General features: G+C 43.6%; 45 protein-coding genes, 1 tRNA gene and 1 riboswitch (1 of these 47 running past the window's edge). Of the genes, 26 read left to right on the top strand and 20 right to left on the bottom strand.

Features of this window, described 5'->3' with window-relative positions:
* From CYL31_RS20600 to CYL31_RS20590, 3 genes are all read right to left on the bottom strand, one after another.
* A protein-coding gene (locus CYL31_RS20600; protein ID WP_212916968.1) for an ABC transporter substrate-binding protein crosses the window boundary here: on the bottom strand, nt 1-764 show its 5' portion. It extends 484 nt beyond the left edge of the window; the window shows 764 of its 1,248 coding nt (coding positions 1-764); the start codon lies at nt 762-764; its stop codon lies beyond the left edge, outside the window.
* A gap of 280 nt (nt 765-1,044) precedes the next feature.
* Complete coding sequence (locus tag CYL31_RS20595) at nt 1,045-2,511, bottom strand: ATP-binding protein (protein WP_212916967.1); 1,467 nt, start codon at nt 2,509-2,511, stop codon at nt 1,045-1,047.
* Nucleotides 2,501-3,235 (bottom strand): response regulator, encoded by a 735-nt coding sequence (locus CYL31_RS20590; protein ID WP_249422026.1) that lies wholly within the window; start codon nt 3,233-3,235, stop codon nt 2,501-2,503. Before CYL31_RS20590 ends, CYL31_RS20595 begins: the two co-directional genes overlap by 11 nt.
* Before the next feature lie 241 nt (nt 3,236-3,476).
* Here CYL31_RS20590 and CYL31_RS20585 point away from each other — a divergent pair, with 241 nt between their 5' ends.
* The 7 genes from CYL31_RS20585 (at nt 3,477) to CYL31_RS20555 (ending at nt 12,593) form a co-directional block, all read left to right on the top strand.
* On the top strand, nt 3,477-4,448 hold the full coding sequence (locus tag CYL31_RS20585) for a carbohydrate kinase family protein (protein ID WP_212916966.1): 972 nt from the start codon (nt 3,477-3,479) through the stop codon (nt 4,446-4,448).
* Between the two features lie 444 nt (nt 4,449-4,892).
* Nucleotides 4,893-6,245, top strand: a complete 1,353-nt coding sequence (locus CYL31_RS20580; protein ID WP_212916965.1) for an ABC transporter substrate-binding protein — start codon at nt 4,893-4,895, stop codon at nt 6,243-6,245.
* Between the two features lie 104 nt (nt 6,246-6,349).
* Entirely contained in the window at nt 6,350-7,360 is a 1,011-nt protein-coding gene (locus CYL31_RS20575) for a carbohydrate ABC transporter permease (protein ID WP_212916964.1), read from the top strand.
* A 1-nt stretch (nt 7,361) separates the two neighbouring features.
* Nucleotides 7,362-8,504: a carbohydrate ABC transporter permease gene (locus CYL31_RS20570; RefSeq protein WP_212916963.1), complete on the top strand. Its 1,143-nt coding sequence runs from the start codon at nt 7,362-7,364 to the stop codon at nt 8,502-8,504.
* 72 nt (nt 8,505-8,576) lie between these two features.
* Nucleotides 8,577-9,677 (top strand): ABC transporter ATP-binding protein, encoded by a 1,101-nt coding sequence (locus CYL31_RS20565; protein WP_212916962.1) that lies wholly within the window; start codon nt 8,577-8,579, stop codon nt 9,675-9,677.
* Between the two features lie 82 nt (nt 9,678-9,759).
* Nucleotides 9,760-11,379: an alpha-glucosidase family protein gene (locus CYL31_RS20560; RefSeq protein ID WP_212916961.1), complete on the top strand. Its 1,620-nt coding sequence runs from the start codon at nt 9,760-9,762 to the stop codon at nt 11,377-11,379.
* A gap of 113 nt (nt 11,380-11,492) precedes the next feature.
* Entirely contained in the window at nt 11,493-12,593 is a 1,101-nt protein-coding gene (locus tag CYL31_RS20555) for a LacI family DNA-binding transcriptional regulator (protein ID WP_212916960.1), read from the top strand.
* Between the two features lie 39 nt (nt 12,594-12,632).
* On the opposite strand, the gene CYL31_RS20550 is transcribed toward CYL31_RS20555, so the two are convergent.
* The 11 genes from CYL31_RS20550 to CYL31_RS20500 form a co-directional block, all read right to left on the bottom strand.
* Nucleotides 12,633-13,334, bottom strand: coding sequence for a 3'-5' exonuclease (locus CYL31_RS20550; protein ID WP_249411643.1), 702 nt, complete (start codon nt 13,332-13,334; stop codon nt 12,633-12,635).
* A 15-nt stretch (nt 13,335-13,349) separates the two neighbouring features.
* On the bottom strand, nt 13,350-15,206 hold the full coding sequence (locus CYL31_RS20545) for a DUF294 nucleotidyltransferase-like domain-containing protein (RefSeq protein ID WP_212916958.1): 1,857 nt from the start codon (nt 15,204-15,206) through the stop codon (nt 13,350-13,352).
* A gap of 64 nt (nt 15,207-15,270) precedes the next feature.
* Complete coding sequence (locus CYL31_RS20540; protein WP_212916957.1) at nt 15,271-15,837, bottom strand: TMEM165/GDT1 family protein; 567 nt, start codon at nt 15,835-15,837, stop codon at nt 15,271-15,273.
* A gap of 8 nt (nt 15,838-15,845) precedes the next feature.
* Nucleotides 15,846-16,049: riboswitch (yybP-ykoY riboswitch) on the bottom strand.
* 108 nt (nt 16,050-16,157) lie between these two features.
* Nucleotides 16,158-17,741: a BCCT family transporter gene (locus CYL31_RS20535; RefSeq protein ID WP_212916956.1), complete on the bottom strand. Its 1,584-nt coding sequence runs from the start codon at nt 17,739-17,741 to the stop codon at nt 16,158-16,160.
* A gap of 480 nt (nt 17,742-18,221) precedes the next feature.
* Complete coding sequence (hemW, locus tag CYL31_RS20530; RefSeq protein ID WP_212916955.1) at nt 18,222-19,391, bottom strand: radical SAM family heme chaperone HemW; 1,170 nt, start codon at nt 19,389-19,391, stop codon at nt 18,222-18,224.
* The gene (rdgB, locus tag CYL31_RS20525) at nt 19,388-19,996 is read right to left on the bottom strand and encodes an RdgB/HAM1 family non-canonical purine NTP pyrophosphatase (RefSeq protein ID WP_212916954.1); all 609 of its coding nucleotides are present in this window, start codon (nt 19,994-19,996) and stop codon (nt 19,388-19,390) included. The genes hemW and rdgB overlap by 4 nt, the downstream gene beginning before the upstream one ends.
* A gap of 80 nt (nt 19,997-20,076) precedes the next feature.
* Complete coding sequence (metW, locus tag CYL31_RS20520) at nt 20,077-20,667, bottom strand: methionine biosynthesis protein MetW (RefSeq protein ID WP_072839443.1); 591 nt, start codon at nt 20,665-20,667, stop codon at nt 20,077-20,079.
* Nucleotides 20,667-21,824, bottom strand: a complete 1,158-nt coding sequence (gene metX, locus CYL31_RS20515; RefSeq protein ID WP_212916953.1) for a homoserine O-succinyltransferase MetX — start codon at nt 21,822-21,824, stop codon at nt 20,667-20,669. The genes metW and metX overlap by 1 nt, the downstream gene beginning before the upstream one ends.
* Before the next feature lie 241 nt (nt 21,825-22,065).
* On the bottom strand, nt 22,066-23,994 hold the full coding sequence (locus CYL31_RS20510; protein WP_249411642.1) for a methyl-accepting chemotaxis protein: 1,929 nt from the start codon (nt 23,992-23,994) through the stop codon (nt 22,066-22,068).
* Nucleotides 23,995-24,170: 176 nt separating this feature from the next.
* Nucleotides 24,171-24,773, bottom strand: a complete 603-nt coding sequence (gene rsmD, locus CYL31_RS20505; protein ID WP_212916952.1) for a 16S rRNA (guanine(966)-N(2))-methyltransferase RsmD — start codon at nt 24,771-24,773, stop codon at nt 24,171-24,173.
* Entirely contained in the window at nt 24,770-26,086 is a 1,317-nt protein-coding gene (locus CYL31_RS20500; RefSeq protein WP_212916951.1) for a peptidase M16 family protein, read from the bottom strand. Before CYL31_RS20500 ends, rsmD begins: the two co-directional genes overlap by 4 nt.
* A 172-nt stretch (nt 26,087-26,258) precedes the next feature.
* Between CYL31_RS20500 and ftsY the strand changes: the two genes are divergently transcribed.
* From ftsY to rpoH, 4 genes are all read left to right on the top strand, one after another.
* The gene (ftsY, locus tag CYL31_RS20495; RefSeq protein ID WP_212916950.1) at nt 26,259-27,488 is read left to right on the top strand and encodes a signal recognition particle-docking protein FtsY; all 1,230 of its coding nucleotides are present in this window, start codon (nt 26,259-26,261) and stop codon (nt 27,486-27,488) included.
* A gap of 77 nt (nt 27,489-27,565) precedes the next feature.
* A complete protein-coding gene (ftsE, locus tag CYL31_RS20490; protein WP_212916949.1) occupies nt 27,566-28,237 on the top strand; it encodes a cell division ATP-binding protein FtsE in 672 nt (223 codons plus the stop codon).
* On the top strand, nt 28,237-29,244 hold the full coding sequence (gene ftsX / locus CYL31_RS20485) for a permease-like cell division protein FtsX (protein WP_212916948.1): 1,008 nt from the start codon (nt 28,237-28,239) through the stop codon (nt 29,242-29,244). The genes ftsE and ftsX overlap by 1 nt, the downstream gene beginning before the upstream one ends.
* A gap of 130 nt (nt 29,245-29,374) precedes the next feature.
* Nucleotides 29,375-30,241, top strand: coding sequence for an RNA polymerase sigma factor RpoH (rpoH, locus tag CYL31_RS20480; protein ID WP_212916947.1), 867 nt, complete (start codon nt 29,375-29,377; stop codon nt 30,239-30,241).
* 94 nt (nt 30,242-30,335) lie between these two features.
* Here rpoH and CYL31_RS20475 read toward each other — a convergent pair whose 3' ends face one another.
* The 5 genes from CYL31_RS20475 to metK all read right to left on the bottom strand — a co-directional run bounded on the left by CYL31_RS20475 (nt 30,336) and on the right by metK (nt 36,063).
* Nucleotides 30,336-31,196 carry an energy transducer TonB gene (locus tag CYL31_RS20475; protein ID WP_212916946.1) on the bottom strand — a complete coding sequence of 287 codons (861 nt, stop codon included), beginning with the start codon at nt 31,194-31,196 and terminating at the stop codon, nt 30,336-30,338.
* Nucleotides 31,197-31,203: 7 nt separating this feature from the next.
* Nucleotides 31,204-32,151 (bottom strand): glutathione synthase, encoded by a 948-nt coding sequence (gene gshB / locus CYL31_RS20470; protein ID WP_212916945.1) that lies wholly within the window; start codon nt 32,149-32,151, stop codon nt 31,204-31,206.
* Between the two features lie 287 nt (nt 32,152-32,438).
* Nucleotides 32,439-33,944, bottom strand: coding sequence for a TolC family outer membrane protein (locus CYL31_RS20465; protein WP_212916944.1), 1,506 nt, complete (start codon nt 33,942-33,944; stop codon nt 32,439-32,441).
* 100 nt (nt 33,945-34,044) lie between these two features.
* A complete protein-coding gene (locus tag CYL31_RS20460) occupies nt 34,045-34,791 on the bottom strand; it encodes a 16S rRNA (uracil(1498)-N(3))-methyltransferase (protein ID WP_212916943.1) in 747 nt (248 codons plus the stop codon).
* A 108-nt stretch (nt 34,792-34,899) separates the two neighbouring features.
* On the bottom strand, nt 34,900-36,063 hold the full coding sequence (metK, locus tag CYL31_RS20455) for a methionine adenosyltransferase (protein ID WP_212916942.1): 1,164 nt from the start codon (nt 36,061-36,063) through the stop codon (nt 34,900-34,902).
* Between the two features lie 381 nt (nt 36,064-36,444).
* Here metK and tkt point away from each other — a divergent pair, with 381 nt between their 5' ends.
* The 11 genes from tkt (at nt 36,445) to serA (ending at nt 50,621) form a co-directional block, all read left to right on the top strand.
* Nucleotides 36,445-38,445, top strand: a complete 2,001-nt coding sequence (gene tkt, locus CYL31_RS20450) for a transketolase (protein ID WP_212916941.1) — start codon at nt 36,445-36,447, stop codon at nt 38,443-38,445.
* A gap of 110 nt (nt 38,446-38,555) precedes the next feature.
* A complete protein-coding gene (locus CYL31_RS20445; protein ID WP_212916940.1) occupies nt 38,556-39,587 on the top strand; it encodes a type I glyceraldehyde-3-phosphate dehydrogenase in 1,032 nt (343 codons plus the stop codon).
* 34 nt (nt 39,588-39,621) lie between these two features.
* Nucleotides 39,622-40,785 (top strand): phosphoglycerate kinase, encoded by a 1,164-nt coding sequence (locus CYL31_RS20440; protein WP_212916939.1) that lies wholly within the window; start codon nt 39,622-39,624, stop codon nt 40,783-40,785.
* Between the two features lie 296 nt (nt 40,786-41,081).
* Complete coding sequence (gene fba, locus CYL31_RS20435) at nt 41,082-42,149, top strand: class II fructose-bisphosphate aldolase (RefSeq protein ID WP_212916938.1); 1,068 nt, start codon at nt 41,082-41,084, stop codon at nt 42,147-42,149.
* Between the two features lie 139 nt (nt 42,150-42,288).
* Nucleotides 42,289-42,373, top strand: a tRNA-Leu gene (locus CYL31_RS20430).
* Nucleotides 42,374-42,565: 192 nt separating this feature from the next.
* Nucleotides 42,566-43,669 (top strand): substrate-binding domain-containing protein, encoded by a 1,104-nt coding sequence (locus CYL31_RS20425; RefSeq protein WP_212916937.1) that lies wholly within the window; start codon nt 42,566-42,568, stop codon nt 43,667-43,669.
* Entirely contained in the window at nt 43,657-46,233 is a 2,577-nt protein-coding gene (locus CYL31_RS20420) for a LuxQ periplasmic sensor domain-containing protein (protein WP_212916936.1), read from the top strand. The genes CYL31_RS20425 and CYL31_RS20420 overlap by 13 nt, the downstream gene beginning before the upstream one ends.
* Before the next feature lie 9 nt (nt 46,234-46,242).
* Nucleotides 46,243-46,938: a 5'-methylthioadenosine/S-adenosylhomocysteine nucleosidase gene (gene mtnN / locus CYL31_RS20415; RefSeq protein WP_212916935.1), complete on the top strand. Its 696-nt coding sequence runs from the start codon at nt 46,243-46,245 to the stop codon at nt 46,936-46,938.
* A 3-nt stretch (nt 46,939-46,941) separates the two neighbouring features.
* Nucleotides 46,942-47,937, top strand: coding sequence for a hypothetical protein (locus CYL31_RS20410; protein WP_212916934.1), 996 nt, complete (start codon nt 46,942-46,944; stop codon nt 47,935-47,937).
* Between the two features lie 120 nt (nt 47,938-48,057).
* On the top strand, nt 48,058-49,158 hold the full coding sequence (gene trmA, locus CYL31_RS20405; RefSeq protein WP_212916933.1) for a tRNA (uridine(54)-C5)-methyltransferase TrmA: 1,101 nt from the start codon (nt 48,058-48,060) through the stop codon (nt 49,156-49,158).
* A 233-nt stretch (nt 49,159-49,391) separates the two neighbouring features.
* Nucleotides 49,392-50,621 (top strand): phosphoglycerate dehydrogenase, encoded by a 1,230-nt coding sequence (gene serA, locus CYL31_RS20400; RefSeq protein WP_212916932.1) that lies wholly within the window; start codon nt 49,392-49,394, stop codon nt 50,619-50,621.
* Between the two features lie 113 nt (nt 50,622-50,734).
* Here the strand turns inward: serA and CYL31_RS20395 are convergent, their stop codons facing one another.
* Entirely contained in the window at nt 50,735-52,621 is a 1,887-nt protein-coding gene (locus CYL31_RS20395; protein ID WP_212916931.1) for a methyl-accepting chemotaxis protein, read from the bottom strand.
* Between the two features lie 425 nt (nt 52,622-53,046).
* Here CYL31_RS20395 and CYL31_RS20390 point away from each other — a divergent pair, with 425 nt between their 5' ends.
* The 4 genes from CYL31_RS20390 to CYL31_RS20375 all read left to right on the top strand — a co-directional run bounded on the left by CYL31_RS20390 (nt 53,047) and on the right by CYL31_RS20375 (nt 56,983).
* The gene (locus CYL31_RS20390; RefSeq protein WP_212916930.1) at nt 53,047-54,156 is read left to right on the top strand and encodes an extracellular solute-binding protein; all 1,110 of its coding nucleotides are present in this window, start codon (nt 53,047-53,049) and stop codon (nt 54,154-54,156) included.
* A 70-nt stretch (nt 54,157-54,226) separates the two neighbouring features.
* Entirely contained in the window at nt 54,227-55,309 is a 1,083-nt protein-coding gene (locus CYL31_RS20385) for an ABC transporter ATP-binding protein (RefSeq protein WP_212916929.1), read from the top strand.
* Nucleotides 55,302-56,189 (top strand): ABC transporter permease, encoded by an 888-nt coding sequence (locus tag CYL31_RS20380; RefSeq protein ID WP_212916928.1) that lies wholly within the window; start codon nt 55,302-55,304, stop codon nt 56,187-56,189. The genes CYL31_RS20385 and CYL31_RS20380 overlap by 8 nt, the downstream gene beginning before the upstream one ends.
* Nucleotides 56,186-56,983: an ABC transporter permease gene (locus CYL31_RS20375; protein WP_212916927.1), complete on the top strand. Its 798-nt coding sequence runs from the start codon at nt 56,186-56,188 to the stop codon at nt 56,981-56,983. The genes CYL31_RS20380 and CYL31_RS20375 overlap by 4 nt, the downstream gene beginning before the upstream one ends.
* Nucleotides 56,984-57,671 lie beyond the last annotated feature (688 nt).

The raw sequence follows: 57,671 nt of genomic DNA, 5'->3' as shown, positions 1-57,671 counted from the left end.
TCACCATTGATAACCATAGACGTTGCGATGTTCCAATCGCGACCAGAGAAACCTGGATCAACGAACTCGCGCATTTTCTTGAAAGTATCAAACACGTCAATCATGTCTTGGCTACGAAGGGTTTTGTCAGACAATCCGATAAACGCGCTGTTGTAGAATTTAGAACCTTTAGACAAAGCGATTGCTTCGAACAAAGTAGCGTCTTGCCAGTTTTGGCCACCATGAGCGAGTGGTGTGAAACCAGCTGCTTTGATCTTTTTCGCTTCAACAATGAATTGTTCCCAAGTAGTTGGGATAGACGCGCCTGATTTACGGAATACTTCAGGGTTAGCCCACATCCAGTTTACACGGTGAACGTTTACTGGAGCCGCTACGTAGTGGCCGTCGTACTTCATTACGTTACTAACAACTTGAGGAAGGATAACGTCCCACTCGCCCGCTTTAGCAACATCATCAAGATTTGTTAGGAAGCCTAAATCACCCCATTCTTGAATGGTTGGGCCTTTGATTTGAGCGGCAGAAGGAGGATTGCCAGAAATAGCACGAGATTTTAGAACTGTCATGGCAGATTCACCACCGCCACCAGCGACTGCAAAGTCTTTCCAAGTGTGGCCAGCTTCTACCATTTCTTCTTTAAGTACATTGATCGCAGCGGCTTCGCCACCTGATGTCCACCAATGTAGAACTTCTACTTCACCAGCCTGAGCAGTAGCCGCGGCTAGAGAAAGTGCAACTGTGGTTAAACCGAAAGCAATTTTTTTCATGATAGGAACCTTTGTTATTGTTATATCATCCAATCAAAGACATTTTATAGACTTTGATGTCGCGTTATTTTTTATGTCGACTTCGCTTCCTGAAGGTCAGCTTAAGCGAGTATTCGAGTTACTGAATTTAGCAAAGGATTTGACAAGGGAGGGTAAAGTAGAGCAACCAATTGTAACAAAGTCTTGCAAGAATGCTTTTTGGCGTGACCTTTTTTTGCTTTTTATATGCCTATTTATTTCGTTTTTAGATCACTAAACAAGTCGCCTTGATGGCTCAAAATCAATGTCTTGGTAACCATAGTTTGGCTTCTAAGCCTTGTTGTATATGGTTACTCAAGGTGACTTCACCACCGTGAGCGCGGGCAATGTTTCGTGCAATGCTTAATCCTAATCCCATGCCGCCAGGGTGTCCTGAATGATCTGGTGTGAGACGTGTATAAGGCTGAAAAACTTTGTCCATTTTATCTATCGGAATACCTGGCCCTTGGTCACAAACACGAATACAGACTTCATCTTCATCGTCTTCAATGTACACAATGGCCGTTTTTCCGTAATACAAGGCATTGTCGACAAGGTTGCCAAGGCAGCGCTTTATAGCAAGAGGTTTACCAATAAAAGGGTGCTGTAACTCACCTACCACGGTTAGTGTGATGCCGTGTAAGTTCGCTGTGGATTGCATGTCCCTGAGCATTCTAGAAATGTTTACTTCAATACGATTTTCATGAATATCGGTTTCTTTTACGCTCTGTAGAGCGCCTTTTACCAACATATCCAAATCTTCAAGATCACGGATCATGGCATCACGAGTATCGTCTTCGTCCAACATTTCAGCGCGCAGCCGTAAGCGAGTGATGGGGGTTTTTAAATCGTGGGATATTGACGCAAACAGCCTTTCCCTATCATTGAGATAACGTTGAATACGCCGTTGCATATCGTTAAAGGCTTTAGCTGTATTACGCACTTCAACACTGCCTACTTCTTTTATGGGTTTCCAATCACCTTGACCAAAGCGTTCTGCAGCTCGCGCCAAGGTAGCCAGTGGACGAGTGACGCGTCTTAATATGATGATGCTAAGAAGTAGCACAGTCACCACAGACATTGCCATGGAAAACAAACGGTCGCCAGTTAGCGCTGAGTTACCATCCAGAAAATACGGATCTGGCATAAGGCTCGCCAAATACAGCCAATCTTTGTCGTTGATGGGGATTTGAATAACAATGATCGGTGGCGTAAGAGGTTTGACCAATAAACTGTGGTGCCCCCAACGTTCGGGCAAGTCTACAAGGCGTATCTGGTTGTTGATAACATGCAAATCACTTGGGCTGGAAAACGCAATTTTGGCATTATGGATTCCCAGCTGTTTAATCAAAGTCGACTGAACTTCATTTTTGACGATGTCTTTAAGCGCAGAATCAGGGATGTTATTGATACGAATTTCTTCTTTGTTTAGTGTTACAAAGAAGCGCGTACCACCCATATCTTGCAATTGATCGATGACAATATGGCGATAATTGGTTGGTAAAGAGGTGAAATAGCTGACGGTCGCGGCGATACGAAATGCCATGTGTTTAGACACTTCTCGCACGTTTTCTTCGGTATCGGATTCCAGTTGGCGCAACCAGATTGTTGAACTGATGAACTGGGCGCTGGCAACACCCAGCGCCATGATGATTAGAATTTGCCCCGTAAGCGATTGTGACCAGCGCTTAATCCGTGAGCGTTTACTGATCGGTGTATTAACGGGCATCACTAATGGCTTCGACGCTAGCGGTTAATATATAACCTTGACCACGAATGGTTTTGATCAACTGTGGTTGGCGAGCATCTTCGCGTAATCGTTGACGCAAGCGGCTAACATGGACATCGATGAAGCGATCCAGTGGGGCGCTGTCGCGTCCACGCGTGTTTTCGGCGATAAGTTCGCGGGTGAGCACAGCTCCAGGATGAGTTAAGAACAGCATTAAAAGGTTGTAATCTGCGCCGGATAACGACTCTTTTTCGTCTTTAAAGTGCAGTTCACGCGACAGCGTATCTAAAGTAAATTGCGCAAAGCGATAGAAACGATGAGCAACCGGTGCAGCTTCGATGACTTCGGTGTGTTCCATACGACGCAAAATAGCCTTAATCCGAGCCAAAAGCTCTCGCGGATTAAAGGGCTTTGCAAGATAGTCATCAGCACCAATCTCTAAGCCGATAATGCGATCCATTTCATCGGAATTTGCCGTCAGCATGATAACCGGAACTTGTGACTGCGTTCGTAGAGAGCGACAAACCGCAAAACCATCTTGCCCTGGTAGCATGATGTCTAAAATGACAAGGTCAACGTCTTGCTCAGCTCGAAAATTGGCTAAAAAAGCTTCACCAGAATCGGCTGTTAGCACCGTAAACTGATGTTTTTCTAAGTAAGTTTTGAGCAGGGAGCGAATCTCGTCGTCATCGTCTACAACATAGATACATTTTGCGTTGGTCATTATCTTGCTCAGTGGAAGGTTAAGGTCTGTTAGTTATTATAAGAAAGTAATTATAAAAATTGTTATGTAGGCTTTGAGTCTAGCAAGAAACTTACAGTGAACCAATTGCCCATAATAAGCTTGAGAGAAATAGCCTTTAAATAAATTAAATTGATTTAATGCTTTCTCCCCTGCATAATTTTTCGCCTAATATTATTTTATCAGCGTAGCTTAGTCTGCGAATCAACAAGAGAACACAATAATGACAACAAAAGTAATGGCGTTCGGCGAAGCCTTGATCGATTTCCTTTCTAATGGAGCAACTAAAGCGGGAGAGCTTGAATCTTTTACTAAATTTCCTGGCGGTGCGCCAGCGAACGTTGCCGTTGCTGTGGCTCGCTTAGGTGGCAATAGTCACTTCGTCGGCCAAGTAGGTGACGATGCGTTTGGTCATTTCTTAAAAGAGTCTCTTGATGGCTACGGCGTCAATACGAGCAATATGCTGATGACCAAAGAAGCCAAAACAGCGCTGGCGTTTGTCAGTTTAGATCAAACTGGCGAGCGTAGCTTTGAATTTTATCGTAGCCCTTCTGCGGATATTCTGTTCCGCGAAAGTGATTTTAATGCGACTTGGTTTGCAGACAGCAAAGGTGTTTTCCATACTTGTTCTAACACTCTGACCGATGCGGATATTACTAAGGCTACTTTGGCGGGTGTGAGCATGGCTCGTAAGGCTAATTGGATCGTTAGTATTGATGTGAACTTGCGCATGAACCTTTGGCCAAACGGGCAAGTGGATACAAAACGCGTCATCGATTGGATGCAAAGCGGTGATGTGGTGAAAGCCAGCCTAGAAGAGTTGACTGTATTAGCAGAAGATCCATTTGCGCTAATTGAGCAGTCTCTTGCTGCTGGCGTGACTTTGTTTGTGTTAACTGATGGCGGCAACTTAATTCGTTTTTATACCGCGACTCATGGCGTAAGCGAAGTAATTACGCCAAAAGTTGAAGTGAAAGATACCACAGCGGCAGGTGATGCTTTTGTTGGCGGTTTGCTTTATAAACTGGCAGAACAAGGTGGTGATCGTGCTGCGTTATCAGCTTTAGCCAAACAGCAGCTAGTGGATATTGTGCGCTTTGCTGCAGCGTGTGGTGCGAATTCTGTGACGAAATTGGGGGCGTATCCTTCTTTGCCCTCCTTGAGTGAAGCACAAGTGCAGTTAAGCCAGTTTTAAGTAAGGCGCGTTCTGCTTAGATTTTGGTAAAACGGTTAAGAGAATATTAAGTCTATTTATAGTAACAAGAAGCGTGGCTAGCCACGCTTTTTTTATGTCTAAAAAAAGCCCTTTAATTGAGTAAAAATAAAGAATTAAAGAGGCGTTAGTTGGTTGAAAATTGTTCATTAACTTGCTGAATTCATGATGAAAACCTGATTTTGTTGGTTTTTTATACTGTTTGGGTTGTATAAATAAGATTTGTAATTTTTGGTACATTTACTAAATTTTAAAAATAATTAAGTCAATATTAAGGAGGTGAGGCGCTTGAAGCGCGGGTTTTGTTTGTTAATAATCTAATTCCTTCTTAATCCTTATAGAAGATATGTTTACCTTGTTTCGACCTACGATAATAAAAACAAAGGCGTGCTAGGGTTTTCCCAAGCGGGCCTGTAAGGAGCAATGATGAAAAAATCTCTTTTGTCTGTGGCTGTTGCCCTGACACTTTCCGCAAACGCTGTGCACGCAGCTGACCTCTTGTTTAAGCCTGGTGAAGATTCTCGTTTTAGTTGGAGCAGCTATGAAGCTCTGAAATCTACCAAGCTGTCTGGTGAAACTATTTCTATTTTTGGTCCTTGGACTGGTGACGAAAAAACTAATTTTGAGCGAGTGGTTGCTTACTTCGAAGAAGCCACAGGCGCCAAAGTGAAATACGCTGGTTCTGATTCTTTTGAACAACAAATCGTTATTGATACTCAAGCGGGCAGCGCTCCTAATATTTCTGTTTTCCCTCAACCAGGTTTGGCAGCAGATTTAGCGGCAAAAGGCTTTTTAACGCCACTTAGCGATACTGTAAAAGATGGCGTGAAAAAAGATTACGCAGCGGGCCAGTCTTGGGTGGACCTAGCGACCTTTAAAGACAAGAAAGGTGAAAAAGAATTTTACGGTGTTTTCTATCGTGCAGATTTGAAGTCATTGGTTTGGTATTCACCAGATAACTTTGAAGATGCTGGTTACGAAGTTCCTGAAACCATGGAAGACTTAAAAGCTTTAACCAAACAGATCGTCGCAGACGGTGGAACGCCTTGGTGTATTGGTTTGGGTTCTGGTGCGGCGACAGGTTGGCCAGCAACTGATTGGGTTGAAGATTTACTACTTCGTACACAGCCAGCGTCGGTTTATGATAAATGGGTAACTAACGAAATTAAGTTTGATGATCCACGCATAGTGGGCGCCATCGAAGAATTTGGTTGGTTTGCTCGTAATGACAAGTTTGTTGATGGTGGCGCAGGCGCTGTAGCGTCTACTGACTTCCGCGATAGCCCTAAAGGCTTGTTCCAATCTCCGCCTAAATGTTACCTGCATCGTCAAGCGTCGTTTATTCCTGCGTTTTTCCCTGAAGGAACGAAACTGGGTCTAGACGCTGATTTCTTCTACTTCCCATCTTATGCGTCTAAAGATTTAGGTAATCCAGTATTGGGCGCCGGAACCTTGATGAGTGTGACGAATGATTCTAAAGGCGCACGCGCTTTTATCGACTTCATTCGTTCACCAATCGCTCATGAGTTGTGGATGGCGCAAACTGGCTTTATCTCTGCACACTTGAAAGCAAACCCTGAAGTTTACTCAAGTGAAGCGGCGAAAAAACAAGGCGAGATCTTACGCTACGCGACGACGTTCCGTTTTGACGGCTCTGACTTGATGCCAGGTAAAATCGGTGCTGGCTCTTTCTGGACTGGGATGGTTGACTACACTGGCGGTAAAGACGCTAAAGAAGTGGCTCATGACATCCAAAAAACATGGGATGCCTTAAAGTAATTCTTTTAAAAGCCCTAGAGCGCATTCTCGTTCTAGGGCTTTTTGTTTTAAGTAAAGCGGTTGACCGTTTTTAATAGTCACTGTATTAATATTTTGGAGATTCTATGGGACAGCTTGCCTCGGCGTTAGTGACCATGATTCTAGGTGTTATGGGATGTGCCGCGTATTTTTACGGTTCAAATTTCCTTTTAGATAAACTGTTCCCAACCAAAAGTGGCGCTGCTGCTGTTGTCGCTCGTAATTTACGTGTGGCGAACAATATTCGTCCTTGGTTGTTTTTGGGGCCAGCGGTTTTACTACTGACGTTTTATCTTTTCTATCCTGTTATTGATTCTATTCGTTTGTCTTTTTATGGCCGCAGTGGCGAAGAGTTTGTTGGCCTAGCGAACTACAAATGGCTATTTGGTAGCGATGAGTTCTATGAATCTTTTCGTAATAACATGTTGTGGTTAATTGTTGTACCAACGGCGGCAACGTTTTTTGGTTTGATTATCGCGACCATGACAGACCGCATTTGGTGGGGCAATATTGCGAAAAGCTTGATCTTTATGCCGATGGCTATTTCCTTTGTAGGCGCGTCGGTTATTTGGAAGTTTATTTACGATTTTCGTACTGGCGGCGAAGATCAAATTGGTTTGTTAAATGCTTTGGTAGTCTTCTTCGGTGGAGAACCTCAGACATGGCTAACGATTCCGATTTGGAACAACTTCTTCTTGATGGTCATCTTGATCTGGATTCAAACCGGTTTTGCCATGGTTATTTTATCGGCTGCATTACGTGGTATTCCAGATGAAACCATTGAAGCGGCAGTGTTAGATGGCGCCAATGGCTTTCAGATTTTCTACAAAATTATGGTACCGCAAATTTGGGGAACCATTGCGGTGGTCTGGACTACGATTACCATTTTGGTTTTGAAAGTATTTGATATCGTATTGGCTATGACGAATGCTCAATGGGGCACCCAAGTGTTGGCCAATCAGATGTTTAGTTGGATGTTTAATGGCGGTGGCGACTTTGGTCGTGGCGCGGTGATTGCGTTGGTTATTATGGTTCTGGTTATCCCTATTATGGTGTGGAATATTCGCCGCGCTAATGCCGAAATGGAGGGGCGTTAATATGATTACGTCATCTAAACGTACTCCGTTAACCTATCTGGTGCATGCGACTGTCTTGTTTCTTGTCATTATTTGGACGATTCCGACGGCGGGTTTGTTCATCTCTTCTATTCGAGATAAAAATCAGCTTTCTACGTCTGGCTGGTGGACTGCACTAGCGACCTCAGAGCAGCGCCTTGTGGCCCGTGCCCATGAACCGAAAAAACAAGTTCAAGAGGGTGATCGCTTTGTTATTCGCGGTAACCTATTCGAAGGTTCAGCGGGAGAAGTTACCAAATTTGGCTCTAGTTCATTAAGACCCGATGAATTCGATGTTGGAACGGTGGCTGAGCTTAAAAAAGGTGAGACTTTGCAAGTCATGGAAAATGGCGACTACGCATTTTCTTCTCCTGTGGAGTGGAAAGGTTCCCGTGGCGACCGCATTTTCTATACGGCCGAGACGCCACCGCGTTTTACGCTAGAAAACTATCGCGAAGTATTGAATGCCGAAGGGTTGGGTAAGTCTTTTATTAACTCGTTAACGGTTACCATACCTGCGACCATTATTCCTATTTTAGTGGCTGCGTTTGCGGCTTATGCTTTGGCGTGGATGCGTTTTCCTGGGCGTGCATTGCTAGTTGCGGCTGTGGTTGGTTTATTAGTTGTTCCGTTACAGATGTCACTGATTCCGCTGCTGAAAACCTATAACTTGATTGGTGAGTTCTTTGGCGTTGGATCGAAAACCTACGTGGGGATTTGGTTAGCGCATACGGGGTTTGGTTTGCCTTTGGCGATTTATCTACTGCGTAACTATATTGTTGGTTTGCCAAGAGAAATTATTGAATCCGCCCGTGTTGATGGTGCTTCTGATTTTGATATTTTCCGTAAGATTGTATTACCGCTGTCTTTTCCTGCATTGGCGTCATTTGCCATCTTCCAATTCTTATGGGTATGGAATGATTTGCTGATTGCCATGGTATTCCTAGGTAATGATGCAGAACACATGGTGCTAACGGGTCAGCTTCGTGAACTGTTGGGTTCTCGTGGCGGTAACTGGGAAATCCTGACGGCGTCTGCATTTATTACCATCATTATTCCTTTGTGTGTCTTCTTTGGCTTACAGCGTTATTTAGTACGCGGTTTGTTAGCAGGCTCGGTGAAATAACAAAACCTAGGCAGGTGAGTCGAGCGTTTGCTCCTCACCTAAGGTATGAATTTAGATTGAGGCAGTAGAATCATGGCTGATGTAAAACTCACCAATGTTAAGAAAATTTATTCCAATAATGTTGAAGTATTAAAAGACATCAATTTGGACATCAAGCAGGGCGAATTTATTGTTTTCGTCGGTCCATCAGGTTGTGGTAAGTCCACCTTATTGCGGATGATTTCAGGATTAGAAGAAATCTCTGCTGGTACATTGGAAATTGATGGCGTTGTAGTCAACGATGTTCCACCAGCACTGCGCGGTATTGCGATGGTGTTTCAAAGCTACGCCTTGTACCCGCACATGACTGTGTATGACAACATGGCGTTCAGTTTGCAAATTGCTAAAACAAGTAAAGCCGATATTGACCAGCAAGTACGTAAAGCCGCTGATATGCTGCAATTAACGCCGTATTTAGATCGTTTGCCGAAGGCGCTTTCTGGTGGCCAGCGTCAACGTGTGGCGATTGGTCGTGCGATTGTGCGTCGTCCGAAAGTCTTCTTGTTTGATGAGCCTTTATCTAACTTGGATGCGGCACTTCGTGTGGCAACACGTATGGAAATAGCCAATTTGAAAGACAGCATGCCTGACTCAACCATGATTTATGTGACCCATGATCAGGTAGAAGCCATGACTTTGGCAGATCGCATCGTATTGTTGTCTGGCGGTGATATTGAACAAGTGGGTTCGCCATTGGAGCTTTATGAGCACCCTGCAAATGTTTTTGTGGCGAAATTTATAGGATCGCCAGCGATGAACATAGTGCCTTGTCGTATTGAACAAGCTGGCGCTCAAACCTTGGTGTCTTTGTCGGCTTCTGCGTCTATTCAAACGCCTATCGTGACGGAATCAAGTGAGCAAGCGAAACCTGCCTTCTTTGGTATTCGTCCAGAAGATTTGGTCGTTGTCTCTGCTGAGCAAGAAAGTCTTTTTTCTGGTGACGTATCCTTTGTCGAATCCCTTGGTGAAGCGACTTTACTGTATGTGAAAATCCCTGGCGCAGACGAGATGGTGATTGCCAAGCAAGCTGGTACATTGAACATTAAGCGTGGGGATAAAGTATATTTGTCCGCGCCTGCTGAAAAAATGCATTTGTTTGATGAAAACGAGCAGTCTTATTTACGTAAAGGCTAATAGGCTAGTCAGCCTGTTAGTCTTTTAATTGGGCAGTACTTTTTGGGTATTGCTCCACGTTTTATCTTTTTTGGAGAGTCTGATGACAACCAATCTGAACTGGTGGAAAGGTGGGATTATTTATCAAATTTACCCACGTAGTTTTATGGACGCAAATGGCGACGGTATTGGTGATCTAGCTGGTATTACCAGCAAGCTGGATTATGTTGCTTCATTAGGCGTTGATGCTATTTGGCTTTCGCCTATCTTTACTTCCCCAATGAAAGATTTTGGCTACGATGTGTCTGATTATTGTGACATTGACCCAATGTTCGGTTCGTTGGCAGACTTTAAAGTCTTGGTTGATCGTTCCCATGAGCTAGGTTTAAAGGTCATGATCGATCAGGTGATTAGCCATTCGGCTGATGTTCATCCTTGGTTCGAAGAAAGTCGTCAAGACAAAACCAATCCGAAAGCCGATTGGTATGTATGGTCTGATCCGAAACCGGATGGTTCTCCGCCGAATAACTGGTTGTCTATCTTTGGTGGCAGTGCATGGAAATGGGACAGCCGTCGTTTGCAGTATTATTTGCATAACTTCTTAGAGTCTCAGCCAGATTTTAACTTCCATAATCCAGACGTTCGTCAGGCGCATTTAGATAATATGCGTTTTTGGCTAGAGCTTGGTGTGGATGGTTTCCGATTAGATACGGTGAACTTCTATTTCCACAGTGAAGGCTTGGAAGACAATCCACCTGTGCCAGCTGGCGAGCCAAAAACTATGGGTGCGCCACACGATAATCCTTACACTTATCAACGACATGTTTATGATTTGAGTCGTCCTGAAAACTTGGACTTCTTAAAGGATTTACGTGCCATGATGGATGAATTCCCAGGCAGCACTATGGTGGGCGAGATTGGTGATGATTTCCCTTTGAAACGTATGGCGGAATACACATCTGGTGGCGATAAGTTACACATGGCTTATACCTTCGATTTTTTGAACAAGCCGCATTCGCCTGAATACATTCGTAAAACCTTGGCGGACATGAATAACATTGTGGGTGATGGTTGGCCTTGCTGGGCGTTATCGAACCATGATGTGGTGCGTTCTCGCACTCGTTGGGGTGTAGACGAAGATGGCAAAGCCTATCCTCTAATCGCGTTAGCGCTGATTTTGTCTTTGCGTGGCAGTGTTTGTTTGTATCAAGGTGAAGAACTTGGTTTACCTGAGGCTGAGGTGCCGTTTGAGCGTATTCAAGATCCTTATGGGATTCCGCTATGGCCAGTTTTTAAAGGCCGTGACGGCTGCCGTACGCCGATGGTGTGGGATAAATCGACATTAGGTGGCTTTTCTACGGTTGAGCCGTGGTTGCCTGTTTCTAAAGAGCAGTTGCCATTGAGTGTGGCTGAACAAGAGGCCGATCCTGAGGCTTTGTTGCATAAGGTGCGTCAGCTGATTCATTGGCGTCAGCAACAGCCAGCTTTAGTGAATGGCGAATTGTCTCAGCTTGATCTTGGTAATGAGCAATTAATCGCTTTGGTGCGTGAATACGAAGGTTCTCGCCTTCTGGTTGTTTTGAACATGACAGGCGAAGTACAGCAAGCAAGGCTAAATGCTGATGTTGCAGAAGTGATGCAGGGGCATGGTTTTGAATCGACTTTGGATGGTGAGGCATTGACCCTACCAGCTTATCAAGCTTTCTTTGCTAAGCTGCATTAGGTTATAGCCTGGTTCATTGAGCTTTTTAATAGAGCTTTGTCACCTCAAGCCGATTTGCGTTTTGCGTAAATCGGCTTGTCTGTCGAAGCTCTTTTGGTTTGCGAGTAGTTAGTATGACAAAAAACATAAAAAAACTGACTTTAAAAGACGTTGCTGAACGATTAGAAGTCTCCACGGCAACCATTTCAAATGCTTTTAATCGACCAGATCAATTGTCGGCGACTTTGCGCGAAAACATTTTGAGCGAATGCGAGAAAATGGGCTACTTTGGTCCAAACGCTGCCGCACGTAGTTTGCGTACGGGACGCACGGGTATCGTTGGAATTGTACTGTCGGATGATCTTAGTTACAGCTTAACTGATCCTGTTGCGAATCAGTTTCTAAAAGGCATGGCAGAAGTTTTTGAAGCCAATGAATACAATATGTTGCTGTTGTCTTCGGATCAAGTGGAGCAAGATGCACAAAGCCGTATGCAATCTTCTATGGTGGATGGCTTTATTGTTTATGGTCATAAACCACAGCAATGTATTAATGCACCTTGGCTGATGCCAAATAAGAACATTATTACCGTCGATAGTTTCATTCCTGGTACGACGTCGGTCAACATTGAAAACCACAGTGGCGCCTATCGAATTGCTAGTCATGCTTTAAAGCATAAGCCTGAAGCCGTGGCTATTTTGGGTTTGAGTCTGCTAGCGACAGATCGCGTGTGCCGCATACGTGAAGACGAATTGTTTGATCGTGCCGCATCCATCTCTATTCAGCGCTTGTATGGTTATTTTCAAGCCTTGGAAGAGCATCAGTTGTCAGTTGCATCCGAGCATATTTGGAATATTCCTGAGAACAACCATAAATTGGCGTATCAGGCCGCCCGTGAAGCTTTGACTATGGCTAAGCGCCCGCAACTATTACTTTGTATGAGTGATTGTATTGCTATTGCAGCGGTGCAAGCCGCCTTGCATTTAGGTTTGCGTGTGCCAGAAGACCTGCAAGTGGTTGGCTTTGATGGTATTGCTGAAAGCGCTAACATTCACCCCTCTATTACGACAATTCACCAGCACACAGTGGAAAAAGGTCGTGTTGCCGCTGAGGTATTTTTAGGGCTGCGAGAGGCCAAAGACGTTGTGCTAGAAACCGAGTTAGTGATTCGCGAGAGCTGTCCATCTGTTGCTGATAGTGTGGAATCCGTACCGGCCGAATCGGTGCTTGCTTAATCGCAAACGCCGATAGGGCTGGCAACGAAGTGAAAGTGCTCAAACCCAATAGTTGGAAATATTGGTATTTGGGTCCATGTGGTAGGAAATTTGTGCTTGTAATAATTCCGCTGATGACAAAGCATCGGTGAGTGCATGATGGGCTTTGTAGCGAGGTAGTTTATAGCGTTGGCGACATGCGTCTAAGCGTAACGAAGGACGTCTGCCAAAGCGCTGCCACCAAGGTTTAAAAGTGGCTTGTCGTTCAATATCCATGGTGTCTAGCACAGGAAAATACAGTGGGAATCCATAGATTTTCATCGACGCTTCCAGCAAAAACTGACGTTCGATAGCAACGCAATGCACGACGATGACTTGATGAGTGAGCGCCATTAAAATTTCATCTAAAATGGCATGAAGTCGTGGTGCCTCTTCCAATTCAGAGTGAGTGATTTCATGGATGGTGACGGATTCGGCGTTCAGTGATCGTTCGGGTTTTGCCATCCAGTATTTTGCACCTTGGCAACGTATTGTTTTGTTGTTGAGAGGGATTATCCCAAGACTAATGATTTCGTCTTGGCTCGGATCAAGTCCTGTTGTTTCTAAATCTAAGGCCAGCAAAGGCGTATCTTTTAATGCCGTTTGTGGCGCAATCATTCCCGCTTGATAATAGCGTTTCAGTGGGCCTTCTGGCGCTTCTTCTGCCCACTCTGCAAACATGGCTTGCCAGTCTTGAATGCCTTCTTTGGACTGATTCTTCATGAGTAACTTTCCCATTTAGCTGCGCTTCCCTGCGTAACGGAATTTAATAAATTCCTGTTGGCGCGAAACAATGTGAAAAGCATCACGAAGATTACGTTTTTCAAAGGAGGACAGGTTTTCAGGGTTGACGTGGTTATTCGGTTCTTCACCATTCTCGATTTGTTCTCTTTGGTGTTGAATACGAATCATACCAATCATTTCTAAAGCAAGCGTAAGGTCTTTGGCTCGTCCTCCTGGCAATAATCCAGCGGCCTCGATGTCTTCAATGCGCTCTAGGGTGTTGAGCTTATCGCTACCGCAAGCTAGGGCATGAACTCGAACGATATCGATAATTGGCGCAATGCCTCTCTCTTTTAGATTGAAAGTACGTGATTGTTCGCCTTCGCCATCCAACACAAACTGCCGGAAAAAGCCTAGAGGTGGTTTACGTTGGTTGGCATTTCTTGCCATAAAGGTTAAAAAGCCCGAATGCTCTTGAGCCTCTTTACGTATGTGCTGGTTTAGCTGTAGGGCAAGGGTTTTATCGCCATAGACACCACGTAGATCAAAAAAGATAGACAGTCGTAGTAGCGCCTCGGCCTTAGGTTTTTGTATCCATTCACTGAAGTTATCTTTCCAAACACTGAGCGGTTGGCGCCAACGAGGATTCGATGCCATGATGTCACCAGAGCATAAGTCATAACCACATTTATCAAGATTATTACAAACCCAATCTGTCAGGGCTTCAAAATACTCGCCGTGTAGTTTTTTATTGTATTTGTCACTCAAAATCAGCGCATTGTCTTGGTCTGTTTTAATGGTTTGTTCTTCTCTTGCTTGTGAACCTAGGGCGATAAAGCAATAAGGTACTGGCGGAGGGCCGTATTTCTCTTCGGCTAGTTGCAACAGTCGTTTCACAAAAGCAGTGCCTATGTGCGACATCGCGTTGCCAATCATTTGTGTATTGGCATCCGCGAGCACAAGTTGGGTGAAGGTGTGCGTCATCTTACGGCTGATACTTTGTAAGCCTTCTATACTGGTTTGCTTATAAATATCACTAATCAAATACACACTGCCGTGACTTTCTTTTTGGATGATGTCTCCTGTACTCACCACACCAATAGGACGACCATTCTTGACGATGGGAATATGGTGAACGTTGCGTTCCATCATCTTTAACACCGCTTCAGAGGCGTAGTCTCCGCTGTCCATGACAATCGGATTGCGAGTCATGATGTCTGAAATGGGCGTGTCGTAGGCAAGTCCTTCGGCAACGGCCCGAGTGCGTAAGTCTCTATCTGTGACGATACCAATTAACTCATCTTTATCCGTAATTAGCAGGCTAGAGACACGGTGTTCAGCCATAATTTGGGCAGCATTAAGAATGCTTGAGCTGATGTCTGCGCTAATTGGTGGCCGTCTTAGAAGGCTAACGACAGGGCAGGTCATTAAGGATACATCTGAGTTTTGCGATTCCATCGCAACGCGCAAACGTACTTCGCGAGCCAATTCGAAAAAATCAGAAAAAATATCGTTTTCTTCATAGAGCTTAAGAAACCATCGAGCAGGAATACAATACAATAAGCTGTCTTCGATGGTTCGCATGGACTGTGAAGATTTACCGCCACGTAGTAAGGAATAATAGCCGAATAATTCGCCTTCATTCATACGTCGAATTAACTTATCTTCTTTACTAAGAACCTCAATAGCACCACTACGAATAAAGAAAAGAGTATTGTTCGGCGCACTCGGTGCAATGACCCACTCCCCAGTACGAACATAACGAATTTCAATTTCTTTTGTCATATCATTGAGCTGCGGATCGTCAGCAATCTCATTGAATGGCGCGTGCTGACAAAGTGCTTCGAGTATTTCAGTTAATTCGACATCCATTATTTCATTCCTATTTATTAGAGACGGTTTAACGAGCCAGTTTATGAAATGCCTATCTATTTGCCTATTGAAGCAGTGGTGTCGCTATTGTCACGATTCCCATGATCAGGAAAAGTAAACAAGCAAGCAGACGCATGCGGTTGGCATTGATTCTTTCCATTATCCAATTGCCTGCAAACACTACAGGTACATTTGCCAACATCATTCCTATTGTTGAGCCTAGCAAGACCATCCAGACGCTGCCATAGTGAGCGCCTAATAAGACGGTTGCGATTTGAGTTTTGTCACCGATTTCGGCAAGAAAGAACAACACAAATGTTGCACCAAACGCACCATATTTCAGCATGTTATTGTCTTCACTGTCGTCTTTATCTGGGATCAATAACCATAAGCCAACGGCGATAAAGCTTAAACCAACGACCCAACTGATAGCACTTTCTGGAATCCATTGAGCAACTTCAACGCCAAGCCATGCGGACAGTGCGTGATTGAGTAATGTCGCAACAAGAATACCAAGAACAATAGAAGATTTAGACGCAAAACGCGTAGCAAGGAATAAGGCTAAAAGTTGGGTTTTATCTCCCATTTCAGCAAGGGCAACAGTAGAGATAGAAGTGAGTAGTGCTTCCATTTTTGATAGGTCCTAGGTGGGCAATAAACAAAAGACAACGAACCTGAGCCCACCTGAGCCAAGTCATTGTCTTAAGTCTCATCAACCCTGTCGATACTTTATCGGATCAGGACTTCTTTGCCACGAGCTTGAGGCTCGATTATGTTGACAAAGAATCTTTGCAGTACGCCAATGGGTATGTGCAAAGAAGATTACTCCCCTAAGAGGGTGCTGATAATAGAGTACTTACAAAAAGAAAACAACGCGAACACTCTATAATTGTCATTCGCGCTGTTTTTTGGGTTGTTATGGATCTCTATAAAATTGCTATAAATCTACGCTTATTTATAGAGGTGCATATCGCTATTCAAGCCTTTCCACAAGCTCACACACATGATTAACATGAGTACGGTAAATGGTAAGCCGATAGTGATTGCTGCAGCCTGAATTGCACCAAGTGCTTCAGAACCACCACCAATTAACAATGCAATCGCAATAATACCTTCTAGAACGGCCCAGAAAACTCGCTGAATCATTGGGGCATCTGTTTTACCGCCAGCGGTAATACCATCGATAACCAAAGAGCCAGAGTCAGAAGAGGTTACAAAGAACACCAATACTAGAATGATACCGATGAAGGAAATCACAGACGTCATTGGAAGGTTTGCAAACATTTGGAACATAGCTAGAGAAGAATCAGAGATTCCGTTTGCCAAAGCACCAATGCCATTAGCAGACTGGTCTAGAGCTGACCCACCAAAAATAGCCATCCATACTAGGGAAACGACGGTTGGTACTAATAGAACCGCAACAATGAATTCACGAACAGTACGACCGCGTGAAACGCGTGCGATAAACATACCAACAAATGGTGACCAGGAAATCCACCAAGCCCAATAGAACACAGTCCAGCCATGGTAGAAAGTTGTGTCGTCACGGCCAATCCAGTTACTTAGGGGAATAATGTATTCAACATAATTCAGGAAGTAAGAACCTATTGCAGCAAGGATAGCGCCTGTGTTTCCAACAATCACAATGAATATAGCTAATACTGCAGCAATGATCATGTTGACGTTAGACAGTAGTTTTACGCCACCTTCAAGACCACGAGCTACAGAGAAAATCGCAACAGCGGTTACACCGCAGATTACCAAAATTTGTGTGGTTAGCGTATTGGGAATATCAAATAAGAAGTGCAGACCACTTGTTGCTTGTAGTGCGCCAAAACCTAGTGATGTAGCTAAGCCGAAGATAGTCGCAATAACCGAAATAACGTCGATTACATGACCAATTGCCCCCCACACCTTTTCACCAAATAATGGGTAAAAAGCAGAGCGGATAGTAAGAGGTAAGCCTTTGTTGTACGCAAAAAAGGCCAAAGACAGGCCGACTACCGCGTAAATGGCCCAAGGATGAAGGCCCCAATGGAACATAGTTGCGCCCATTGCCAAGTCTCTTGCTTCTGGCGTGTTTTTAACCACATCAAATGGTGTTCCGTACCAACCTGTATAATAAGCAACTGGTTCAGCGACACTCCAGAACATCAAGCCAATACCCATGCCTGCTGCAAAAAGCATAGAGAACCATGTAATAGTAGAGTGATCTGATTTGGCTTCTGTGCCGCCAAGGCGAATTTTACCAAGAGGAAGAAGGATCAGAAGCAAACAAAAGAGGACAAAAATATTACCAGCAACCATGAAGAACCAATCAAAATTATTAATCGACCAATTCTTTGCGCCAGATAAAATTGCACTTGCATCGGCAGGGAATAAAATACTGCCAATGATAAATGCAAAAATAATAAGAGCGCTGGTACTAAACACTGGATTTAGTACGTCAAGACCAAGAAACTTAATGTTATCTTGGCCTACCTTATACGATGTGTTGTATTCTGCCCGACCATTGTCAGGTACTTTATTACTCATAAACATTCTCCCGAATTAGTGAAAACTTTCCCCAAGACCTTTGCTGGATCACTGAATTTATAACGGTCTGTTCAAATCTTTTTAAACGAAAATCAACATGAGCGTTTTTTACACAATTCCGCTACCTAACCGTAAAAGAATTCCTATTACTGGATTGTTCTTAATACGACGTATTTTGTCCTATTTTCACAATTACTACATAATCTAGTTTGATAAGTTTGCTTGTTAAGTAAGCACCTTATTGCGTCTCAATAATTTAACGAGAATACGAGATATAGAATGCTGTAAATTGTTGAGTTAGAACGAAACAATGGGCGATTTCTTTCGTTTAAAAAGATCGTTTTTGTTAAAAAGTCACTAGTTTTTTGTGTTGCTAACGTGAACAAAAAAGGCCATCAAAGATGGCCTTTTTTGTTCTTAACTTAATAAGAGTTACATCTAAATGCTTAGATGTCAAATTATAGTAAATAAAATGACGCGCTACGGGAGGAATAATTCAAGCAATTCGTTGAGGAATAATTTGCCTTTTTCAGTGGTTTTGACGCGCTGATTTTTCCATTCATCGGCATCTAACAAGCCTTGTTTTAATGCTATTTCACAGGCTTTGACCAGAGAGCTTGGCACGCTTTGATAAGTAAAACGCTCGTAGTCCTTTAAATCAAAGGTTTCGAACAAGCGTAAACGGTTCATCATGAATTCAAGCGGCAGGTCTTCTTGCTCTATGGCTTCTTTAATCACCAAGGCTTCAGGTAGGTTGTTTAGGTAATGGTTTGGGTGTCGAGTCTTTCGTGTACGAAATATTTGACCATTAATTAATGTGATCTTGCCGTGAGCGCCAGCACCAATTCCTATGTAATCGCCGAAGCGCCAATAATTAAGATTGTGTTCCGCGCGACGATTTTCTTTCGAGTTTGCTGAAACTTCGTACTGAGCGTAACCATGTTTGGTTAGCAGCTCTTGCCCTGCGTCTTGAATTCCCCACAAGGTATTGTCTTCAGGAAGTGTTGGAGGGCGGCGATAAAACTCAGTGTTTGGTTCGATAGTCAGTTGATACCAAGACAAGTGTTCAGGGTTCAATTCGATAGCAAGAGATAAGTCTTCTAGCGCCATTTCTAGGCTCTGATCTGGTAAGCCATGCATCAAATCGAGGTTGATATTGTCAAAACCCGCGGCTCTAGACTTATCCACAGCGTGTATCGCTTCCTCACGGTTGTGGATTCTTCCTAGGGTTTTCAACAGGTTTGGCTGAAAACTTTGGATACCAATGGACAATCGATTAATGCCCGCTTGGCGAAAATGGCGAAATTTTTCTTGCTCAAAGGTCCCTGGGTTGGCTTCCATGGTGATTTCAGCATTTTCAGTCCAAGTTAGCTTGTCGCGTAGCGCATCCATTAAACGATAATAGAAATCTTCGCTCATCAAGCTTGGCGTACCACCGCCAATAAAGGCGGTTTGGATTTTTCGTCCAGCGACATAAGGTAGATCAGCATCTAGATCTGCCAAAAGTTGCGCCAAATAGGCCTCTTCTGGCAGTTTACCATTGGCTTCAAAACGGTCTGCTTGATGGGAATTGAAGTCGCAATAAGGACACTTACGCACACACCAAGGCAAATGGATGTACAAACTTAGTGGTGGTAACTGAGAACTCAAAATGACTTACCTTGTTGCTGAAAAGCAGCGAAAAGCTGTTTCAAGGCTTTGGCACGATGGCTAATTTGGTTCTTCACTTCTTTTGGTAGGCTAGCCGCACTGCAAGCGCATTCCGGTACATAAAATACGGGATCATAACCAAAGCCTTCTTGGCCTTCTGTAGAGGTCAAAATACGGCCTTCCCAGACGCCATGAAACACTTGTGGTGTTGGATCGTCTTTATGGCGCATATAAGCCAATACGCAATGGAAACGAGCTGTACGTTCTAGTTCTGGTACGCCGTCTAGTTTTTCCAATAGCAGCTTGTTATTTGCTGCGTTATTACCGTGGTCGCCTGCAAAACGCGCCGAATAAATGCCTGGAGCGCCATTAAGGTAATCAACTTCAATGCCAGAATCATCGGCTAAGGCTGGTAAGCCGGTATGAGCACAAGCATTGCGCGCTTTTAGAATAGCGTTTTCAATAAAGCTCAAGCCTGTTTCTTCGGCTTCTTCGACGTTAAACTCGCTTTGCGGTTTAACATCAATGCCCATGTCACCCAATAACGCATTGAATTCTTTGATTTTACCAGCATTGTTACTGGCTAGTACGATGGTCTTGTTCATCGGTTTTCCTTCATTTTCTAAAACAAAGGCGGCTGATTCGCCGCCTTGTTAATCGTTCTATTTAATTTGCTGTTGGTGAGTTAACGACTGATATGGAAGATAGCCGTTTCACTGAATAAGTTAGGCATGGAGCGAATCCACCAATGGTCTTTTAGTTGGCCGTCTACGGCAGCCCAACGTAAGATTTTAATGTCTTTTTCACGACATAAACGCTCAAAATCTTGAAAGGTGAAAAAGTGAATGTTTGGTGTGTCGTACCAATTATACGGCAAGAAATCCGATACTGGCATTCTGCCTTTTAACGCCAAATGCAAACGGCTTCGCCAATGTCCGAAGTTCGGGAAAGTGATAATACATTCTTTGCCGATGCGCAGCATTTCATCGATCAACAAATCTGGGCGACGAAATTGTTGCAAAGCATGGGTCATCAAGACTAAGTCAAAACTTTGGTCATCGAAGTTTTGCAAACCTTCGTCGATGTTTTGCTCTAAAACTGGAATGCCTTTTTCGATACAGGTATTTAAATCGTCAGGGCCGATTTCCAAACCATAGCCTTTCACCTGTTTGTTTTGAATGAGATGGTGAAGCAACTCACCGGGACCACAGGCCAAATCGAGCACTCGAATATTGGGCTGAACCCATTCATCGATCATTTCTAAATCCGAGCGCATTATTTGACCTCCGTTGTAAGGCTATTGGCAACGCGGGATAAAAAGGTGTTTAACACGGCCATGTAGCGCGGTATTGGGAACAAAAAGGCGTCATGACCTTCTGCCGCTTCGATCTTGGCGTAAGAAACTTGTTTACCAGCCTTGACTAGCGCGTTGACGATTTCTTCACTGCGCTCTGGGGAGAAACGCCAGTCGGTGGTAAAGGAAACCAATAAAAACTCACATTGTGCGCGGCTTAGAACCGCGGATAAGTCGCCATCGGTTTGTGAGGCGGGATCAAAGTAGTCCAGCGCTTTGGTCATCAACATGTAGGTGTTGGCGTCAAAGCGTTTGGTAAATGCTTCGCCTTGATAACGCAGGTAGCTTTCTACTTCGAACTCAATGCCGTAATTGTATTGATAGCTGTCATGGCGCATCTGACGGCCAAACTTAGCACCCATGGCATCGTCTGAAAGATAGGTAATGTGACCTAGCATGCGCGCCAACCCAAGGCCATTAGTTGGCACCGAATCGTTGTCTATGTAGTTGCCATCAAAAAAGTCTGGATCACGACGAATAGACTGACGGGCGACTTCGTTGAAGGCGATATTCTGTGTCGATAGCTTCGGAGCTGACGCGACAATTACCGCTGATTTCAAGCGAGTGGGGAAGCGAATGCTCCATTCCAGTACTTGCATGCCGCCAAGGCTACCTCCGACGATAGCGGCAAAGGTTTGGATACCTAATAAATCGGCTAAACGTGCTTGGCTTTCAACCCAATCTTCTACTGTGACAATAGGAAAACTGGCTTCCCATCGTTGTCCAGTTTCTGGATTAATGCTAGTTGGCCCTGTTGAACCACAGCAACCACCTAAATTATTGAGTGCAATAACAAAAAACTTATCTGTATCGATGGCTTTGCCAGGTCCTATTGCCGTATCCCACCAACCTGGTTTGGTATCCGACATGGCATGATAGCCTGCAGCGTGATGATCTCCGCTCAGTGCGTGACAAATTAAGATAGCGTTGGAAGCGCTTTGATTCAGGGTTCCATAAGTCTCGTAAATCAGTTGGTACGATGACAAGGTTTGTCCGCAGGAAAGCGCCAACGGTGTGTCGAATTGCGCAATCTGTGGCGTAACAATACCAACAGAGTCGGCTGGAATGACGTCCGGCATAGGTTTGTTGTTATCCTAAAGTAAAGTCCTAAAGAAAGTGCTCGAATTCCCGTGAAGAAACGTGGGAAGGCTCATCGATGAAAGATGCTACACAGTCTAGCGTTTGTGCACAGTGTCATCAAGAGGCGGATGTCGCCATCAATCTGTGTATGGCATTAGAAGGCTGAAAGTAAAACGCTTCTGTCTCTGTTAACGGCAGAAGCGTTTTACTTATTACTGATATCTATGGGGTAATAAGGCGTTAAACGAGAGTGAATACCTGAGTTTTAACAGCAAGTTGTTCAGAAATACGCTGAATTTGCTTGGTTTTATCCGCTAAAATATCGATAGAGCGTGTATCTTGATTTAACTGTTGAGCAATTTCTTCCATCTCGGTGCTCATTTGGATGGCGGTGCTAGCAACATCTTGAATGGCGCTTGCCATTGAGTCTGTGGATTTCGATCCTGTCATGGCGTTGTTTTCGATGTCACGCATGGCTTCTTCGGCCTTACTGCCATTTTCGCCGATGATTCTTAAGTTATCTTGTCCGCTTTCCATCGTGCTTATCGCGGTTTGGGTCGACTGTTGAATGGTATTGACGATGTCCGTAATTTTTGATGTCGCGTCGACGGTTTTCTCTGCTAATGCTCGTACTTCGTCTGCGACCACAGAGAATCCTCGACCCGCTTCGCCGGCGCGAGCCGCTTCTATCGCGGCGTTTAGCGCAAGCAAGTTGGTTTGGCTTGCAAGGTCGTTGATCATTGCAATGACGCTGTCGATATTTTTGGATAAACGACCAAGTTCATCGAGTTGCTGGCTAGTCATGTTTACAATATTCACTGTGTCGGTGATGCTGCTTAATACCATCTTGATTGTGTCAGCACCAGACTTAGCTGATTGGTAGGTTTCATTGGAATGCGCTTGAAGCGTATTGGTGGTGCTAGACAATTCGGTTAAACGGCTCGAAATATCGTCTGTGGCGGACGCTAATGAATGTGTGCGCTGATTAACCAAGTGGTTGCTACTGGCAATGCTACTGATGGTGTTGTTCAAATCGGTGGACATAGTACTGACATTATCTGTAGTGGAGACAACGTCTTTTAATACATCACCTAAACCGCCTGTCATTTCATTGAGTGATTGGCTTAATTGATCGAATTCGTCGTTGCGTTTGGTATTAACAGACGCTTTCGATGACATGTCGCCTTTTTTGACCTTATTAAGGTCTGTAATGATATTTTGTAAGGTGCTGTTGACGCTGCGGCCAATGGCAAGCATAAGAAGGGCTGCGACGAGAATGATCGCGATACTGACGGCCAATAGGGTGGCATTAGCTTGAGCCGAGCTTTCTTCTGCGCTGGTTTCTGCTTGCTGAACCTTGTCTTCAATTAATTGATTGGCTTTGAGCTGGCTTTCTGTGAAGCGATTTTTTTGTGTGGTAAACGTGTTTTCAGTATCACTAAGTGACGCGTATTCCTTACCGTATTGGAAGATGGCATCACGATAAACGTTGGCCTTAACGCCGTGAGTATCTTGAAAACCAAAGTTTTGAATTCGATTATCAAAGCGGTCGAAGCTTGTGGTGAATTCTTCTAGATTGCTTTCGGTTGGATCTGATAGATAGCCTGCTTCAGCCTTACGAACATTGGTAAACTCGCGTTTTAATAAGCTAAGCTTTTGAATGTCTTCGCTTATCTCTGAGCCCATTTTATCTATGCTGCCTCGTAAGCCTGAAGACGAGTCAAAGCCAATAATGTAGCGCTTTTCAATAAGAGCCATAAGTGCTTGGCTATAGTCATTGAGTTCTACTAGGTTTTCTTCGAGGGTTTGCTTTAAATTTTGGCTCTGAGCTTTTTCGATATTCGTAGCGATGATGTTGGCATTCTGTGCAATTTGCTCTTTTGCGCTAGCAACATAGTCTTGATAGTTTTCTACAGAAATAGATCGCAGACTATCTGCAATTTCTAGCATGTGAATGCTGAGTTGATCATTAGATGCCTGAATTTTTGAAAGGTTTCTCAGTTCATTATTAGCGTTTTGTTGAGAAGAAAGCCCTTCCATTGCAACAAAGGTGACGATAATTAATCCCATAATCGCGGTGATAAGAAGTATGAGTAGTTTTGTCTTAAAGGATAGGTTTGACAGCATAGGCACCTTCATCGCGTGGCGAAGTTTATGTGAAGTGCTCATTCAGAGCACATATTTTACTAGGCTATGCAAGTATCGTGCTCAAATCACGATGGCTGATATAGCTTGTTTTGATGAAAGTAGTATAGGAGGGAAAAGGTAGTTTTGCGTATTTTTGGTGCGGTGCGTGTATCGGTGAATCAGAAAGCCCTATTTTTGGATAGGGCTTGGTGATTTTGTTATTTAGAAATTTCAAATAGCCGATAGACCAATTGACCAGCAACTTTTTCTTTCAATAAAGACCAATGACTTGGTAGTGCGGGTAGGTCGGCTTCTTTTTCCATTTCGATATAAACAAGCGCACGGTCCGCGAGCCAACCGGTTTCAAGTAAAGGAATAATTTGTGCCAACCAGCCTTTGCGGAATGGTGGATCTAAAAACACAATATCCATAGCATGTGGCGTTACCGTATCAAGAAAGACTGCCGCGTTTTGTGCGATCACATTGGCTTTATCTGTCGCGTCTAATGTCGCTAAGTTTGTTTGCATCTGTTGTGACACTACGCGAGAGTTATCGACAAAGGTCATGTGTTTTGCCCCACGTGATAGCGCTTCCAATCCTAGCGCACCAGAGCCACAAAACAGGTCGCCACATACCGCGCCTGGAAGGTAAGCATTGATCCAGTTGAATAAGGTTTCTCTTACTCTGTCTGGAGTAGGACGTAAGCCTTCAATATCTGGAATCGGCAATTGGCGTGAGCGCCATTCACCGGCGATGATACGAAGTCTTGATGCCTTTGCTTTGCTTTTATTCGAAACGTTACTTAGAACTTTCTTCTTCATTGGTAAACCTGAATCTCTTGATAGGACGATGGCTTTAATAGGTGCTGTAGAGCCGCTTGATAATCTTCTATGGTGAAGCTGTCGACGGCTTCTTTGTAGCCTTCGGCGAATTGTTTCACGGTGAGCGGGCCATCTTGATGAGTGACTTGTGTGGCAATATAGCTCCACCATGTTGGTGATAGTGTTTGCTGTTCGAGTTGTTGTTTGAAATTATCCAGCAATGTGTCAAAGGTTTTTTTGTCGTTTGCTGAGGGAACTTGTTCTACAAATACAAGGCTTTTAGCATTCATGAAGCGACTGTCATTATCGCTGGGGTCGTTCGCTGTTTCTGTGATGTTATCGGCGTATTGGATATTCCACCATGCCCAAGGACGTTGTGGCGAAAGCGTTAAGGCTAGTTGAACAAAATCAATATGTTGTTGCTGGTTGAGCGTAGAAACCAAGTCTGCGCCCCAAATGTGCAAACTGATCCATTCTTTGATTGAAGACACTTGCATTAATGCAATGGCGCTGCGGGTTTGCCAAAGCTCACCTTCATTTTGTTGAATCGTTGAACTGACTGACTCGTAATAAATGGCCTCGGCTGAAGTGTTTGATAGTCGATAATCTTGGCTGATGGTGTTAATCGCATCTTGGACTGTTTGTTTCGCTTCTGGCGACATATCACCCACAACAAAAATCGCAGCGGTGGATGCTTTTAAGCTCTGGTAGTAGTCTGCGATTTGGTCTAATGATACTACAGGTACTGTTGAGTCATTTTGTTCGTGAGTTTTATCAAAAAACAAAACATTCTCGAGTTCATGTTGAACCGGTGGGTTAGCTTGTTGTTGTGTTTGCCACACATCAAAAGTACGGCGTTTGAAATCTGGTTGCTTGAGCCAGTTGGCTGCCAAAGAAAGAGTCGGCACTAAATATCTAGGTTCATTACTCAGAGTTAAACCAATAGTTTGATTTTCATGATCATAATAGCTACTCGCGCTGGCTGCCAAGGGCGCTAATCTTTGGTTTATCGATGCTGTGCTAAGTGGTAGAGAATCACTCATTAACATGGCAAGGGTCGCTTGGGTCAATGCTAGGTTGTCGGTAGTCGAACGAAATGAAAAACGAACTTCGAGTTTGTTACTGCCTTGCCATTGTGCTTGCTTTAACCAGATAACCGGAATACCGGATTTAGTCGTCCAGGTTTCAATTTGTGGTGTGGGTAATTTACTGCTCGGAGCGGTTAGATTTAATAACCAAATAGCCAGAGTGCAGAACAACATGACCGCAGCCAGAACGGGTCGGCTAAATAGAGGTTTGCTATCATCGGACATAATGAGCCTTGAGTGGTGCGTGTTAAGAGTATTTTGGTTAAAACTAAGCCTGTTTGCGAGCCAGAATGATGTTAAAATAATCGTTTTTAAGTGTCCATGTATGTGGCGCTGTGTCTAATCATAGCATTTCACTGATGTTTATCGCATCAGTCAAAATAAAGAGACTGATTTAATGGAAGTTGTTAATCAAATTATTGCTTTTTTTACACCGTATCTTGGTGAATATGCGCGTTATGTTCCTATTGCGATTGGAACACTTTTAGCCATTATTGCTTTTGTTGTTCGCCGTCGTTTTGTGAACAAGATGAATGCAAATATTGCAGCCGCCAAGAAAAAGGATACAGATACGCCTGATTCAGCTCAGAATGAGTCCGATGCAGCGGGAACTTTGGCCTCTGATGAGAAACCTGCAGATGACGTGGCGGTAAGCACTAAAGCACGAGCAGTAGATGTAGCACCAAGTGAGCCTGTGCAGCCTACGTTATCTTGGTCTCAGCGTTTTAAATCTGGTTTGTCTCGCACACGTAGTGGTCTAGGTAATGGTCTGTCTTCTGTTATCGGTGGTCATAAAAAAGTGGATGATAATCTGCTGGAAGAGCTAGAGACTCAGTTATTGATGGCCGATGTTGGTATCGATGCTACGCAAACTTTGATTGGTGCGTTAACGGACAAGCTAAATCGCAAAGAGTTAAAAGATTCCGCCACCTTGTTAAGTCATTTAAAAGCCGACATGGAGGGCATTCTTAGTCAGTCTCAGCAAGTGCTTGAACCTGTCAGTAAAGATGGTCCTTTTGTTATTTTAATGGTCGGCGTAAATGGTGTTGGTAAGACGACAACCATCGGTAAGCTTGCCAAAAAATATCAGGCCGAAGGCAAAAGTGTTATGTTGGCTGCGGGTGATACCTTCCGTGCAGCCGCAGTTGAGCAGCTTCAAGTGTGGGGCGAACGCAATAATGTTCCTGTTGTGGCGCAGCATACTGGTGCAGATTCAGCGTCGGTTATCTATGATGCGATTGAGTCCGCCAAAGCTAAAGGCATCGATATCGTTATTGCAGATACCGCTGGTCGTCTACAAAACAAAGCGAATTTGATGAACGAACTGTCTAAAGTCGTTCGTGTGATGAAAAAACTAGATGAAAACGCGCCACATGAAGTTATGTTAGTTTTGGATGCTGGTACTGGTCAAAATGCTATCAGTCAGGCTAAGCTGTTTTCCGAAGCGGTTGGTGTGAGCGGTATCACACTAACTAAGCTGGATGGAACCGCAAAAGGCGGTATTATTTTCGCCATCGCCAAACAGTTCGGCCTTCCTATACGTTATATTGGTGTAGGTGAGCAAGCGGATGACTTACGTCCATTTGTTGCTAAAGAGTTTGTCGACGCCTTATTTGATAGTGAATAGTTTGATAATAAATAGTTTGACAGCAAATAAGTGGTAATAAGACCTTTTTCTTTCTAATTTAAGGATGCTGGATTAGCGTGGAAATCGAATTTCAACGAGTGGGTAAAAAGTACGAGAGTGGACAAGAAGCATTGTCGCAGGTGAGCTTTCATTTGCAGCAAGGTGAAATGGCTTTTCTTACTGGGCATTCTGGTGCGGGTAAAAGTACCTTGATGAAACTCATGATGATGATCGAGCGCCAAACCTCAGGCCAAATTTTGGTTGATGGTGTCGATTTACGGACTTTGAGTCGCCGAGCGATTCCTCATCATCGGCGTCGCGTGGGTGTGGTATTTCAAAATCATCAGTTGCTATTAGATCGAAGTGTTTTCCATAATGTTGCCTTGCCGTTACTGGTAAGCGGAGCAGATTCTCAGCAAATTGCCAAGCGAGTGCGTGCAGCATTAGATAAGGTCGGTTTATTGGATAAAGAAAAATACAATCCAATGGCATTATCGGGCGGCGAACAACAACGTGTTGGTATTGCGCGAGCTGTCGTGAACAAGCCTCAACTCTTGTTGGCTGATGAGCCAACGGGTAATTTGGATCCCAAATTGTCAGCAGAAATCATGAACCTATTTCAAGAATTCAATCGCGTTGGTGTGACAGTCTTAGTAGCCAGTCATGATTTAGCGCTTGTGGCTCGTATGCGTCATCGTGTTTTGACCTTAAATCAGGGGCGAATGGTCAATGACGGAGGGTTTGGTTGATGGTTCAGAAGCCAAATCAACGCGGTGCGACAAGAGAATCAATTAAAGCAACCAAGCATAATTGGCCGACGCGAACGTCTTTTAGTCCGAGTAAATATTTTCGTCAGCATCAAACGACGCTAACCGAAAGCTTTATGCGCCTTGTAAATTATCCGTTGGCGAGCGTTATGACCATAATGGTGATTGCTATTGCTTTGTCTTTACCGGGTGGCTTGTATGTTTTGCTGAAAAACGTGCAATCTGTGACGGATCAATGGGAGCAGCAATCTGTTATTACCTTGTATCTTTTTCCTAATCTAGAAGACACGCAAGCTCTTGCCCTTTCACACCGTCTTTCTGCGCAAGCGGATGTGGCGTCGGTGGAATACATTTCTAAGGAAGAAGGGCTTCGATATTTTGAACGTTCGAGTGGTTATGAGCAGATTATGTCTTCTCTACCAGAGAACCCATTGCCGATTGTTTTACGTGTTATTCCTAAACAAGCGGTCGATATCACAACGTTATCAAGTTTGCAGGCCTTGCGAGACCAGCTAGCGGCGCAAAAAGAAGTGGATTATGCAGAACTTGATGCACAATGGTTACAGCGTCTTGCGAATATACTGAGTTTTGGGCAGCGATTTGTCTATGCTTTGTCGGTTTTGTTGGTTGTCGCTGTACTACTGATTGTCGGTAATACCATTCGCATGGCGGTCGAAAGTCGCCGTGATGAAGTGTTGGTGATGAAATTGGTTGGCGCAACCGATGCTTATATTCGCCGCCCATTTTTGTACATGGGGTTTTGGTTCGGTGTACTGGGTGGTTTTTTCGCCAGCCTTTGTATTCTCGTGCTTAGCTGGTGGGTAAGTGCTCCAGCAGAACGGTTGATTGATCTCTATCAAAGCGGTTTTCAACTGCAGACTTTTAATGCGGATGAAATTGTTTTATGTTTAACTATTAGTGCATTTGTTGGTGTGTTTGGCGCATGGATTGCCGTTAACCGACATATCACAACTATTGAACTGCAGTGACAATGAAAGGCTAATATCACTACTAAGATAATAGCCATGGTTTATTCACATTTATGTCACACACAAGCAGAATTTACTTGTTAGTATTTTGTCATACACAGTATGAACAATTAGAAAGGTGGAAATAGAGATGGGTAAAGCTCTTCAGCCTACGGATATGATGATTCCTGGTCAGAACCTCGAGTCTTATATACAAGCCGTCAGCAGAATTCCGATTTTAACCGCAGACGAAGAAAAAGCGTTGGCGGAACGTCTTTATTATCAAGAAGATCTTGAGGCAGCGCGTACTTTGGTTATGTCGCACTTGAGATTCGTTGTGCATATTGCGAAAAGTTACTCTGGATACGGTTTAGCTCAAGGCGACCTTATCCAAGAAGGCAACGTTGGCTTGATGAAAGCGGTTAAACGTTTTAACCCAGAAGTTGGTGTTCGCCTTGTGTCCTTTGCTGTGCATTGGATTAAAGCAGAGATTCATGAATTTATTCTGAAAAACTGGCGTATTGTTAAAGTGGCGACGACAAAAGCACAACGCAAAATGTTCTTTAATTTGCGCAGTGCGAAAAAGACTCTGTCTTGGTTCAGCAACTCAGAAGTTGAATCTGTTGCTAGTGATTTGGGTGTGACGCCAGAGGTGGTTCGTCAAATGGAAGGGCGCTTAAGTTCTTCTGATATGGCGTTTGATGCTTCAGCCGACGATGATGACGACAGTGCTTTCCAAGCGCCATCACAGTATTTAGAAGATCATCGTTCAGATCCTGCCACCTTGCTTGAAAATGGTAATTGGGAAGAAGATTCCAACCAGCGTCTAGAAGTGGCGATGGCTGATCTTGATGAGCGTAGCCGAAATATTCTAGTACAGCGTTGGTTGTCTGATGCTAAATCTACCTTACATGATTTGGCTGATGAATACGGTGTCTCTGCTGAGCGTATTCGCCAGCTTGAAAAGAATGCGATGAAGAAAATTCGTCTTGCTATGGGTGATGGTCAGTTTGACTGATTGTTATACCTAACAGGCAATAATTAAATAGCCCTCTAAGTTGAAGTGAGGGCTTTTTTATGCCTGTTGATTTTATAGTCATTGGGCCGTGCGTTTACTGACTTTGTAGTTGGTTGCCTGGAACAAATCGCCATGTGCGAATGATTTCCAGCTTATCTACTTCTTTCTTTAGTTCACTAGGGAAGACCTGAAAAGGTTCCGCCAAACGAACAATGCGCATGGCTGCATCGTCGAGCACTCGAATACCAGAGGAGTGCAATACTTCAATATCATCGACATAACCGTTCGGCTGTATAATAACTGCTAGGCGCAGCTCTCCATAAAGATGGTTACGTTTTGCTTCTTCTGGATAGTGAATATTACCTATACGTTCAATTCGGCGTCGCCAGTCATCTAAGTATTGCGCATCAACAGCGGCTTTGGCGGAGACTGAGGTCAAACGGCGAATTCTTGGGCGCTTGGCATAGGCTTGGCGTTGTTGGTCTAACAGAGCTTCTAAGGTGGCAATGTCGTTGGATATATGACTAGGGATTTGAGTTTCGCCACGAAATTTTTCTTCTAGCGTTTTCGGTTCATTTTCAGCTTCATTGATAATCTCAAATACCGCCTCTTGGTCTTGTGTTGCGAGCAGACTTGGTTCGTCGATAGGTTCGGCAGAGGCAAGCTGAGGCTGGACTGGAGGAGATATTTCTTGGATGGTATCTGACAAGAAGCGGGCATCTTCGGTGGTGGTGAGCTTTTGCTTGCGTATTTCTGTGCCGCTGGCTTGCTGATTGGCTTGGGCGATAAAGTCAGCTTCGACCGGTGCTTTTGTTGTATGTTGAACAAGCGTTACTTCCAGTGTTTTCGGCTTGGGTGCAGGCAGAGCAAAATCGAAACCAAAAATCATCACCATTAGCACATGAAAGCTAATGGCGATGAAAAGCGCGATAGAAAATTTTTCTCTTATTCGCATGTTGATATTACTGAAGACGTTTTTCTATGGCTTCTATCAACATCATGGCGATATTTAAATCGAACTGATTGTCTAATTCACGAACGCAGGTTGGGCTGGTGACGTTTATTTCAGTGAGGTAGTCGCCAATCACGTCTAAGCCAACAAACATTAAGTTCTTTTCTTTCAATGATGGGATAACTTGCTCGCAAATCCAGCGATCACGATCAGTAAGAGGTCTGCCTTCACCACGTCCGCCGGCAGCTAAGTTACCACGGGTTTCGCCTGATGCTGGAATACGTGCTAGTGCAAACGGCACAGGTTCACCATTAACAACCAAAATGCGCTTATCGCCATCTTTGATTTCTGGTATGAATTTTTGTGCCATGATTTGCTCTACACCCATGTTTGTTAAGGTTTCAATAATCACGCTGACGTTTGAATCATCGGGTTTGATACGAAAAATCGAGCTGCCGCCCATGCCGTCTAAAGGCTTGAAGATAACGTCGCCATGTTCCTTATGGAAGCTTTTCAGCAAGTCTGCACGTCGAGTTACTAAGACTGGTGGGCAGCAGTGTGGGAACTGAGTGGCGAAGAGTTTTTCATTACAGTCACGTAAGCTTTTTGGATCATTGACCACAAGTGCGCCATCTCTTTCTGCTTGTTCTAGAATCATGGTGCTGTAGACGAATTCACTATCAAATGGTGGATCTTTGCGCATTAAAATCACGTCCATATCACCCATAGCCATTTTTGTTTCTTCGCCAAGATCGTAAAAGTGTGCTGGATCTTTATAAACGCTTAATGGACGAGTCATGGCGTAGGCTTTGCCATTGTCCAAAAATAGGTCTTTTTGTTCCATGTAAATCAGTTGCCAACCCTTGTCTGCAGCAGCCCATAACATGGCAAGTGACGTGTCTTTTTTATAGTTTATGGATGAAATTGGATCCATAACAATGCCGAGTTTGATAGTCATAAAATGGTTCCTAAAGCGAAAGCAACGTTTCAGTGCTTTGTTTAATCTGTTAATAGGTGTTGATGCTATAGAAATATGGGGACGCTGAGAAGAAAAAACACCCATGATTTTCAGATAGTTGCTTAGATGAACCAGAATATAGGGATGAGTGGAAGTAATGAAAAATAGCCTTTATCATTATATGTTCGGTGGTGTCTGTTTTTGATGTGTTAAAGCAGAATCATGGGTGGCGTCGCTTATGCGTTTACATTAATGACTCTGCTTTATTGAGGCTCTCGTTTATAAAACTACCAGCTACCAGAATTTCCATCGGCATCTAAGAAAAGATCATTTTCTTGTGTTTTCTGAGGAGTGCTGGCTGCCGGAGCTTCTGAAGGCTGAGGCGAGTTATTAACTTCTACTGAATCTTCTGCGGCTTTTAATTCGTCAATAGCGCTTGGCTCAGGAGCCGGCGGTGCTTTTTTCTTATCAAACTCGTCATTAAAACCAAGCAGTTGTGGGCGGTAGATACGGAACGCACGCATCAGTTCGCCTTTGGCATTAAATAAACGAAATTCTGAAAAAAGCTCATCATAGTCTGCGTTTACGTAATCTTGGCGAGCTTGAAAAAGTTCATTTTCGCTGTCTAGTACATCAAGTAGCGTACGACGGCCTAAGCGAAATTGCTTTTCATAAGCGATCTGAGATTCTTTTGTTGCAATGACATATTGTCTAATATGCTCTTTTTGTCCTGTGGTTGCTTCAAAGGCTGCCCATGCAAGTCTTACGGTTAGCTCTGTGTCTCTGATGGTTTTACGGCGTATTTCGGAAGCCTGAACGTATTGTTGAACTGCCGCTTCTTTTTTACGCTTATGCGTGCCACCGCTGTAGAGGTTGTAGTTTAGTCGCACCATGGCCAATAAATCTTCACTGGGGCCTCGGTCTCCGTCAATGTTGTTGTCCCATGTACGTTCTAAGACAAAATTAACCGTTGGGTAATTATCAGCATTAGCAATTTTTTGCAGACTTTCTGTTGCTGCGACATCCCAGCGAGCGCCTTCAATAGCTGGGTTTTTCTTCAAGGATTCATTGATCGCAGAATCAAGATTTTTTGGCAGCAAATCTTTATCAGGGATTGGGTAGATTAAGTCTTTCGGTGGCATTTCTCCGACGACATTTCTGTAGTTGCTCTCTGCATCTTGAAGATTGTTCACGGCTGCAAAGTAATTAGCATGAGCTTTGGCAAGACGCGCGGTAATTTGGCTAAGGTCGGATTGTCGGCCAATACCTGAATCACTTTTTAGTTTGATTTGCCCGTAAATACGCTCGTGTGTTTTTAGGTTTAGTTCAGCAAGGCTGACCAATTCGCGGTAGCGTAAAATATTGGCATAAACCTGAGCGACCTCTAGAGCAGTATTTTCAACTGAAATCAGAGCGCTCCAACGATCTGCCTCGGCTTCGCTGTTTAATCGTTCGACATCGTTTACGGTTGAAAAGCCATTAAATAGTGGTTGATTAAGAGAAAGTGTTAGTTCTCGACGAGTAAGATCAATATCGTCCGAATTGGAGTTGTCTGCATACGTCGTTTCTCGGCCAATACCCGCAGAGAGGTCTGCACTCGGGTAATAGCCGGAACGACGAGCAATCTCAGCATTTTCTTTAGACTCGCGATACTGTGCTACAGCTTGTCTAACAGTTGGGCTGTTTTCGATTGCCGTATATGTCGCCTCCTCGAGAGTAATTGCATGCGCTATTGCAGGTAGAAAAACTGTCCCTATATAAACCGTGCAAGTCAAAACTATTCGATGAAACATGTGATTATCTATCCTTTATTGAGATCTACTGAAATGGTAAAGCCATTTAGATCCTTAATATGTAGCGATTCTGTTAGTTACAGCTTTTTATGAGAATAGACTAAATATCACCCCATAGAGTGTTAATAACGCTAAGGGCAACAACGGGAGCTGTTTCTGTTCGTAGCACTCTTGGGCCTAGTGCGATGGCATTAAAGCCTGATTTTTCAGCGAGTTGGACTTCTTTTTCAGTTAATCCTCCTTCTGGTCCAATCAATAAAGCCACCTGATTATTTGTTGGTTGTTCATATTGGCGAATCGGTTTTGCGCTATGATGATGTAACGTAAATTTTAACATTTCGTTACATTTCTCCAGCCATTCACTCAATTCTATTGGTGGATAAACAATAGGAACCACACCTCGACCACATTGTTCCGCTGCACTGATTGCAACTTGTTGCCAATGTTGTTGGCGCTTTTCAGCACGGCTGTCGTGCAGTTTTACTTCACATCGCTCACTAAAAAGAGGTTGGATAGCAAATACGCCAGCTTCAACGGACTTCTGAATGGCGTAATCCATTCGTTCGCCTCTAGACAGTGTTTGTCCAATTGTTACTTGGATTGGGGATTCATTATCCAGTGCTTCAAAATCTGTGACATGAATATTAGCGGAGCGTTTTTCAACATCGCACAAAGTGGCGTTAAATTGACCGCCTTTACCATTAAACTCTCGGCCATTAAAAACACGAATAGGATGGTCTGATTTTAAACGCAATACTTTGCAAAGGTGCTGAAACGCAGAATCTGGTAAGGCAAAGGTGCTATTCACGCTGAGTTCTGTATCGATAAAAATTCTTGGAATACGCATGTTTTGCCTTATGTCTTTAAAAAATAGAAATAAAAAAGCCTTCCTCTGCACGTGTTGTCTAATAAAAGAGTAGGGCAGAAGAAGGCTTTATAACGGAAAATCAGGAAATTATAAACCTGCCGCTTTGCGTAATGCGTCAGCTTTGTCTGTTTTTTCCCACGTGAAGTTTTCACCTTCACGACCAAAGTGGCCATAAGCCGCTGTTGGTAGGTAGATTGGGCGTTTTAGGTCTAGCATCTTAATCAAGCCTGCTGGACGTAATTCAAAATATTCACGCACTAGTTGTGAAATCAGCGCGTCGCTTACTTTGCCTGTGCCGAAAGTATTGATACTGATAGAGGTTGGCTCAGCAACACCGATGGCGTAAGAGATTTGAATCTCACACTTATCAGCAAGGCCTGCGGCAACGATATTCTTAGCAACATAACGACCAGCGTACGCAGCAGAACGGTCAACTTTAGATGGATCTTTACCAGAGAAAGCACCACCGCCGTGACGAGCCATGCCGCCGTATGTATCAACGATGATTTTACGACCGGTTAGACCGCAATCGCCAACTGGGCCACCAATGATGAACTGGCCTGTTGGGTTGATGAAGTACTTAGTTTCTTTTGATAACCATTCTGCAGGAAGCACTGGCTTGATGATCTCTTCCATCACTGCTTCACGAAGGTCTGCTTGTTTTACTGATGCGCTGTGTTGTGTCGAAAGAACAACCGCATCGATAGCGCATGGTTTGCCATTTTCATCGTAACGGAAGGTAACCTGGCTTTTTGCGTCTGGGCGAAGAAAATCTAGCGTGCCGTTTTTACGAACCTCTGCTTGGCGTTGAACTAAACGATGCGCGTAAGTGATTGGCGCAGGCATTAGCACGTCAGTTTCGTTAGTGGCAAAACCAAACATCAAACCTTGGTCGCCAGCACCCTGTTCCTTCTCATTTGCTTCATCAACACCAACGGCAATATCAGAAGACTGTTTACCGATGGCGTTCATCACGGCACAAGATTCCCAGTCGAAGCCCATGTCTGAACTGTTGTAGCCGATTTCACGGATAACGCCACGAGCGATCTCTTCAATGTCGACCCATGCGTTGGTACGAACTTCACCAGCTACCAGTACCATGCCTGTTTTTACCAGCGTTTCGCAGGCAACACGTGCTTCCGGGTCTTCTGCCAAAATGGCATCAAGGATGGCGTCGGACACTTGGTCCGCTATTTTATCTGGATGACCTTCAGAAACGGATTCTGAAGTAAATAAAGAATATTCTGACATGTTTAGTGCCTCTATCAAAAATGATGGATAAGCGCTAAATAGGTATAAAAAACCCGCTTAGCAATGATTATATTTCAAAAAAGCTAAACAGGTCGTATTGCTTCTGTTTAGCTGAATTTATATAGCGTCCGCAAGCCGAAACAAATCGACGCTTTTAAGTGATGTGAATAATGAACTAGAGCTGTTTAAATATCAACCCGATCTGTGGATTTTAATGAGGCAAAGGACGATTTTTTTGTTAGGATGGTGCAGATTTTTATGTAATTTCATTTTCTTTGCCCAATGTTTGGGCGTTACGATGGTGCCAACCTTGTATCGTGGTTCTATCCCGTAGAGAATGTTACTTCTATTGTTCGTTAAGCTATCAGGAGTGGAATAACCATGCCGTCTCGTAAACAACTTGCTAACGCCATACGTGCATTGAGTATGGATGCCGTACAAAAAGCTAACTCTGGTCACCCCGGTGCACCAATGGGTATGGCGGATATCGCTGAAGTGCTATGGAATGATTTTTTAAAGCACAACCCAAACAATTCAAAATGGGTTGATCGCGACCGCTTTGTGTTGTCAAACGGCCATGGCTCTATGCTGATTTATTCTTTATTGCACCTATCTGGTTATAAATTGGCAATTGAAGACTTAAAACAGTTTCGTCAACTTCACTCTAAAACACCTGGGCACCCAGAATATGGATATACCGATGGCGTAGAAACCACAACGGGACCATTGGGCGCGGGTATTAGTAACGCCGTCGGTATGGCGCTTGCTGAGAAAACCTTAGCTGCGCAGTTTAACCGCGAAGGGCATACTGTCGTCGACCACAACACCTATTGCTTCCTTGGTGACGGTTGTTTGATGGAAGGTATTTCTCACGAGTCGGCTTCTCTTGCTGGAACGCTAGGTTTGGGTAAATTGGTTGCGTTTTGGGATGACAACGGTATTTCTATCGATGGTCATGTTGAAGGTTGGTTTACTGATAATACACCGCAGCGTTTCGAAGCGTACGGCTGGCATGTTATTGCTGATGTAGATGGACATGATCCAGAAGCGATCAAAGCGGCGATTGAAGCGGCAAAAGCTGAAACAACTAAGCCAACTTTGATTTGCTGCAAAACCATTATCGGTTTTGGTTCGCCAAATAAATCTGGTAGTCATGATTGCCATGGCGCGCCACTAGGCGATGCAGAAATTGCTGCTGCTCGTGAATTCCTTGGTTGGCCACATGCACCGTTCGAGATTCCCGCTGACGTCTACTCTGGTTGGGATGCGAAAGAAGCTGGTTCTGCTCGTGAAGCGCAGTGGAATGCTCAATTTGAAGCTTACAAAGCGGCTTACCCAGAATTGGCAGCTGAATTTGAACGTCGTGTTATTAAGGGTGAACTGCCTGCGGATTTCGAAGCGAAAGCACAAGCTTTCATTCAAGAAAGCCAAGACAAAGGTGAAAGCATTGCGAGCCGTAAAGCCTCTCAGAATTCGATTGGTTTCTTTGGTGCTATGTTGCCAGAGTTGCTAGGTGGCTCTGCGGATCTTGCTGGTTCTAACTTGACGTTATGGTCTGGTTCAAAAGGTATTCAAGACGATCCAGCAGGCAACTATGTTTTCTATGGTGTTCGTGAGTTTGGTATGAGCGGTATCATGAATGGTGCTTCTTTGCATGGTGGTTTTATTAACTACGGTGCGACCTTTATGATGTTTATGGAATATGCCCGTAACGCGGTTCGTATGTCTGCTTTGATGGGCATTCAAAACGTATTTGTTTACACGCACGATTCTATTGGTCAAGGCGAAGACGGTCCAACGCATCAACCTATTGAGCAGTTAGCGAATTTGCGTATGACGCCAAATATGTCTGTATGGCGTCCATGTGATGCCGCGGAAACAGCGATTGCTTGGAAAGCGGGCATTGAACGCCGTACTGGCCCAACTTCTTTGGTTTTCTCTCGTCAAGGTCTGCCTGCGCAAGCACGTGATGCACACCAATTAGCTAACGCAGCGAAAGGTGGCTATGTGCTGAAAGATTGCACTGGTACACCTGATCTTATCTTGATCGCTACAGGTTCTGAAGTAGGCCTAGCAATGGACTCTGCTGAAGCACTTACAGCGAAAGGCAAGAATGTGCGTGTGGTTTCTATGCCATCTACTGATGTCTTTGATGTTCAAGACGCTGCTTACAAAGAATCTGTATTGCCAAGTAGCGTGACTAAGCGCGTTTCTATCGAAGCGGCCCATACTGATTACTGGTACAAATACGTTGGTTTCGACGGCGCTATGGTGGGGATGACGACGTTTGGTGAGTCGGCTCCTGGTGGCGATCTTATGAAACACTTCGGCTTTACAGTAGACAATGTGGTTGCGACTGCTGAGAAAATTCTAGCTGCGTAATCTGGTGCTTGATAAGAAAAGAGGTATACGTTTGTATGCCTCTTTTTCCTTTTATTAAGGCGGAAGGTGATGGTTTTTGATCACTTTCTTTGCGATGAAGTAGTAGGAATATGTTGCGAGTCGCTATAAATGGTTATGGTCGTATCGGACGTTCGATATTGCGAGCGTTGTATGAAAACGGCTACCGCGATCACATTCAAGTGGTTGCTATTAATGAATTGTCCGATATTGAGACAATCAGTTATCTTACTCGCTATGACACCACTCATGGCCGTTTCCCTAAGCCTGTTTCGACCCAAGGCAATGCCTTGTTGATCGGTGACGATAGTATTTTATGTTTTTCTTGTGCTACTCCTGATGAGTTGGATTGGTCGTCTCTTGAACTGGATATGGTGCTGGAGTGTTCGGGCAGTTTTTCTAGTCGAGAAGGTGCGCAAGCCTATCTGAATGCCGGTGTTCCCAGAATGTTGCTATCCCAGCCTGCTGCGGCTGATGTGGATGCGACTATTGTGTATGGTTTTAATCATCAGGACATTCAGGCAAATCAAAACATTGTGTCAGCGGCATCTTGTACGACGAATTGTTTGATTCCGGTTTTGGATGTGGTGAAGCAGTTTGCGGGTGTGGCGCATGGCATGACGCAAACAATCCACTCGGCGATGAATGATCAGCCTGTGATTGATGGCTATCATACCAAAGACTTGCGCCTGACTCGTGCAGCCTTGAGTTCGATTATTCCTGTCGATACAGGATTGGCGAGAGGTATTACACGGATGATGCCAGAACTTGACGGAAAAATGGGTTGTAATGCGGTGCGTGTGCCAACATTAAATGTTTCTGTAATTGATTTAGTTTTACGTACAGAACGAGATGTGACGGTTGATCAAATCAATGGGCAGTTAGAACAAGCGGCACACTCAAAATACGCAGGGTTAATGGGGTTTACTAAAGAGGCTCACGCTTCGGTGGATTTTAATCATGATCCACGTTCGGTAATTATCGATAGTACGCAAACCCAAGTAATCGACCAGCGAATGGTGAAGTTACTATGTTGGTTTGATAATGAATGGGGCTACGCTAATCGAATGTTGGATGTGGCTAAGTATTGGGCAGGTGTGATTGAACAATCAAATTTGGATTGAGACATCAGAAGTTTAAACGACGAGGACATCGTACATGACTGTAATTAATATGAAAGACGTGGATCTGGCGAACAAAAGAGTATTGATCCGTGAAGACCTTAACGTACCTGTGAAAAATGGCAAGGTGACTAGCGATGCGCGTATTCGTGCGGCCTTGCCAACCATTAAATTGGCGTTAGCTGCTGGCGCAAAGGTCATGGTGATGTCTCACCTTGGTCGTCCAACAGAAGGTCTGTACGAAGAAGAATACTCGCTTCAGCCTGTTGCGACACATCTTGCGAGTTTGCTAGGACAAGACGTACCGTTAGCAAAAGATTGGTTGGATGGCGTTGAAGTTGAGTCTGGTCAGCTTGTTCTAGTTGAAAACGTACGTTTCAATCTTGGCGAGAAAAAAGACGACGAAGCCTTGTCTAAAAAAATGGCGGCGTTGTGCGATGTGTTTGTGATGGATGCATTTGGTACGGCTCACCGTGCTCAAGCTTCTACTCACGGCGTAGCGAAATTTGCACCAATCGCTTGTGCTGGTCCATTGTTGTCGGCTGAGCTTGAAGCATTGGAAAAAGCCTTAGCGAAACCTGCTCGTCCAATGGCGGCGATTGTTGGTGGCTCAAAAGTATCGACTAAATTAACTGTATTGGAATCTTTGTCTGATAAAGTGGATCAATTGATTGTTGGTGGTGGTATTGCCAACACTTTCTTGGCTGCCGCTGGTTTTCCAGTGGGCAAGTCTTTGTACGAAGAAGATTTGATTCCTCAGGCAAAAGCTTTGATGGCGAAAACCAGCATTCCGCTACCTGAAGACGTTGTTGTCGCTACTGCGTTCGCGCCAGATGCCGTTGCGACAGTGAAAAATGCTGCAGATGTTGGTCCTGATGACATGATTTTGGATATTGGACCAAAAGCTGCCGCTGCGTTTGCTGCGTTGCTTGAAAAATCCCAAACGATTATCTGGAATGGCCCTGTTGGCGTTTTTGAGTTTGATCAGTTTGGCGGTGGAACTAAGGCGCTTGCGATGGCTATTGCAAACAGTAAAGGGTTTTCTATTGCTGGTGGTGGCGATACGTTAGCTGCTGTTGATAAGTATGACATTGCGGATCAGGTCTCTTATATTTCTACTGGTGGTGGCGCATTTTTAGAATTTGTTGAAGGAAAAGTGCTGCCAGCGGTTGCGATGTTAGAGTCACGCGCGCAAAATTAGTATCAAAGAATGGCAAAGATCGTTCTAAAGCACTTTATAAGTAATAAAAAGGCGAAAAGCCTACTTCGTTAACACTGTTAGACGCTGCATATGATTTGTGCTGAAAACAGTGTTGGTGAAAACAAAACTAGAGAGTGACCTACTCGGCGCGAGTCGAGTATGACAATAACGATAAGGCGTAAGCCACATGGTTTGTGATAAGCAATGCCATGATTACAAAATCACAGAGTTAACTAACACCATAACTCTGTTCGTTATAAATAAAATATAAGACAAATTGTCAGAGGAAACCTTTTATGCCTTTAATTAGTATGCGTCAACTGCTCGACCACGCAGCGGAGCACAGCTATGGTTTGCCAGCCTTCAACGTGAATAACATGGAGCAGGTTAAGGCGATCATGGAAGCTGCTCACGAAGTGAATTCACCTGTTATCATGCAAGCCTCTGCTGGTGCTCGCAAATACGCTGGTTCGCACTTCTTGCGTCATTTGATTGCGGCGGCGATTGAAGATTACCCACATATCCCTGTTGTAATGCACCAGGATCATGGTACGTCTCCAGCTATTTGCCAACGCTCTATTCAGCTTGGTTTTTCTTCTGTCATGATGGATGGTTCTTTGATGGCTGATGGTAAAACACCGGCTAGTTATGACTACAACGTTGATGTGACTCGTCGTACTGTTGAGTTCGCACATGCATGTGGTGTATCTGTAGAAGGTGAGTTGGGTGTGTTGGGTTCTTTGGAAACCGGTCAAGCTGGTGAAGAAGATGGTGTTGGCGCTGAAGGCACACTTTCCCATGATCAAATGTTGACGGATCCACAAGAAGCGGTGGATTTTGTTAATGCAACTGGCATTGATGCATTGGCTGTTGCGATTGGAACAAGCCATGGTGCATACAAGTTTACACGTCCGCCTACCGGCGACATTCTCGATATCGAACGTATAGCAAAAATCGTAGAGTTACTACCAAACACTCATATCGTGTTGCACGGTTCGTCTTCTGTTCCACAAGATTGGTTGTCTATCATCAATGAGTTTGGTGGTGACATTCCTGAGACTTACGGTGTGCCGATTGATGAGATCGTTAAAGCGATTCGTTACGGTGTTCGTAAGGTCAACATTGATACAGATTTGCGATTGGCGGCAACCGGTGCGATTCGTCGTAGTTTGGCTGAACACAAAGGTAATTTTGATCCACGTAAATACTTAACGGAAAGTATCAAGGCGATGAAAGCGGTTTGTATTGATCGCTATGAAGCCTTTGGTTGTGCTGGTCAAGCTTCTCGCATTCATACTATGGATCTGGAAGAGATGGCTGTACGTTATGAGCGTGGTGAATATTCTGGTGGTCGTGTTTTTTAAGTCTAGCTTTAAAGAGAGTAATGCTTAATAAAATGGTGGGTAGATATAGGTAAAGGAAAGTTTTTTTAAGTTTTTTAATAAAAAAACAAAAAAACTATTGACCGGAAAATTCAATTACCTATAATGCTCGCCATTCCTTGCGGGAGTGGTGGAATTGGTAGACACGCTGGATTTAGGTTCCAGTGCTTCACGGCGTGAGAGTTCGAGTCTCTCCTTCCGCACCAAATTTAAAAAAAGCTGACTTTATGTCGGCTTTTTTTATGTCTGAAATTTATCTAAATGCCTTTCTTCTTCGTAATAACATGTATTTAGAGCACATTTATAGTGCTTAAGCGTATTTTCTTATTCTTGTTATCATAAAAGTTCGTTAATTTGGTTAGAATAATTCTTTCTATGACGTTTCATCGGGCTCGGAAATGCGAAGACTACATTCTTTTGTTATATGGATTGTTCTGGGAAGCCTTGCTTTCACGGCGCAAGCTGCCAACATGGCGCTTGATCTTATGGATAGTCATGATTTTTATCAGTCTACGCCAAGACAAGGCCCTCTGGCCGAACAGTTCACTACGATAGTCAATTCTCCTCCTAACCCGATCCGAGTATCTCAGAAGCGAGCCGTACGTATTGCCTTATTGTTATTTGGTGACGCTAATTCTCTCGAAAACAGATCGCTTCTAGTGACATTTAGAAAACGCATGCGTGAATTAAGCATAGATTATCGTTTAGATACGTATACAGATGGCTTTGAGTCAGATAATGATTTGGCATCTTACTTTAAGATGGCCGATGCTCAGCCGGATTATATTATCATGACGAAACTAGGTTCTGTTCAGCGCCGATTCTTAGAGCGATTTTTGCGCTCAGGTAAGCCAAAAATCATTCTGTATGACTTTGCTTCGCCGTTAACTCATTGGATGAACCATCCTCCTTTAATGTACATAGGCTTTGATCAGAAGAAAGCAACGACTATGCTGGCTAGTTACCTTGAACGTCAGCTGCCACCAGAGACAACTATTTCGGCACTGGTTTTACCAACGGGTTATCTTGGACATATGCGCTGTGATTTATTTCTCGATGAAATGATGAAGTACAATCGTCGGGTCAGCCATATTAGAGCGGTATCAGATGATAAGGTCAGTGCGTTTGAAGCGGCTCAAGCTTTATTAAAAGACAACCCTTCTGACTTTATTTTTAGTTGCTCTCAGAATATTTCTGAGGGGGTGGTTGCGGCATTAAAAGCTCAAGGTTTTGATTCGCAGATACAAACCAATGCTTGGGGGTTGTCTTCGAATGGTATTGCAGATTTAGAGAGTCGTAAGGTAAAAGCGAATGTACTTTTTATGAGAGATGATCTTTCTATTGCGGTAGCAGAGGCGATTAAGTTGGATCTCGAAGGAAAAAATATGCCAAATCTTTATGTCGCCAATTCGACGCTCATGCCTGCTGAATTAGATACAGATAGTCTGCGTTTGATGGTCCAGCAAGCCTATCATTATTCGGTGGAACTATGGCTGGAGTAACCATTAGTTTACAGCGTCGTCTGCGCTTAAAAGTCCTTGTACTGGTTGGTATCGTCTTCTTGGCGACTGCCTTAGCTGTTTTGTACTTTATTGAAACATTGAATCAGTCTGCAGCGGAAAAAAACTTGGCATTGAAGCATCGCGTGGTTGAACAGGCTTTTAATGGCTATTTGGCTCGTGCTGAAGATGAGATGAAGTTTATTGGTCAGGATCTTTCTCTGAGTAATTATGCTTCTGGTCGAGAGTTAGATTTGTTGTTTAGCCATCATGAAGTGTTGTTTTTTGGTGGGTTAGATTTTTTTTATATCGAGTGGGAAAATGGTAAGCATTCGATGGATCCTAGGGCACGTTTATTTACCAAGGTAGATCTACAGTCTGTATTGGCAGAGGGGCTTATTAATCGATGGGCGTCTATAGTGACAAAAGACGACTCGATCTTGCTGATGTTTAAAAAGAAGCTGTTGTCGTCAGAGCAAGTAAATATTGGCTTTTTGTATGGTTTTATTTCACTGAACGACAACTTAACCTTGGCGAATGAATTGCTTGAAAGTGCTCAAGTAAGCGCTGTGCGGGTTTATGATAGTGCACATAATCGCGTCTTACTTGAAGAGCGTAAAGTCGGCGTAGATTTATCGGACGCAACATTGCATTCTCGCCTACCTTTGGTATCACCTATTCAGGCAGACTTACAATTAGATATCATCCAAAAGCACACTTTTTCGTCTGCGATTTTAACCAATGCGTTGCCGTTAATCGCTGGAATTGGAATGGTTTTATGCTGCTTTTGTTTGCTGTTATTCCGTCAAATCAATAGGTTCATTTTTCAACCTCTTGAGTCGATTGTTTATCGGCATGAAGAAGGTCTGCTGCCGTATAGTGAACTCCAACCAATACAGTTACAAAGTCATCAATATAAAGCCTTTATTGAGTCCAAAGAGCATAGGTTCAAGCTGCTCGCGGAATCGATACATAGTGCGGTTATTTTTTGCACGGAAGTCGCAGAAGTGGAATTAATTAATTCGGAAGCAAAGCTTCTTTTTCCTGATGCGGATAAGGCCCGAACGGTTTTTGATTTTATGCCTATTTCTTGTCATCAATCTATTCAAGACGCTTTAAAAGGCGAAGTGGGCGTTGCTTTTGAATTAACTATCAATAATTTGGGTCGAATATATAAATGGCAAGTGCATTCATTTAAAAATGAGAGTGACTATCGAGGCTTGTTGTTGGTAGGGCGCAATGTCACTCAAGAAACCAGTTTAATGTGGCAATTGGAGCAGCTGCAACCACTGTCATCCGCACAGCAAAAGAAAGTAGACACGGACGCTATATTGAATGAGTTGACGTATCTGTCTTTATTGCCTGGTTATATTGATAGTAAGCATTTACAGGGTTGGCTTGCGCTTTTGATATCCGTATTAAATGATATCAGTAGCGTGAATAATGAGGTGTCTTATTTGCCAATCGGGGAGGTCTTTTGCCAAGAAAGTGCTCGAGTTATGGCGGCCATGGGAGTGGAAGCAAATAGGGTGCTGTTGGATTGTTCTGTTGAGGATGGCTCAAGGATCCTTGCTATTGATACTAATTTTAGAGGATTGATTCGCGTTTTATTTATGATGGTGATGTCTAATGACATGGCTGAGCGTCGATTAACAGTTCGCTTCGATGGTGCAGAGCTGGAAATGATTGCGATGAATGACATGGCATTCAGGCCGCTTTTTTACTGGATGATAAAAATGTTGTTAGTGCCTCTTGGTGGCCAGCAAAAGACCCTACAGAATAATGCTCTACAGCTTAATTTGATGGCGGAAGAGTATGAATACAAGCAGGCACTTAAGCCGTTAGCATCGAACCAAGTTGTGGCTTGGGTGGCAAATGATTATCCCAACCCCTTTGCTATTAAGACAGCTTTAATGAGGCTTGGTCTTCAGGTAGAGGAGTATGTTTCAACCGACAGCTTTTTTACCCAATCCAGTGCTGTGGTGAGATTTGACGCAGTACTGATTGGTTGTGATAAAGATGTTGAAGCGCAAGCGGATATGACACGGGCTCTTAAACTCAAATATAATCGTAATAACCTTCCTATTATTTGGCTCAATAGCACCCTGCCGATTGAGGTGGATCCGCATGTTTTTACCTTGCAAGGCTGTTCTTTCGACTACAATTTACATCAGGTCTTAGTTAAAGCATGTGAGTTAGAGGGTATAATTCCCACCCATTCGAATGAGCAGGCCTTATCTTGGGTGATGGTTGGTGGCAGTCGTATCACGAAAGCCATCTGGTATACCGAATTAGAAAAGTATGACGTGGCGACGCAGTGGTTGGCCGATTTATCCAATTATTATGTGGTGCTGTCATATCACCCTGATGCCGTTGTTGTATTGCTTGAGCCTCAGCCACGAACGCTTTTATTGTCAATTCAGGAAGCCTTTCCTGCAACCCGATTTTTTTCGGTACAAAGGTGGTCAGAAATGCCGGATAATGTGGCGCTTTTCGATATGACATTGCCTTACTCTGGTGATCAAATTCGATTATTCACACAAAAAGTTATGCAACAAAAACCTTAGGAGCAATGAATGAGCGTAATTGGACTAATTGGAGCTATGGATGAAGAAGTAGCTGTTATCAAAGAGTGGATGACAGGCGTCCGAGAACAGACTATTGCTGGTTGTGATTTTTTTGTTGGGCATTTTGAAGGCAAAGACGTTGTTTTGCTGAAATCCGGTATCGGTAAAGTAAATGCTGCTGTTTCTACCACTCTATTGCTATCTCAGTTTAAGCCTGAGTATGTGATCAATATTGGTTCTGCTGGTGGTTTTGATCCGGAGTTACAGGTTGGTGATGTAGTTATATCAGATCAAGTGGTTCATCACGACGTAGATGTGACGGCCTTTGGTTATGTAATGGGGCAGGTTCCAAATATGCCTGCGACTTACCCAGCTGATGTGGCGTTAGTCGATAAGGCAAAACAAGCGTTGCAGACAGTCACCCAAGTGCAGGCAAAAGTTGGTTTGATCGGAACTGGCGATAGCTTCATGAATGATCCTGTGCGAGTGGAAGCAGTACGAGCCATTTTTCCTCAATTAGTGGCTGTTGAAATGGAAGCCGCGGCTGTTGCTCAAGTATGTTTTAAATTTGATACGCCTTTTGTCGTTGTGCGTTCTCTGTCAGATATTGCAGGCAAAGAATCTCCTCAAAGTTTTGAGGAATACCTTAAAGTTGCAGCTGAAAACTCTTCCCTGATGATTCAACAAATGCTGAAAGGCAACTAAAGTATGCCATTGAGCAAGGGGCAGATTTCTGTATTTTGTTTAGTAACTTGCTGGCCCTTGTTTGCTTTTTCTGCAGAAGAAACGAGAGATGATGTAGAGACTCAAGTAGAAAATAGCGGACCAGTAGAAGAGAGTGTTAGTCCGCCTTGGTGGTTGAGTTCCCATGAAACAGTGTCAAAGACCATTGGTAATTGGTCAACGAATATCGATTCGTTTTTATCTGGTACGCCAAGTAGTGAGCCTTCTGATAGTTATGCCGAAATACGCTTTGGCTCCGTTTTAAGCAAAAGTGATCAATCTGGTTTTTTTGAGTTTCGGACACGGTTGAAACTGCCGAATACTCAAGATCGATTACGCCTAGTGGTAGAGTCTGAGCCAGATTCCTTGGCACCAGAAAGTTTAAGAGGGGAGTCGTCTCAAGAGGGCAATGTTGTAGACTCTGCCTTGAAAACGAATATTTCGGCTGCTATTCGTTATATCAAAGACGATATAGGGTTAGATGTTGATGCTGGTATCAAGGTGGATTTTCCTCTTGATCCATTTTTGCGCTTGCGTGTTAAGCAAGGTGAACAGAATGAGCGCTGGAGCTGGTGGCAGAATCAAGAAGCATTTGCTTATTATTCCAGAGGAATTGGAGCTCGTTATTCGGTAGGTTTAGGTTACGCTACGAGTCCTACTTTGAATATTGGTACCGATTTTGGCGTGACTTGGCTCGATAGAGATGGGCTGTTTTATGTCCGTGAAAACTTTTCAATTCAGCATCGATTAGACGAAAAAAACCGTTTAAGGTATCAATTGAGTTTTCTTCAATCGGGAGAACACTCGATTGAGCCAGATAGCTTTTTGTACAATGTTCAATATGAGCGCCTGCTTTATAAAGACTGGCTCATTGGGCAAATAAGACCTCAGTTCACCCATGAAGCGGATGATGACTATGAGGGTAAGTTTTCCCTTACTTTGTCTTTAGCTATTTTGCTCGGGCCTAAGTACCTGCGTTAAGTATTTACGTTAATAAGCCTTTCAATTTTTGTGTTTTTACGTAAGCGATTAGATTTGTATACGGGGAACTCGTATAATGCCGCGCTCTATCAGTACCTATCGCTTCCAAGAGAATCAGCTATGAGACCGGATCAAATCCAACCAGAAATGTATGAAAAGCAGCTGCAAGATAAGCAAGCTGAATTAGCCAAATTAATGGCGACTTTGTCATTGCCTGAGATGGAAGTGTTTGCGAGTCAGCCGATTCATTACCGCATGCGAGCTGAGTTCCGCATTTGGCATGATGGTGATGATTTATATTATGCGATGTTTGATTCAGCTGATCCTAGAACGCCGATTCGTACCGATCAATTTTTGGCTGCATCGAACCTTATTAATGAGCTAATGCCAAAGTTGCTTGATGCGGTTCGGGATATTCCTGTTTTACGATATAAGCTTTTTCAAGTGGATTTCTTAACGACAACCACAGGTGAAGCCTTGATTAGCTTGCTTTACCATAAACCGATCGATGCCGAATGGAATGCTGCTGTCCAGCAGTTAAACGACGCTTTTCCTGCTTGTCATTTTATTGGTCGTAGCCGTAAGAAGAAACAAATTATCACGCGCGATTTTGTAATGGAGACGCTAACGGTAAATGGTCAAAAATTCCATTATCAACAAGTTGAAAATAGCTTCACTCAGCCTAATGCTGGCATCAGTGAAAAAATGTTAGAATGGGCGTTAGATGTAACGAAAGATGCATCCGGTGATTTGTTAGAGATGTATTGTGGGAATGGCAATTTTTCTATTCCTTTAGCTCGTCGTTTTGATCGAGTGGTTGCGACCGAAATTTCCAAAGTCTCAGTAAATTCTGCGCAGCTAAATATTGCTATCAATGGCATGCATAATGTTCAAGTGGTTAAAATGGCCAGCGAAGATGTGTCCGCTGCTTTGAATGGCGACGTAGAACTTCCTAAGAGCCTAGTTCAAGCTGGCGTCAGCGAGCTTACTCCTTCTGTGGTTTTGGTTGATCCACCACGAGCAGGTTTGGACGATGCAACGGTTGAATTGATCCGTAAGATAGATTCCATTCTTTATATTTCCTGTAATCCTGAAACGCTGAAAGCGAATTTAGAAGCCTTGTCGAGTACCCATGAGGTGGTTCGATATGCGATGTTTGACCAATTTCCTTATACTCATCATGTGGAAACGGGTGTTTTCTTGAAGCGTAAGGTGGATTAATAAAGGCTAACACGCCCCTTTTTTACCGAGTACAGCGAGTTTTTTGAGAGTGTAGTGAGCCACATACTTTGTTTTTTTGAAGGCATCTAAAATTTATTAGCAGCAAACCTTGTATGAGTTTTGTTCTTATCATAATGAAAGACATTCTTGTATCTTGAATACGACATAGAATGTTCTGTGGTAACATATACGCACACATTTTCCCCCACCACCAAAGAGAAGTCGAACGAGCCATGAGTAATAACTCACTAGACAAAGACAAAATCAAAATCTTGTTATTAGAAGGCGTTCATCAATCTGCATTGGATGCATTGCATGACGCAGGCTATACCAACATCGAATATCACAAAACTGCACTTGCAGAAGATGAGCTGATCGAGAAAATCTCGGAAGCACATTTCATTGGCATTCGATCTCGTACTCAGTTAACGGCGAATGTTTTAGAGCATGCTAACAAACTGGTTGCTATTGGTTGTTTCTGCATTGGTACGAACCAAGTTGATCTCGATTCAGCAAGTGAGAAAGGTATTGTTGTCTTTAACGCGCCATACTCCAATACTCGTAGTGTTGCAGAGCTAGTTCTTGGTCAGTTAATTCTATTACTTCGAGGCATTCCTGCGAAAAACGCAGCATGTCATCGTGGTGGTTGGGTTAAGTCTGCTGCAGGCTCTTTCGAAACTCGTGGTAAGCGTTTGGGTATTATTGGTTACGGTAGCATCGGTACTCAATTGAGCGTTTTGGCAGAATCTTTAGGTATGGAAGTATGCTTTTACGATATCGTCACCAAGTTGCCTTTGGGTAATGCGCGTCAAATCAAGAGTCTAAAAGAATTGCTGTCTACTAGCGATATTATCAGCTTGCATGTGCCAGAAACGAATTCGACTAAGATGATGATCGGCGCGAAAGAAGTGTCTCAAATGAAGAAGGGTTCTATCTTCATTAATGCTTCACGCGGTACGGTTGCCGATTTAGATGCTGTAGCTGAAGCTATTAAGTCAGGTGAGTTAGGTGGCGCAGCGGTCGATGTATTCCCAGTTGAGCCTAAAGGTAACGACGAAGAGTTCGTATCACCACTTCGTGGTCTAGACAATGTGATTCTAACGCCTCATATCGGCGGTAGCACCATGGAAGCGCAAGAGAACATCGGTATTGAAGTGGCTGAGAAGCTGATTAAATACTCTGATGTTGGTACTACGACAGCAGCGGTTAACTTCCCAGAAGTGGCCTTGCCTGCTCAAGCGGATAACCATCGTATTCTTCACGTTCACGAAAACCGTCCAGGAGTGCTTTCTAAGATCAACGCGATCTTCTCTGAAAACAACATCAACATTACGGGCCAGTACCTTCGTACCACGGAGAAACTTGGCTACATGGTAATGGACGTGGATGCAGAAGAGGGCGAATTGGCGCTTGAGAAAGTAAAAGAAGTAGAAGGAACAATAAAGGCACGCGTTTTGTTCTAAGCTTTTTCACTGTGTTCTTGATGTTAAAAAATCCAGCTACGGCTGGATTTTTTGTATCTGCCATTCTTTCTTAAAAATAAAAAGCTTAAAGTCAAAAGATCTATCTTGGGGGGCTAGTTGATTCCCAACGTGGTCGTAATGTCTTGGATTTTTTGTTTGATGTTATTGGTCACGCCAGCCATAAACACTTCAGACTCATTGGCTTGTTCTCTTACTTTAACAACTGCGCTGTTTAGCTTGTTCATACCGAGCTTTTGCTCTGCTGCATAGCCTGTCGATTTTTTTGCTAAATGACTAGATTGCTTAGACTTTTCAAGAATATCTTGAGCCGATTGGCCGAGAGCATGGGTCAAATCTATTTGCTCAATCGAGGCCGTTTCAATTAGTTCTATGTTCTTGGTGAGTTTATCTGTTGCTGATGTAAGCAGAGAAAAGATCTTAGTGATCTCTTCAAGGGATTGTTGGGTTCTGGTAGATAAGGTTCTCACTTCGGAAGCAACTACGGCAAACCCTCGACCATGTTCACCTGCTCGTGCCGCTTCAATGGCGGCATTGAGTGCGAGTAAATTGGTTTGTTCTGAGATATCTCTGATGCCACCAACAATAGATGACGCGCTAGAGACGGATGAGCTTAATCGGGTTAATGCTTTCTTGCTACTATTTAGCCTCTCAACGGTTGTTTGATTAGCAAGTGCTAAGGAGGCCGCTTGATCCACGCTGTGTGACATGGCGGTATTGGTTTCGATGGCATAATTTGCCACTTCGTGGGCACGCACTTCGGCTTTATTCGCCAGAGTCTCGACTTGGTTTGACATTTTTAGTGTGTCATCCAATTCGTGTCGAGATGCCAGACTTAATTCGTGTACTTGTCCAAAAGCATTTAGCATTTCATTGAGCGAGAGTGAGATATTGTTTAGTTCTGTATCACGTTGCTGCCGTTGTACGGCTATTTGCTCTAAATAGCGGTTTAAGTAATGAGCCACGTCTGATAGTTCGTTTTTGTTCTTGCTGACTTTAAGGGTGTTGATGTTTTGATGTTCAACTAAGTCTTTTACCGCTGTGTAAAGGTCTCTGGCGCTTTTTACCACGACTTTATTCTGGAAAATATGCACTGAGATAGTGGTTAAAATCATCAAAATGACAAAGACAGAAAATGCTATTAAAGTTTGTTCTTGAGTGGCTTCTGCGCTTTTTTGAATGTCTTCAGTACCAGTTTTCAAAATCTCTTCGAGCTGATGAATCAATGAGCGAATTTTGTTTTGGGCTGCGATAGCTTGCTGGATATTTAAAAGACTAGAATCAACGTCTTTTAAATATCGGCTTGACCAAGTATGGAGCTCGCTTTTGGTTTCTTCTAGTGGATCAGTCGCTTCTGTAGAGTCTTCTGAATCGCTTGCCCATCCCATTAATGACGATAAATCGTCAGCAGACTCAGTGTCATTCTTCTCGTCTAATTCTAGTATTGGAAGTTGATCGAAATCAGCAATATGAGATTGAAAAATGTCAATTGATTGGACTAAACGTTGTTTATTATCTGCTGTATTGTTGACCAAGTAGTCGTCTTTTGCGCCACTCATATGAGCAAGGTCTGCGTATAACAAGGCTTGGCTTGCTAAATAAATGGCTGCGGATTGTAGGTCATGGTGTGATTGAAATAGCGCAACCTTATCAGCCAAAGCATCTAAAGATAGTAGTGTTTGTCGTTCATTATTTTCGATCAGTGCATAAGGGTTTCCGGACAGTTTGCCCGCAGCTCTCACATCAGATTGAAGACTTTTTTCTATTTCATTTAATTGGTTGTTAATTGGATCTTTAATGGTATCGGGTAGTGCGTTAAGAGCGGGACGAATTTTTTTCTCAATGAACTCTTGTGCTGTCTGTAGTGCAGACGCTTCTCCTGTGGATAGGTAGCCTTCAATTTGCTGCTTTAAATCAATGGAGGAATATTCCCAAACTTGAGTGTAGGTGTCACTTTGCTCAAAAGCGCTGCGAAATTTCATCAAACTCCAAAGGAGCAGGGCGACAAGCATGACCGCAATAACCAGATAGCTTACGGTTGTTGTGCGTGTGACATGGGATATTTTCAATTCAGAACCTACTTTAATTTACATAAAACGACGAATACGACTACCTTAATATGAGTATGTGACAAATATGTGACTTAAGCCGTGTGAGCTATATGAAGCAGAGAGTGTGACAAATCTCAAAAATTGACCAAAAGCGACAGGACTTTGTCTATTCACGCATTACTGGGTGTGATTTCTGTCCAATTGGAAAAAAAACCTTCCATGGTCACTTTTTCGTCATTATTTTGTATTAGATTAAAAAAGAAATTAAACGATCGTTTAATTAAAAGAGTGTTTTGGCTGTTAAGCCGCTTTTTCTTGAAATAGCAATTAATCATAAAATATAAAGGAGCTCAAGAATGACCCTTTCCCGTCGCCAATTCGTGAAAGGCGCCTCAATCGCAGGTGCTGTTGCCGCTACCCCATTTTCGATTAACAAAGCCATTGCGGCTAATAAAGAGCTACGTATTTATGCGTGGGCTGGTTATATAACTGATGAGATGTTAGCGGACTTTAAAGCCAAGACTGGTATTAACGCGACGTTTACACCATACGGTACAAATGATGAGTTGATGAACTCTTTGCGTGCTACGGATGGAACCGGCTTCGATATTATTATGCCGACTGTCGATCGAGTGCCTGGTTATGTCGATTACGGTCTTGTTCAGCCTCTTGACGTAAAAAGAATTAATTGGGACGGTTGTTTGGAGAGCGCGCTGTCAGGTTCGGATGTTGGCGGGATTGTAAAAGGTAAGCGCTACTTTGCTCCATCGGATTGGGGTACAGAAGCGATTGCTTACAATAAGAACGATGCAAAAATCAGCAAAGAACTAAGCTATGGCGATCTTTGGTTGCCAGAAAACTCTGGTGGCGTAACCGTTCGAGGGCATTCAGCTCTTGTCGGTATTGGTTTGTGGTTAGAGAAAGCCGGTAAATTACCTTTCCCTCTGCTAGATTCCTATAAAAACGAAAAGGCCATGCGTGCAAACTTCGATGTTATTTTGAAAACGGCGGTTGAACATAAAGGTGCGATTGCTCAGTTCTGGTCAACAGAAAATGAAGCCCAAGGTGCATTCCGTACTAATGGCGCGACGATTGGTCAAACTTGGGACAGTACAGCGTTCAAACTACAATCCGAAGGCGAACCTATTGCCTACGGCGCACCAAAAGAAGGGGCGTTGGCTTGGATGGAAGGTTTTGTGATTCCTAAAAATGCCAACAATGTGGATTCTGTCTATGAATTCATTAACTGGTACTACACGCCAGAAGCGGGCGCTATGTTCGTGAAATCAACTGGCTATAATTCCACCTCAAAAGGTGCTGATGCTTTATTACCAGCGGAAACGAAGCAGTTCTTCCAAGACTCTTATAGCAAACAGGATCTTGCCAATCTTTGGTGGTGGCCAATCCAAGAACCATGGTACGTCGCATTACGTAACGAATACCAAGACCGTTACTTGTCTGCATAAACCTCGAAGGCCCCTTGTGATTTTCACGAGGGGCTTTTTGTATCGAGAAAAAATAACCAGCGAGAGAAATATGGATAGCAGTGTTCATCTAGATAATACCGTCATGCAATTTGGTGATTTTACCGCCATACAACAAACCGACTTAACGATAAAATCCGGTGAATTTTTTAGCTTCTTAGGGCCTTCTGGTTGTGGCAAAACTACGATTCTTAACATGATCAGCGGCTTTATCGATCCAACACAGGGCGATATTAAAATTGGTGGTAAGAGCATGCGTGGCGTGCCGGCCAATAAACGTCCAACCTCGATGATTTTTCAAAACCTCGCACTTTTTCCTCTCATGACGGTCGCCGAAAATATTGAATTCGGCCTAGAGGTTCGCGGTGTTTCGAAAAGTGAGCGCAAAAAAGCATCGGATCGCTTGCTTGAGTTAGTCGCTTTGGAAGGGAGTGGCACAAAAAAAGTATCTGAGTTGTCTGGTGGTCAAAAACAGCGTATCGCCATCGCTCGAGCCTTGGCTGTTGAGCCACAAGTCTTGCTATTAGATGAGCCATTATCCGCATTGGATTTAAAGCTACGCCAACATATGCGTACCGAATTAAAAGCGATTCAACGTAAAACAGGTATTACCTTTATCTATATTACCCATGATCAAGGCGAAGCGCTGACTATGTCAGATCGAGTAGCGGTTATGTCAGCGGGACGAATTCAACAAGTAGCCGATCCTATTACCTTATACCGTGATCCTCATACCGCGTTTGTTGCTTCGTTTGTTGGCGAAAATAATGGTGTTACTGGAAAAGTAATCGAAGCGAACTCAGATCTTGTTGTTTTAGATTGTGGGCCATTTGGCAAGTTGGCAGGGCGTTCGCAAGGTCATATGGCTGTTGGAACTGATGCGACACTTTTTATACGTCCTGAGCACTTTAGGTTACAAGCAGAGGAAGGAATGCACACTCTGCGAGCCACTATTGATGAAGTGAATTTTGAAGGCGCGTATTTGACGCTCAATGCTAATACGCCTGCTAACTTACCTTTGTCTATTCAGCTTGGTACACATCAGTTTTCTGAGTCATTGAAAAAAGGTGCGCCAGTTAGCCTTTCTTATAATGAGCAGGATGCCATTGTGATTGCCGGAGGCGGCCATGTTTAGTCAGCTAAAAGCGCGATTTGGCAGTAGCTTGGCGGTTGGCATTATTGGCATGATCGCTATTTGGTTGATTGGCTTAGTGATTTTGCCACAGATATTAATGGTGGATTACTCATTTCGTCCGAATCTATTGCCTGCCGATATTGGTGGACCAAAAGATACGTATTCCTTAATGAATTATGAGACCTTGTTCAGCAATAAAATACATTTGGCTATTTTCTTTAAAACCATCTGGTCGAGTGTGTTGGTCACGTCGCTGACACTAGTGGTAAGTTATCCGATTGCTTTTTATCTTGCCAAAGTCGCCACTCCTCAAAAAGCTGCGTTATGTTTGTTGTTACTGATTATTCCTTTCTGGATCAATGAAATTCTACGTACGTTTTCTTGGTACATCATCCTAGCTTATAAAGGGCCGTTGAATGCCTTGCTATTAGGGCTAGGTATCATTGATCGTCCCATTCGATTCTTATCGGGTGATGGTGGCGTGCTGATCGGTATGGTTTACGCCTACATCTTATTTATGATCTTTCCTATTTATAACGCCATAGAAAGTTTGGATACCAATCAGATTAAAGCCGCACGTAATTTAGGTGCTGGCTGGATCCGTACTCATTGGCGCGTGGTGATTCCGCATGCTAAGCCAGGTATTGCGACAGGTTGTATTATGACCTTTATGTTGGCTGCAGGTAGTTATGCTGTGCCTGCTTTATTGGGCTCACCGGGAAGCCGTTGGTTCACGCAAATTATTTACAATTGGTTTTTTGAGGGTGGCGATTGGAACCAAGGCGCGGCATATGCTTTCTTATTGCTGATTATCTGTATTGGTTTTATCGCCTTGGTAATGCGCGTCTTTAAAGTAGGTTTGGGGGACATTGCAAAATGAGATCTGAAACTATTATGCGATTTGCTGTGCGCTTCTATATCGGCGTGTTTTTTGTGTATTTATTCACTCCGCTTATAATTATGGGGCTGGCGACTTTTAACGACAGCCGTTTCCCTACCGTTTCTCCTTGGAAAGGGGCAACGCTCAAATGGTTTGAGGCGCTTGCTCAAGATGGTGCCATGTGGACTGCTTTATGGACAAGTATTCTGGTTGCGGCAGGTGTGCTGGTGGTTGCTGTGCCGATTGGTATTTGCTGTGCTTTGTTTTTATCGACGGTGCAGGGCAGGGGAAAAACCTTTATTTATACATTGATGATGTCACCACTATTAACACCTGGTGTGATTGTGGGTATTTCAACGCTGATCTTTTGGAAAGGCTTGTCTGTAAGTGGTGGCGTGTTTCTAACGGTTGTTGCGCAAACCACCTTTATTGCTGCTTATGTCATGCTGATGGTATTGGCTCGTTTACAGCGCTTTGACCGTACGCTTGAAAATGCAGCGCTAAGTTTGGGGGCGACACAATGGCAAGCATTCCGTCGAATCTTGTTGCCTTACTTAAAGCCAGCGATTATCTCAGCGGCAGCAATTGCGTTTTTACAATCGTTTGAAAACTATAATACAACCTTGTTTGTTAAAGGTTACGACACAACGTTGACTGTCTATATCGCATCTAAGGTGAGAACTGGTTTAACACCAGCGGTAAATGCCCTGGGTTTGGTGATGATTTCTGTCACTATCTTGTTAGCGATTGTTTATGAAGTAAAACGTCGTCGAGAGCTTTCGACAAATTCATAACAAAATAGAGCGATGTATTTGAAATGAAAAGGTCATTATTTGTACGAATAATGGCCTTTTTTGTGTCTTTTGATCACTGCGTAATCAGTTTCTGAGGGTGAAGCAAATAAATATGACAAAATGATAAAAAACCTCAAAAAAGGGTTGCACAAAATCTGTAGATCCTTAATATACGCCCTCGCTGACACGGACAAGGCTTCAGAGCAACGAAGACCAAGTTCAACTGATTAGGTTCTTACCTGATTGGTGATTCAAGTTAGCACGCTCTTTAAAATAGATAATCAGATAATTTGTGTGGGCGCTCGCTGGAGGCTTCAGAAGATTATCCGGATTGGTTTTTAACTGGTTCGAGATGATCAAAAAAATTGAAGTCTTGCGAAACGTCTAACACGTCAATTCGCTTTATGTTGGCTTGTTGTTCTTCGGGGCAATGGGTCGATTAAGTTATTGTTAGTGTAATAGATTTTGAGTAAGCAAACTTTTTAACTGAAGAGTTTGATCATGGCTCAGATTGAACGCTGGCGGCAGGCTTAACACATGCAAGTCGAGCGGTAACAGGGGAGCTTGCTCCTGCTGACGAGCGGCGGACGGGTGAGTAACGCGTAGGAATCTACCTAGTAGAGGGGGACAACATGTGGAAACGCATGCTAATACCGCATACGCCCTAAGGGGGAAAGGAGGGGACTTT

Source organism: Marinomonas sp. A3A (assembly GCF_018336955.1).
Lineage (GTDB): Bacteria > Pseudomonadota > Gammaproteobacteria > Pseudomonadales > Marinomonadaceae > Marinomonas > Marinomonas lutimaris.
The sequence above is the reverse complement of the archived record's forward strand: the minus strand, read 5'-3'. Positions and strand labels throughout refer to the sequence as shown.

Coding starts and splice junctions, on each gene's coding strand:
- rpoH (WP_212916947.1), top strand. CDS start 29,375: ATGGGTAAAGCTCTTCAGCCTACGGATATGATGATTCCTGGTCAGAAC.
- rsmD (WP_212916952.1), bottom strand. CDS start 24,773: ATGAAGAAGAAAGTTCTAAGTAACGTTTCGAATAAAAGCAAAGCAAAG.
- CYL31_RS20570 (WP_212916963.1), top strand. CDS start 7,362: ATGATTACGTCATCTAAACGTACTCCGTTAACCTATCTGGTGCATGCG.
- CYL31_RS20465 (WP_212916944.1), bottom strand. CDS start 33,944: ATGTTTCATCGAATAGTTTTGACTTGCACGGTTTATATAGGGACAGTT.
- CYL31_RS20385 (WP_212916929.1), top strand. CDS start 54,227: ATGGATAGCAGTGTTCATCTAGATAATACCGTCATGCAATTTGGTGAT.
- metW (WP_072839443.1), bottom strand. CDS start 20,667: ATGCGCTCGGATTTAGAAATGATCGATGAATGGGTTCAGCCCAATATT.
- gshB (WP_212916945.1), bottom strand. CDS start 32,151: ATGACTATCAAACTCGGCATTGTTATGGATCCAATTTCATCCATAAAC.
- metK (WP_212916942.1), bottom strand. CDS start 36,063: ATGTCAGAATATTCTTTATTTACTTCAGAATCCGTTTCTGAAGGTCAT.
- trmA (WP_212916933.1), top strand. CDS start 48,058: ATGAGACCGGATCAAATCCAACCAGAAATGTATGAAAAGCAGCTGCAA.
- CYL31_RS20375 (WP_212916927.1), top strand. CDS start 56,186: ATGAGATCTGAAACTATTATGCGATTTGCTGTGCGCTTCTATATCGGC.
- fba (WP_212916938.1), top strand. CDS start 41,082: ATGCCTTTAATTAGTATGCGTCAACTGCTCGACCACGCAGCGGAGCAC.
- CYL31_RS20425 (WP_212916937.1), top strand. CDS start 42,566: ATGCGAAGACTACATTCTTTTGTTATATGGATTGTTCTGGGAAGCCTT.
- CYL31_RS20445 (WP_212916940.1), top strand. CDS start 38,556: ATGTTGCGAGTCGCTATAAATGGTTATGGTCGTATCGGACGTTCGATA.
- CYL31_RS20555 (WP_212916960.1), top strand. CDS start 11,493: ATGACAAAAAACATAAAAAAACTGACTTTAAAAGACGTTGCTGAACGA.
- CYL31_RS20585 (WP_212916966.1), top strand. CDS start 3,477: ATGACAACAAAAGTAATGGCGTTCGGCGAAGCCTTGATCGATTTCCTT.
- CYL31_RS20550 (WP_249411643.1), bottom strand. CDS start 13,334: ATGAAGAATCAGTCCAAAGAAGGCATTCAAGACTGGCAAGCCATGTTT.
- CYL31_RS20580 (WP_212916965.1), top strand. CDS start 4,893: ATGAAAAAATCTCTTTTGTCTGTGGCTGTTGCCCTGACACTTTCCGCA.
- CYL31_RS20590 (WP_249422026.1), bottom strand. CDS start 3,235: ATGACCAACGCAAAATGTATCTATGTTGTAGACGATGACGACGAGATT.
- CYL31_RS20440 (WP_212916939.1), top strand. CDS start 39,622: ATGACTGTAATTAATATGAAAGACGTGGATCTGGCGAACAAAAGAGTA.
- CYL31_RS20500 (WP_212916951.1), bottom strand. CDS start 26,086: ATGTCCGATGATAGCAAACCTCTATTTAGCCGACCCGTTCTGGCTGCG.
- CYL31_RS20560 (WP_212916961.1), top strand. CDS start 9,760: ATGACAACCAATCTGAACTGGTGGAAAGGTGGGATTATTTATCAAATT.
- CYL31_RS20565 (WP_212916962.1), top strand. CDS start 8,577: ATGGCTGATGTAAAACTCACCAATGTTAAGAAAATTTATTCCAATAAT.
- CYL31_RS20395 (WP_212916931.1), bottom strand. CDS start 52,621: ATGAAATTTCGCAGCGCTTTTGAGCAAAGTGACACCTACACTCAAGTT.
- ftsY (WP_212916950.1), top strand. CDS start 26,259: ATGGAAGTTGTTAATCAAATTATTGCTTTTTTTACACCGTATCTTGGT.
- rdgB (WP_212916954.1), bottom strand. CDS start 19,996: ATGAACAAGACCATCGTACTAGCCAGTAACAATGCTGGTAAAATCAAA.
- CYL31_RS20380 (WP_212916928.1), top strand. CDS start 55,302: ATGTTTAGTCAGCTAAAAGCGCGATTTGGCAGTAGCTTGGCGGTTGGC.
- CYL31_RS20410 (WP_212916934.1), top strand. CDS start 46,942: ATGCCATTGAGCAAGGGGCAGATTTCTGTATTTTGTTTAGTAACTTGC.
- serA (WP_212916932.1), top strand. CDS start 49,392: ATGAGTAATAACTCACTAGACAAAGACAAAATCAAAATCTTGTTATTA.
- CYL31_RS20390 (WP_212916930.1), top strand. CDS start 53,047: ATGACCCTTTCCCGTCGCCAATTCGTGAAAGGCGCCTCAATCGCAGGT.
- CYL31_RS20475 (WP_212916946.1), bottom strand. CDS start 31,196: ATGCGAATAAGAGAAAAATTTTCTATCGCGCTTTTCATCGCCATTAGC.
- CYL31_RS20595 (WP_212916967.1), bottom strand. CDS start 2,511: ATGCCCGTTAATACACCGATCAGTAAACGCTCACGGATTAAGCGCTGG.
- CYL31_RS20420 (WP_212916936.1), top strand. CDS start 43,657: ATGGCTGGAGTAACCATTAGTTTACAGCGTCGTCTGCGCTTAAAAGTC.
- CYL31_RS20510 (WP_249411642.1), bottom strand. CDS start 23,994: ATGAGCACTTCACATAAACTTCGCCACGCGATGAAGGTGCCTATGCTG.
- CYL31_RS20535 (WP_212916956.1), bottom strand. CDS start 17,741: ATGAGTAATAAAGTACCTGACAATGGTCGGGCAGAATACAACACATCG.
- mtnN (WP_212916935.1), top strand. CDS start 46,243: ATGAGCGTAATTGGACTAATTGGAGCTATGGATGAAGAAGTAGCTGTT.
- metX (WP_212916953.1), bottom strand. CDS start 21,824: ATGCCGGACGTCATTCCAGCCGACTCTGTTGGTATTGTTACGCCACAG.
- ftsX (WP_212916948.1), top strand. CDS start 28,237: ATGGTTCAGAAGCCAAATCAACGCGGTGCGACAAGAGAATCAATTAAA.
- CYL31_RS20460 (WP_212916943.1), bottom strand. CDS start 34,791: ATGCGTATTCCAAGAATTTTTATCGATACAGAACTCAGCGTGAATAGC.
- CYL31_RS20545 (WP_212916958.1), bottom strand. CDS start 15,206: ATGGATGTCGAATTAACTGAAATACTCGAAGCACTTTGTCAGCACGCG.
- CYL31_RS20540 (WP_212916957.1), bottom strand. CDS start 15,837: ATGGAAGCACTACTCACTTCTATCTCTACTGTTGCCCTTGCTGAAATG.
- tkt (WP_212916941.1), top strand. CDS start 36,445: ATGCCGTCTCGTAAACAACTTGCTAACGCCATACGTGCATTGAGTATG.
- CYL31_RS20575 (WP_212916964.1), top strand. CDS start 6,350: ATGGGACAGCTTGCCTCGGCGTTAGTGACCATGATTCTAGGTGTTATG.